General features: G+C 63.6%; 45 protein-coding genes, 1 tRNA gene and 3 pseudogenes (2 of these 49 only partly in view). 35 read left to right on the forward strand and 14 right to left on the reverse strand.

What is annotated here, in order from left to right:
- From DB459_RS18880 to DB459_RS18910, 7 genes and pseudogenes are all read right to left on the reverse strand, one after another.
- Positions 1-947: pseudogene (locus DB459_RS18880) on the reverse strand (transposase) (its annotated part extends 97 nt beyond the left edge of the window); the annotation flags it as partial.
- A 409-nt stretch (positions 948-1,356) separates the two neighbouring features.
- Positions 1,357-1,536: a hypothetical protein gene (locus DB459_RS18885; protein WP_253706789.1), complete on the reverse strand. Its 180-nt coding sequence runs from the start codon at positions 1,534-1,536 to the stop codon at positions 1,357-1,359.
- Positions 1,537-1,741: 205 nt separating this feature from the next.
- Positions 1,742-1,921: a hypothetical protein gene (locus DB459_RS18890; protein ID WP_253706790.1), complete on the reverse strand. Its 180-nt coding sequence runs from the start codon at positions 1,919-1,921 to the stop codon at positions 1,742-1,744.
- Between the two features lie 16 nt (positions 1,922-1,937).
- Positions 1,938-2,225, reverse strand: coding sequence for a hypothetical protein (locus DB459_RS18895; protein WP_253706791.1), 288 nt, complete (start codon positions 2,223-2,225; stop codon positions 1,938-1,940).
- 245 nt (positions 2,226-2,470) lie between these two features.
- The gene (locus tag DB459_RS18900; RefSeq protein ID WP_253706792.1) at positions 2,471-2,893 is read right to left on the reverse strand and encodes a hypothetical protein; all 423 of its coding nucleotides are present in this window, start codon (positions 2,891-2,893) and stop codon (positions 2,471-2,473) included.
- 178 nt (positions 2,894-3,071) lie between these two features.
- Positions 3,072-4,589, reverse strand: coding sequence for an aldehyde dehydrogenase (gene adh, locus DB459_RS18905; RefSeq protein ID WP_253706793.1), 1,518 nt, complete (start codon positions 4,587-4,589; stop codon positions 3,072-3,074).
- A 141-nt stretch (positions 4,590-4,730) separates the two neighbouring features.
- On the reverse strand, positions 4,731-5,693 hold the full coding sequence (locus DB459_RS18910) for a GAF domain-containing protein (RefSeq protein ID WP_253706794.1): 963 nt from the start codon (positions 5,691-5,693) through the stop codon (positions 4,731-4,733).
- Positions 5,694-5,946: 253 nt separating this feature from the next.
- On the opposite strand from DB459_RS18910, the gene DB459_RS18915 reads away from it, so the two are divergent.
- Positions 5,947-6,792, forward strand: coding sequence for a tetratricopeptide repeat protein (locus tag DB459_RS18915; protein ID WP_371926995.1), 846 nt, complete (start codon positions 5,947-5,949; stop codon positions 6,790-6,792).
- Positions 6,793-6,804: 12 nt separating this feature from the next.
- On the opposite strand, the gene DB459_RS18920 is transcribed toward DB459_RS18915, so the two are convergent.
- The gene (locus tag DB459_RS18920; protein ID WP_253706796.1) at positions 6,805-7,470 is read right to left on the reverse strand and encodes a TetR/AcrR family transcriptional regulator; all 666 of its coding nucleotides are present in this window, start codon (positions 7,468-7,470) and stop codon (positions 6,805-6,807) included.
- Between the two features lie 276 nt (positions 7,471-7,746).
- Here DB459_RS18920 and DB459_RS18925 point away from each other — a divergent pair, with 276 nt between their 5' ends.
- The 5 genes from DB459_RS18925 to DB459_RS18945 all read left to right on the forward strand — a co-directional run bounded on the left by DB459_RS18925 (position 7,747) and on the right by DB459_RS18945 (position 12,467).
- Positions 7,747-8,985: an acyl-CoA dehydrogenase family protein gene (locus tag DB459_RS18925; protein ID WP_253706797.1), complete on the forward strand. Its 1,239-nt coding sequence runs from the start codon at positions 7,747-7,749 to the stop codon at positions 8,983-8,985.
- Between the two features lie 32 nt (positions 8,986-9,017).
- Positions 9,018-10,079 carry a phosphotransferase family protein gene (locus tag DB459_RS18930; protein ID WP_253706798.1) on the forward strand — a complete coding sequence of 354 codons (1,062 nt, stop codon included), beginning with the start codon at positions 9,018-9,020 and terminating at the stop codon, positions 10,077-10,079.
- A 69-nt stretch (positions 10,080-10,148) separates the two neighbouring features.
- On the forward strand, positions 10,149-10,934 hold the full coding sequence (locus DB459_RS18935) for an SDR family NAD(P)-dependent oxidoreductase (RefSeq protein ID WP_253706799.1): 786 nt from the start codon (positions 10,149-10,151) through the stop codon (positions 10,932-10,934).
- A 2-nt stretch (positions 10,935-10,936) separates the two neighbouring features.
- On the forward strand, positions 10,937-11,668 hold the full coding sequence (locus tag DB459_RS18940; protein ID WP_253706800.1) for a histidine phosphatase family protein: 732 nt from the start codon (positions 10,937-10,939) through the stop codon (positions 11,666-11,668).
- 31 nt (positions 11,669-11,699) lie between these two features.
- A complete protein-coding gene (locus DB459_RS18945) occupies positions 11,700-12,467 on the forward strand; it encodes an SDR family NAD(P)-dependent oxidoreductase (protein ID WP_253706801.1) in 768 nt (255 codons plus the stop codon).
- A 390-nt stretch (positions 12,468-12,857) separates the two neighbouring features.
- Here DB459_RS18945 and DB459_RS18950 read toward each other — a convergent pair whose 3' ends face one another.
- Positions 12,858-14,093 carry a serine hydrolase gene (locus DB459_RS18950; protein ID WP_253706802.1) on the reverse strand — a complete coding sequence of 412 codons (1,236 nt, stop codon included), beginning with the start codon at positions 14,091-14,093 and terminating at the stop codon, positions 12,858-12,860.
- Between the two features lie 196 nt (positions 14,094-14,289).
- On the opposite strand from DB459_RS18950, the gene tuf reads away from it, so the two are divergent.
- The 5 genes and pseudogenes from tuf to DB459_RS18975 all read left to right on the forward strand — a co-directional run.
- Positions 14,290-15,480 (forward strand): elongation factor Tu, encoded by a 1,191-nt coding sequence (gene tuf / locus DB459_RS18955; protein ID WP_253706803.1) that lies wholly within the window; start codon positions 14,290-14,292, stop codon positions 15,478-15,480.
- Between the two features lie 554 nt (positions 15,481-16,034).
- Positions 16,035-16,583: a reverse transcriptase domain-containing protein gene (locus DB459_RS18960; protein ID WP_253706804.1), complete on the forward strand. Its 549-nt coding sequence runs from the start codon at positions 16,035-16,037 to the stop codon at positions 16,581-16,583.
- Between the two features lie 177 nt (positions 16,584-16,760).
- Complete coding sequence (gene istA / locus DB459_RS18965) at positions 16,761-18,263, forward strand: IS21 family transposase (RefSeq protein ID WP_253713630.1); 1,503 nt, start codon at positions 16,761-16,763, stop codon at positions 18,261-18,263.
- Positions 18,260-19,084, forward strand: a complete 825-nt coding sequence (istB, locus tag DB459_RS18970; RefSeq protein ID WP_305884140.1) for an IS21-like element helper ATPase IstB — start codon at positions 18,260-18,262, stop codon at positions 19,082-19,084. Before istA ends, istB begins: the two co-directional genes overlap by 4 nt.
- Positions 19,085-19,206: 122 nt before the next feature.
- Positions 19,207-20,106, forward strand: a pseudogene (locus DB459_RS18975) (reverse transcriptase domain-containing protein); the annotation flags it as partial.
- Between the two features lie 168 nt (positions 20,107-20,274).
- Here DB459_RS18975 and DB459_RS18980 read toward each other — a convergent pair.
- Positions 20,275-21,990, reverse strand: coding sequence for a sensor histidine kinase (locus DB459_RS18980; protein ID WP_371926779.1), 1,716 nt, complete (start codon positions 21,988-21,990; stop codon positions 20,275-20,277).
- 191 nt (positions 21,991-22,181) lie between these two features.
- On the opposite strand from DB459_RS18980, the gene DB459_RS18985 reads away from it, so the two are divergent.
- The 4 genes from DB459_RS18985 to DB459_RS19000 all read left to right on the forward strand — a co-directional run bounded on the left by DB459_RS18985 (position 22,182) and on the right by DB459_RS19000 (position 25,991).
- Positions 22,182-22,257, forward strand: a tRNA-Trp gene (locus DB459_RS18985).
- A 386-nt stretch (positions 22,258-22,643) separates the two neighbouring features.
- The gene (locus DB459_RS18990; protein WP_253706806.1) at positions 22,644-23,075 is read left to right on the forward strand and encodes a hypothetical protein; all 432 of its coding nucleotides are present in this window, start codon (positions 22,644-22,646) and stop codon (positions 23,073-23,075) included.
- Between the two features lie 160 nt (positions 23,076-23,235).
- A complete protein-coding gene (locus DB459_RS18995) occupies positions 23,236-25,356 on the forward strand; it encodes a protein-disulfide reductase DsbD (RefSeq protein ID WP_253706807.1) in 2,121 nt (706 codons plus the stop codon).
- Complete coding sequence (locus DB459_RS19000) at positions 25,353-25,991, forward strand: DsbA family protein (RefSeq protein ID WP_253706808.1); 639 nt, start codon at positions 25,353-25,355, stop codon at positions 25,989-25,991. The genes DB459_RS18995 and DB459_RS19000 overlap by 4 nt, the downstream gene beginning before the upstream one ends.
- A gap of 63 nt (positions 25,992-26,054) precedes the next feature.
- On the opposite strand, the gene DB459_RS19005 is transcribed toward DB459_RS19000, so the two are convergent.
- Entirely contained in the window at positions 26,055-26,771 is a 717-nt protein-coding gene (locus DB459_RS19005) for an aldolase (RefSeq protein ID WP_253706809.1), read from the reverse strand.
- 287 nt (positions 26,772-27,058) lie between these two features.
- A complete protein-coding gene (locus DB459_RS19010) occupies positions 27,059-27,715 on the reverse strand; it encodes a TetR/AcrR family transcriptional regulator (RefSeq protein WP_253706810.1) in 657 nt (218 codons plus the stop codon).
- 124 nt (positions 27,716-27,839) lie between these two features.
- On the opposite strand from DB459_RS19010, the gene DB459_RS19015 reads away from it, so the two are divergent.
- The 4 genes from DB459_RS19015 (at position 27,840) to DB459_RS19030 (ending at position 31,805) form a co-directional block, all read left to right on the forward strand.
- On the forward strand, positions 27,840-29,111 hold the full coding sequence (locus tag DB459_RS19015; RefSeq protein ID WP_253706811.1) for an MFS transporter: 1,272 nt from the start codon (positions 27,840-27,842) through the stop codon (positions 29,109-29,111).
- A 121-nt stretch (positions 29,112-29,232) separates the two neighbouring features.
- Complete coding sequence (locus tag DB459_RS19020) at positions 29,233-30,642, forward strand: amidase family protein (protein WP_253706812.1); 1,410 nt, start codon at positions 29,233-29,235, stop codon at positions 30,640-30,642.
- Between the two features lie 310 nt (positions 30,643-30,952).
- A complete protein-coding gene (locus DB459_RS19025; protein WP_253706813.1) occupies positions 30,953-31,459 on the forward strand; it encodes a LysR family transcriptional regulator in 507 nt (168 codons plus the stop codon).
- A 19-nt stretch (positions 31,460-31,478) separates the two neighbouring features.
- Positions 31,479-31,805: a substrate-binding domain-containing protein gene (locus DB459_RS19030; protein WP_253713632.1), complete on the forward strand. Its 327-nt coding sequence runs from the start codon at positions 31,479-31,481 to the stop codon at positions 31,803-31,805.
- Here DB459_RS19030 and DB459_RS19035 read toward each other — a convergent pair.
- A protein-coding gene (locus DB459_RS19035) for an IS630 family transposase (RefSeq protein ID WP_253706721.1) occupies positions 31,790-32,940 on the reverse strand; the annotation gives its coding sequence in 2 pieces (ribosomal slippage) (positions 31,790-32,490 and positions 32,490-32,940; 1,152 coding nt in all). The two genes, DB459_RS19030 and DB459_RS19035, sit on opposite strands and share 16 nt — an antisense overlap.
- A gap of 176 nt (positions 32,941-33,116) precedes the next feature.
- Positions 33,117-33,956 carry a metal-dependent phosphohydrolase gene (locus DB459_RS19040; protein ID WP_253706814.1) on the reverse strand — a complete coding sequence of 280 codons (840 nt, stop codon included), beginning with the start codon at positions 33,954-33,956 and terminating at the stop codon, positions 33,117-33,119.
- A 293-nt stretch (positions 33,957-34,249) separates the two neighbouring features.
- Between DB459_RS19040 and DB459_RS19045 the strand changes: the two genes are divergently transcribed.
- The 16 genes and pseudogenes from DB459_RS19045 to fusA form a co-directional block, all read left to right on the forward strand.
- A complete protein-coding gene (locus DB459_RS19045; protein ID WP_371926780.1) occupies positions 34,250-34,507 on the forward strand; it encodes a hypothetical protein in 258 nt (85 codons plus the stop codon).
- A 554-nt stretch (positions 34,508-35,061) separates the two neighbouring features.
- Positions 35,062-35,259, forward strand: a complete 198-nt coding sequence (gene secE, locus DB459_RS19050; RefSeq protein ID WP_253706815.1) for a preprotein translocase subunit SecE — start codon at positions 35,062-35,064, stop codon at positions 35,257-35,259.
- Positions 35,260-35,279: 20 nt separating this feature from the next.
- Positions 35,280-35,810: a transcription termination/antitermination protein NusG gene (nusG, locus tag DB459_RS19055; protein ID WP_253706816.1), complete on the forward strand. Its 531-nt coding sequence runs from the start codon at positions 35,280-35,282 to the stop codon at positions 35,808-35,810.
- Between the two features lie 221 nt (positions 35,811-36,031).
- A complete protein-coding gene (gene rplK / locus DB459_RS19060; RefSeq protein WP_253706817.1) occupies positions 36,032-36,460 on the forward strand; it encodes a 50S ribosomal protein L11 in 429 nt (142 codons plus the stop codon).
- Positions 36,461-36,465: 5 nt separating this feature from the next.
- Positions 36,466-37,158 (forward strand): 50S ribosomal protein L1, encoded by a 693-nt coding sequence (gene rplA, locus DB459_RS19065; protein WP_253706818.1) that lies wholly within the window; start codon positions 36,466-36,468, stop codon positions 37,156-37,158.
- A gap of 100 nt (positions 37,159-37,258) precedes the next feature.
- Positions 37,259-38,206, forward strand: coding sequence for a 2-hydroxyacid dehydrogenase (locus DB459_RS19070; protein WP_253706819.1), 948 nt, complete (start codon positions 37,259-37,261; stop codon positions 38,204-38,206).
- Between the two features lie 546 nt (positions 38,207-38,752).
- Positions 38,753-39,271: a 50S ribosomal protein L10 gene (rplJ, locus tag DB459_RS19075; RefSeq protein ID WP_253713633.1), complete on the forward strand. Its 519-nt coding sequence runs from the start codon at positions 38,753-38,755 to the stop codon at positions 39,269-39,271.
- 53 nt (positions 39,272-39,324) lie between these two features.
- On the forward strand, positions 39,325-39,696 hold the full coding sequence (gene rplL, locus DB459_RS19080) for a 50S ribosomal protein L7/L12 (protein WP_253706820.1): 372 nt from the start codon (positions 39,325-39,327) through the stop codon (positions 39,694-39,696).
- Between the two features lie 382 nt (positions 39,697-40,078).
- Positions 40,079-44,197, forward strand: a complete 4,119-nt coding sequence (gene rpoB / locus DB459_RS19085) for a DNA-directed RNA polymerase subunit beta (protein WP_253706821.1) — start codon at positions 40,079-40,081, stop codon at positions 44,195-44,197.
- A gap of 189 nt (positions 44,198-44,386) precedes the next feature.
- Positions 44,387-48,592, forward strand: a complete 4,206-nt coding sequence (rpoC, locus tag DB459_RS19090) for a DNA-directed RNA polymerase subunit beta' (protein ID WP_253706822.1) — start codon at positions 44,387-44,389, stop codon at positions 48,590-48,592.
- 173 nt (positions 48,593-48,765) lie between these two features.
- Positions 48,766-50,820, forward strand: coding sequence for an FAD-dependent oxidoreductase (locus tag DB459_RS19095; RefSeq protein ID WP_253706823.1), 2,055 nt, complete (start codon positions 48,766-48,768; stop codon positions 50,818-50,820).
- 86 nt (positions 50,821-50,906) lie between these two features.
- Positions 50,907-52,958 (forward strand): ABC transporter ATP-binding protein, encoded by a 2,052-nt coding sequence (locus tag DB459_RS19100; protein ID WP_253706824.1) that lies wholly within the window; start codon positions 50,907-50,909, stop codon positions 52,956-52,958.
- A 358-nt stretch (positions 52,959-53,316) separates the two neighbouring features.
- Positions 53,317-54,074, forward strand: a pseudogene (locus DB459_RS19105) (IS5 family transposase).
- 869 nt (positions 54,075-54,943) lie between these two features.
- Positions 54,944-55,315: a 30S ribosomal protein S12 gene (gene rpsL, locus DB459_RS19110; protein ID WP_253706825.1), complete on the forward strand. Its 372-nt coding sequence runs from the start codon at positions 54,944-54,946 to the stop codon at positions 55,313-55,315.
- Positions 55,316-55,332: 17 nt separating this feature from the next.
- Positions 55,333-55,803: a 30S ribosomal protein S7 gene (rpsG, locus tag DB459_RS19115; RefSeq protein WP_253706826.1), complete on the forward strand. Its 471-nt coding sequence runs from the start codon at positions 55,333-55,335 to the stop codon at positions 55,801-55,803.
- A 35-nt stretch (positions 55,804-55,838) separates the two neighbouring features.
- Positions 55,839-57,671: the 5' portion of an elongation factor G gene (gene fusA / locus DB459_RS19120; protein ID WP_253706827.1), read on the forward strand. The gene runs 240 nt beyond the window's last position; 1,833 of the gene's 2,073 nt are visible here — the first part of the coding sequence; it begins with the start codon at positions 55,839-55,841; its stop codon lies off the right edge, out of view.

Raw genomic sequence — 57,671 nt, forward strand, 5'->3', positions numbered from 1 at the left:
TCGTCGTGAATCATCTGCATCGCCGTGCCGATGATCCGTTCCACGATGCCGCCGTAGTGTGGTTGCCCAAGCGGGCGATAGTCCAGGCGGATGCCATGCTGTTCGCAGCCACGGCGCAGCGCCTCGCTCTTGAACTCGGCTGCATTGTCCAGGTAAAGCAGCCTGGGCTTGCCACTCATTGGCCAGTCCATTTCCACATTCAGCCCTTCCAACCAAGGGCGCTTGTCGCTGCCGGCATGCGCAAGGCACAGGCCGACAGAGACGGCGGACGGCGCTTCCAACGTGACCACCATGCCAACCACGCAGCGGGTGAACACGTCGATGGCGAGAGTAAGGTACGGACGGCCAATTGGTTGCCGGTCGCGTTCGTCCACCACGATCAGGTCGATGACTGTGTGGTCGATCTGTACCTGCTCCAGCGGCGCGGAGACTGGCGGCGGAACACCACCAACACCTTGCAGTGTGCGGGACGCATCCTGGCCTTCCCGAAGGCGGGTGGTCCTGAGCGGATCGAGGCTGGCGATCCGCAACGCCACCGTGTTGCGCGCTGGCACCCGCAGCTTTTGCAGCTTGCACGCCCGCGCCACTTCGCGGTGGAACGCCGCCAGACTGCGCTTCTGCTTGGTCAGGAAGCGCTTTTGCAGTAGTTCGCGGATGACTCGTTCGACCGACTCCGGCAAGCGACTCTTGCCTTTGCCGCCGCTCGACTGCCCAAGAGCCAAGTCAGTGACTAGCCCCGAACCTTGCCGGGCACGGCGGATCAGGACGTAGACCTGCCGCCGGGACAGACCGAGTGCTTGGGCTGCCACGTCGGCCGCTTCATGCCCGACCGTTTCCGACTGTGCCAGCGGCCCGATGATCTCCGCGCGACGACGCGCACGCTCCCATGCCTTTTCTGGCAGGGTGGCTACGCCGTTCTCGGTAATCGGAGTGGTATCGGTCGCCATGCTCACCTCGCTTTGGTGCACACGAGTATTGAGCATAGACGAGTTTCGTGCAGATGAGTCCTGAAATTTGGCTATCAGGAGCCGTATGCACAACAGGCTTCAACCCGCGCGGATTGGTGCAGTCGTCTTCTGAAAATGACATACGTTTTGGTGCGTCGCTGATGCGCTTCAGTTCTGCGTCCTGATTGGCTTCATCATTGTTGTAGACGTAGCGGATGATGGCCTTTGGCGATGACCATTGCCTTTCTTCATCAGCCGCGTCGTGGTCAACCCCGACGTGTTCGATTTGGTCGCTCCGCCGCGACGGCCAACGGATCCGAACGTCAGTTCCGGTCGCAAGCCTGCAGCCGAGATAATCTTCTTCGAGATGCGCTCGACCTGTCTGAGCATCTCGCCCGTGCCGCCCACTTCATGGGCGGCCGGTTCCCGTGAAGGCCCAATTCAGGGCGATCCAGATCGCAAGAAGCATGACTGGCGGCACCAACGCACCTGGCAAGGAATCTAAGACTTGCTGTAGCCCTGCGATGTGGATCAGCACGGCAAACCACGCCGCGGTCAGCACGATCCAGACACTGAAAAGGACGGCCATTTAGGTAAATCCAAAATGACCCGCGTTCTGCGCAGGCTGCTCAGAGATGCAATTCTAGCGTCTCTTGTCTCGCCTGTCGCGACACAGGGCACGCCTTCGGTGGTATGACCGGCCCTGTCCAGGTCGGCAACCTCCTGATTAAATTTTCTGGGCGCCCTCACGGGCACCGGCCGAGATTGGCCAGGGTATCTTGTTCCCCGCTCTTCTATTCCCCGATCACCGGCTGGTGGCAGCGGGTCGTCGTTCTCCAATTGAGAACGTCGAGCGGCTGGCGGATGAGCTTGCCGTTCTGCATGTCGATCTCCCAGTAGGCCAGGTTGCGGTTCTTGACGGCGCGCAGGCCGAAGCCGTGAGACAGGATGTCAGGGCCGGTCCCATCGGGCATCGTGCAGTCGAGCACGCTACCGCCTGACGCCGGCGGCAGCACCGCAAAATCCGCAATGCGGCAGGTCTGCGACGCGGGTGCCTGCCTTCTCCAGGATGAAGATGGTGGCACCCTTCTGCAGGATGAAGCCGCCATTCTTGCTTGCCAGGAAGCCGGACAGCGGATCGGAGCCGCTGGTTGAAGCCGGCGCGGACTTTCCGATCAGGGCGAGGGCGTCCGCAAGGAGCGGATCCGGCGCCGGGAAGGGGTGCGTCTCCTCGGTGTTGGCCGGGCTAGTGTCCTGTTTCCAACGTTCGTATCCCATTGCAGCAGGCGCTCATACGAACGTTGGAAACAAGGGGACACTAGCATCATTATGATTCTAGTGTGGTTTTGGATCTGACGCGCGTTCGAAGAACTCGCTGCAATACTGAAACGAGCGTCAGATCCACCACACTGGTGTGGCGTCTCGCGATTGCCTACCGCCTTTGCGGCAAGCCTCTCGTAGGCAATTGCGAGACGTAGGCCACACTAGCACTTTGATTTTGCCAGTGTCCTTATGTCTCCGAATTACCGTGCGGGGGTGAGGCAAATGGGGCGGTAATTCGGAGACAGGACACTAGCTGCGCCGGCGCTCGTCATCCGCAATTCATCGAGGTGCCGACGGTCGCTGGTCTCGATGCAGGCCGCGTCATTGCCGCGCCGCAGCAGATCTGCGACCCACCTCTCTTCCGCGGCCCGCAGTGCCGCAGCGTCGACGGTCGGCTGCGCCGGCATCGCCTTGACGAGATCGGCCAGATCACGGTCGAGTGCCGCGAGCGAAGGCGTGGCCCAGATCAGCTTGTTCACCGTGCTGGTGACGCGGGCGCAGGAGAAGCTCGGGCCTTCGTCGGACCACCCCGTGCGCGGCAGGAGCAGGACGGCGAGCCGCGCGCCGGCCATGGCGGTCTGAACGCGATGAGCAGCAACAAGGTGTCGAACGATTTGCTTCATGCGGGGCAGGGCTCGCCGGCGATTTCATCGGCACCATAACGTGGAGTCTCTTCGGTTTCCGCTGAATTGTCGCGCCAGTCTGCCGGTGCGCTCATGCGGTGGCGCCGCCGGGCTCATTAACGCCAACGGCGCGGCTTTGCAGCCGCGCCGTGACGCCGATCCCGGGAGGTTGTCGAGATCAGAAGAAGCCGAGTTTCTTCGGACTGTAGCTGACCAGGAGATTCTTGGTCTGCTGATAGTGGTCGAGCATCATCTTGTGGTTCTCGCGGCCGAAGCCGGATTGCTTGTAGCCGCCGAAGGCCGCGTGTGCCGGATAGTCGTGATAGCAGTTGGTCCACACCCGGCCGGCCTGGATAGCGCGCCCGAAGCGATAGAGGCGGTTGGCGTCGCGGCTCCAGATGCCGGCACCAAGGCCGTACAGCGTGTCGTTGGCCAGCGCCAGTGCCTCGGCATCGTCCTTGAACGTGGTGACGGCGACCACCGGGCCGAAGATCTCCTCCTGGAAGATCCGCATCTTGTTGTTGCCCTTGAACACCGTCGGCTTGACGTAATAGCCGCCGGCGAGATCGCCGGAGAGCTTGTTGCGCGCGCCGCCGGTGAGCACCTGCGCGCCTTCGTTCCGGCCGATATCGATATAGGACAGGATCTTGTCGAGCTGCTCCGAGGAGGCCTGGGCGCCGATCATGGTCGCCGGATCGAGCGGGTCGCCCTGGACGATCGCCTCGACGCGCTTGAGCGCCCGCTCCATGAAGCGGTCGTAGATCTTTTCATGGATCAGCGCGCGGCTCGGGCAGGTGCAGACCTCGCCCTGATTGAGCGCGAACATGACGAAACCTTCGATCGCCTTGTCGAAGAAATCGTCGTCTTCGGCGACGACATCCTGGAAGAAGATGTTGGGCGACTTGCCGCCGAGCTCGAGAGTGACCGGGATCAGATTCTGGCTGGCATATTGCATGATCAGCCGGCCCGTCGTGGTCTCACCGGTGAAGGCGATCTTGGCGATGCGCGGCGAGGAGGCGAGCGGCTTGCCGGCCTCGACGCCGAAGCCGTTGACGATGTTGAGAACGCCTTCGGGCAGTAGGTCACCAATGAGATCGGCCCAGAGCATGATCGAGGCGGGGGTCTGCTCCGCCGGCTTGAGCACCACGCAATTGCCCGCGGCAAGCGCCGGTGCGAGCTTCCAGCAGGCCATCAGCAGCGGGAAATTCCACGGAATGATCTGGCCGACGACGCCCAGCGGCTCGTGGAAGTGGTAGGCGACGGTGTTCTCGTCGATCTCGGCGAGCGAGCCTTCCTGGGCGCGCAGCACGCCGGCGAAGTAGCGGAAATGATCGACGGCGAGCGGCAGGTCGGCGGCAGTGGTTTCGCGGATCGGCTTGCCGTTGTCCCAGGTCTCGGCGCGTGCCAGCAGCTCGAGATTCTGCTCCATCCGGTCGGCGATGCGGTTGAGGATCAGGGCGCGCGCGGCGGGGCTGGTCTTGCCCCAGGCGTCCTTGGCCTTGTGGGCGGCATCTAGCGCGGCCTCGATGTCGGCTTCGTCCGATCGTGCGATCTCGCACAGCGGCCGGCCGTTCACCGGCGACAAATTATTGAAATAGCGCCCGGACTTCGGCGCCACCCAGCGGCCGCCGATGAAATTGTCGTAGCGCTTGGCGAAGGGCACTTCGGCCGCGTGGAAGAATTCCACCTTGTTCATGCTGTCCTCCCAGAGACATCCGCCACGTGATGCGGCGTTGGGGCGGACAATGATGAAACCGCGTCGCACTGTCAGGCAGGCGCGCGCAGGTCGCAGGCTCAGGCTGTCGCAGAATTGCGACAGCTCGGGTCACCAGCTCGATCAGCCGGTGCGTTCAAGTCCGAAGCGCGCAAGCTTGCGGTGCAGCGTGGCGCGGGACACCCCAAGGTGGCGCGCCGCGGCCGAGACATTGCCATTGGCGCGGGCCAGCGCTCGGCGCAGCGCGCTGCGTTCGGCCTCGCCGATGTCTTCGGGCGCTGCGCCGCCGAGCAGGTCGGCGGCTGGGAAGGGCTTGGCGAACCGGTCCGCCGTCAGGCCGAGCGCCGCCCGGGCGGCGCGCGAGGCGCCGATCACGAGGTCATCCTGATCGACGGCAATCAGGGCGGCCGGTGAATGATCCGGGGTGGGAGCGAGCAGCAGGCGAGCGGCGGGAAAAGCGAGCCGGAACAGTTCGGCTTCGATGCGGCGGGCGGCGTCGGCGACGGCGACCGAGATCAGGTGAAGAAAGCCCTCGGTCAGGTCGGCGCGGCAGGACGAAATGTCGAGGGCGGCGGCGATTTTGCCCTCGTGGTCGTGGAGTGGTACCGTGGTGCAGGACAACAGAGTGTTGCGGCTGAAGAAATGCTGGTCGCGGTGGATGGTGAGCGGGCGTTGCTCGACGAGGCAGGTGCCGATGCCATTGGTGCCCTCGATCTCCTCGCTCCAGACGGCGCCAGGCCACAACCCCCAATCCTGGAACGTCCGGTCATCGGCGGCAGCGCCGCGGCGCTCGACCGGAACGCCGTTGCGATCGGCCAGCAGCACGCAGCAGCCGACGCCGCCGACGGCAAGATAAAGCCGATCGAGGCTGGCCTGCGCGGCGCGGATCAAGGGCTCCATCCGTTCGCGGGCGAGGCGCAGTTCGCTGTCCGTGATCCGGCGTGGCGGCCGGCGGTCGGCGGGATCGAGGTGGTGCAGGGTGGAGGAGCGCTGCCAGGACGCGACGAGGGCGGAGCGGGCGGCGCCGTTGGCCTTGAGCGCCAAGTGTATTCGGTCCGCATGCTGGCTGATGGCCGTGTCGCCCATGGGCTTCTCCCTGCCTTGCCATTCCACTCCCGAGGGTTCCAGCTCGCATTGTCGTTGTAGGCGGCCGGCAATAGCGCAGCAGGATGAAGCCTGCCTCCGCCGCTGTCCAGATGCCGCGTTCCATCCGATAGTCGAAATTTGACAACCGGCCTCTTGCCGATCCGGGGGAAAATCCTCCTTGCGAGCGGCCGCAGCTTGGTTGAAATGATCAGGAATTTCTGGGAGCCTCGCCTTGACCGAGATACCGCGCCACATGTTCCGAAACGTCCGCTGTCGATTGTCCGTCCTTGCCTTTACCGGTCTGCTGGCGTTCGCTTTGTCCGAGCGTGTCGGGGCGCAATCGGCCGATCTCGTGTTGTGCGACCGCGTCGCCGCCGACCCTGCCGATCCCGACAAGCCGGTCGACGTCAAGGGCGTGCCCGAGATCGCGCGCGCCGACATCGCCACCGCCATCAGGTTCTGTCGCACGGCGTCGGTCGGCTCGCGTCGGGCGATGTACCAGCTCGGCCGCGCGCTCGCCTCCGACCAGAAGCCGACGGAGGCGATCGCGGCCTGGCGTCGGGCTGCGGACAAGGGCAGCTCCTCCGCCATGGTCGAACTCGGCATTGCCTACGCCACCGGCAATGGGATCGCCAAGGATGAGGCCCAGGCGCGCAGCCTGTTCGATCGCGCCGCGAGCGCCGGTAACGCCAGAGGCGTCACCAATCTCGCTGCGCTCGGCGGCGGCGCCGGCACCGCTGCCGATCCGGCCAAGGCGCGGGCGCTGCTGACGCGGGCTGCGGAGGGCAATTCGGCCGAGGCGCAATATCAGCTCGGGCTGATGCTTGCGGATGGCCGCGGCGGACCGCAGGACGACGCCGGGGCACGCGCCTTGTTCGAGAAGGCAGCGGCGCAGAACCATCCCGGCGCGATGGAGCGCGTCGGCGCCTTCCTGCAGGCCGGCCGCGGCGGGCCGCAGGATTCGGCGGCGGCCAAGGGCTATTTCGAGAAGGCGGCGGCGCTCGGCAACGACGACGCCAAGGCGGCGCTCAAGCGCGTCGAATGTCCTTACGCGCTGCGCGACAAGCGCGGCAATGTCGTCAGCAATCTGTGCTTCTGAGCGACAGAAAGATCATGATCGTGCCGCGCCGGTCCGTGATCTACCGGGCGAGGCGTTCTTGCCGGATAGAGCGAAGCTGCCGAGCTTGACGATGCGCTCGACGATGGCGTCGACATTGTCGAGGTCGCAGAGATCGCCCGACAGTCGGCGCAGTCGCGCACTGTCGGTGATGGTCTGGCGGATCATCGCCAGGGTGAAGTGCAGTCCCCAATAGATGTCGACCTCGGTGCAGCCGGGCAGGGCGCGGCGCAGGGCCTCGGCGAAGCGCCGCAGGTGGCCGATGTCGCGCTCCACGATCTTGCGGATCGGCGGCACGGTCTCGACCGAGGCGCGCGTCATGAAGCGCGCCGCCGCGGAGCGCTGACGGTCGGCGCCGAGGCACCAGCGCAGCGGCGGTCCCGCCAGCGCCCGCAGGATCGCCTCGACCTCAGCGCGCCCGTCGCCAGCGGCCTCGGCCGCCTGCAGTTCGGCGAAGCGCTCGCGGTTGAGGGCGCTGGCGCGGCTGAGAAACAGCTCGGCGAGCAACTCGTCCTTGGACCCAAAATGATAGTTGACCGCGGCGAGATTGACATTCGCCGCGGCAACGATGTCGCGCAGGCTCACTTCGCCGAAGCTGCGCTCGGCATAGAGCGTTTCAGCGGCGCTGAGGATCGCGGCTTTGGTCAGGTCGGTGGACATCAGCGCGCGAGGGCCCTTGCAAATGCGATGGGGGATGGATCCGGCTCTGTGACTTCGCCGAACCGTGACTTCGACAATCTGTGACTGCGACGACCTGCGGCCGATTGTAATTCAAACTATTGTATGAAACTATCGTTTGAAGGAGCGGCGTTGTCAATCGTCCGTGTCGCGGAATTCCGCCGCGCGGCGATGCCGACAAGGCTCTTGCGGAGGCCGTGCCGCAGGCAGACACTGCCGCCAAATTTTGAACAAACGGAAAGCAACGAGGATCGTCCGATGAATTTCTCCATGTCCGATCGCCAGCGCGAATGGCTCGACCGCGTCACGTCCTTCATGGACAAGCACGTCCGGCCGGCGGAGAAAATCTACAACGAGCAGGATGCCCAGGGTGAGCGCTGGAAGGTGATCCCGATCCTCGAAGACCTCAAGAAGAAGGCTAGGGCGGAGGGCTTGTGGAACATGTTCCTGCCGCCGTCGTCTCACGAGGATGACGAGTTCCGCGGCGCCGGCCTGAGCAATCTCGAATACGCGCTGCTGGCCGAGCAGATGGGGCACATCTTCTGGGCATCGGAAGTGTTCAATTGCTCGGCGCCGGATACCGGCAACATGGAAGTGCTGATCCGCTACGGCGACAAGGAGCAGAAGCGCAAATGGCTGCGGCCGCTGATGGACGGCGAGATTCGCTCAGCCTTCCTGATGACCGAGCCGGCAGTGGCTTCGTCGGACGCCACCAATATCGAGACGCGGATCGAGCGTGACGGCGACCACTATGTCATCAACGGCCGCAAATGGTGGTCGTCGGGTGTCGGCGATCCGCGCTGCAAGATCGCCATTCTGATGGGCAAGACCGATCCGAAGGCGGCGAGGCACCAGCAGCAGTCGCAGATTCTGGTGCCGCTCGACAGTCCCGGGATCAAGGTCGAGCGCATGCTGCCGGTGTTCGGCTTTGACGATGCGCCGCATGGCCACGCCCAGGTGCTGCTGGAGAACGTCCGGGTGCCGGCGAGCAATCTGTTGCTCGGCGAAGGGCGCGGCTTCGAGATCGCCCAAGGCCGCCTCGGTCCCGGACGCATCCATCACTGCATGCGCACGATCGGCAAGGCCGAGGAAGCGCTGGAGAAGATGGTCCGCCGGCTGTCGTCGCGCACCGCCTTCGGCAAGAAGATCGTCGAGCATTCGGTCTGGGAGCAACGCATCGGCGAGGCCCGCACCAATATCGAAATGACCCGCCTGCTGTGCCTCAAGGCCGCGGACATGATGGACAAGGTCGGCAACAAGACCGCCCAGCTCGAGATCGCGATGATCAAGGTGGCGGCGCCCAACATGGCGCTCAAGATCATCGACGACGCCATTCAGGCCTTCGGCGGCGCCGGCGTGTCCGACGAGGCGGGCCTCGCCAAGGCCTATGCCAATATCCGCACGCTTCGTCTTGCGGATGGCCCGGACGAGGTGCACAACCGCGCCATCGCCCGCATGGAGACGCGCAAATACGCCAATGCGCCGACCAGCCACTGACGGGCCAAGGCAAGGTAAGACGGAGTTCTGGCATGGGTCTCGGCGTCAGGGACGACGCGGATTTCTCCGGCACCAAGCCGGTCGAGGAACGCCATCGCATCGACGAGGCGAGCCTCGACCGCTGGATGGCCGGTCATGTGGAGGGCTATGCCGGGCCGCTGACTGTGTCGCAGTTCAAGGGCGGCCAGTCCAATCCGACCTATCGCCTCGACACGCCGCAGCGCGCCTATGTGATGCGGCGCAAGCCGTTCGGCAAGTTGCTGCCGTCGGCCCATGCGGTGGACCGCGAGTTCCGCGTCATCGATGCGCTCTACAAGCAGGGCTTTCCGGTGGCGAAGGCCTACGCCCTGTGCATGGACGAGGCCGTGATCGGCGCGACCTTCTACATCATGTCGATGGAGGAGGGCCGCGTGTTCTGGAATCCGACCTTGCCGAACCAGGCTCCGGAGGAGCGTCGCGCCATCTTCACCAACAAGATCGAGACCCTGGCGCGGCTTCACCAATACGATCCGGCTGCGATCGGCCTTGCCGATTTCGGCAAACCGGGCAACTATTTCGCCCGGCAGGTCGAACGCTGGACGAGGCAGTACAGGGCGTCCGAGACCGATCTCATTCCCGAAATGGAGAAGTTGATTGAATGGCTGCCGCGCACCGTGCCGGAGCAGGAGCGGGTTTCGGTCGTTCATGGTGACTATCGTCTCGACAACATGATCTTTCATCCCACCGAGCCACGGGTCATTGCGGTGCTGGATTGGGAACTGTCGACGCTGGGCGATCCGCTCGCCGACTTCACTTATCTGTTGATGCAGTGGGTGATGCCCGGGCTCGACGCCGTCGATCTGCGGTCGCTGAATATTCCGACCATGGCGGAGGCCGAGGCGATTTATTGCAAGGCCACCGGCCGGCCGGGTGTGGCAAATCTCGACTGGTATTTCGCCTATAACCTGTTCCGCCTCGCCGGCATCGTCCAGGGCATTGCCGCCCGAATCCGCGACGGCACCGCTGCCAACGCCCGGGCGGCGGAATCGGCTGCGCGCCGCATTCCACTGGCGCAGGCGGCGTGGACGTTCGCGCGCAAGGCGGGCGCGGAGTGAACTGCGCCGCCGCGGTCCGCGGCGGCTCTTGCGCAGTCGTTATCCATCTCGACAGAGAGAGTGAATGCCATGGCTCGGCTCGAAGGCAAATCCGTCATCATCACCGGCGCGGGCAGCGGCATCGGCCGCGCCGCTGCGCTGCTGTTCTGCAAGGAAGGCTCGCGACTGATCGCGGTCGATCGCAGCGAGGCCGTCAAGGATACCGTCGATCAGGTGCGTCGATCGGGCGGCACCGCCGAGGCCGTGGTCGCCGATGCCGGTTCTGAAGCCGACGTCGCCGGCTTCATCGACAGGGCGATTGCGATCTATGGCCGGCTTGACGGTATCTGGGCCAATGCCGGCGTCAGCGGCGGCCTCAAGCCGCTCGCCGAGCAGACGCCGGAGCATTGGCAGGAGATCCTGCGCATCAATCTGATCGGGCCGTTCCTGGCAGTGAAGCACGCCAGTCCACATCTGGTGAAGCAGGGCCACGGCGCAATCGTCTGCACCGCCTCGGTGGCCGGGCTGAAATCCGGAGCCAGCGGACATCCTTATGCGGCCAGCAAGGCCGGCGTCATCAGCCTGGTGCAGACCACCGCCTATTCGCTGTCGGGCACCGGGGTGCGCATCAACGCCGTCTGCCCCGGCCTGATCGAGACTGGCATGACCAAGCCGATCTTCGAAAGTGCCAAGGAGTGCGGCACCGAAAGCAAGATCGGTCAGCTCAATCCGCTCAAGCGCGCCGGTCAGCCGCATGAGATCGCCGCCATGGGCCTGTTCCTGATCAGCGACGAGGCATCTTACGTCAACGGCCAGGCCTTCCCGGTCGACGGTGGGCTCACTGCCTCGATGCCTTATACCGGCAAGCCGATCTGACCATGTCGGGACCGCTGCCGCGCTCGACCGCTGGCATTCCGCATCCTTCGGCCGGCGTTGAGATCACCCGCTGGTGGTGGGTGCGGCACGCGCCGGTGCGCGAGGACGACGGTCGTATTTACGGCCAGAAGGATCTCAATTGCGACTGCAGCGACACGGCGGTGTTCGCCGCGATGGCGCGCATCCTGCCCAGGGACGCGGTGTGGTATGCGAGCCATCTCAGGCGCACCCACCAGACCGCGCAGGCGATCTGGACCGCCGGCCTGCCGCCGCCCGAAGCGCTGCATCAGGAGCGCGCCTTCGCCGAGCAGGATCTCGGCGAATGGCAGGGGCGCAACCGCGCCGAATTCTTTGCCAGCCGTCCCCCGCAAATCGGCAGTTACTGGTTCGCGCCGGCGGATGAGCGGGCGCCGGGTGGCGAGAGCTTCGTGGACCTGTTCGAGCGGGTCGGCGCAGCGATCGAGCGCATCAACGCCCAGCACCGCGGCTGCGACATCGTCGTCGCGTCCCATGGCGGCCCAATCAAGGCGGCGATCGCCCATGCGCTCGGACTGCCGGCCGCCGGCGGCTTCGCCTTCACCATCGACAACTGCTCGGTGACGCGCCTCGATCATCTGTCCGGCGATGCGCCGATCGGCTGGCGGGTGCCGATGATCAATCAGCAGCCGTGGATCGCCGATCCGTCCCATGCCGCCATGCACCAGCCGGCCGGGCCCGAGATCAAGCTCGGCTAAGGACATGGAAAAGAGAACTGCAGGAGAAACCATGACACTGTTCGACATGACCGGGAAGATCGCGGTCATCACCGGATCGACCCGCGGCATCGGCCGCGCCATCGCCGAACGCATGGTCGAGCATGGCGCCAAGGTGGTAATCTCGTCGCGCAAGCAGGACGTCTGTGATGCCGTCAGCGCCGAGATCAACGGCCGCTTCGGCAAGGGCAGCGCCGTCTCGCTGGCGGCCAACATCTCCAGCAAGGAGAACCTGCAGCACCTCGTCGACGAGACCAACCGGGTGTTGGGCCGCATCGACGTGCTGGTCTGCAACGCGGCCTCCAATCCCTATTACGGGCCGCTGGCCGGCATTTCCGACGAGCAGTTCCGCAAGATCCTCGACAACAACATCGTCGCCAACAATTGGCTGATCAGCATGGTGGTGCCGCAGATGATCGCGCGCAAGGACGGCTCGATCATCATCGTTTCCTCGATCGGCGGCCTGAAGGGGTCGACCATTCTCGGCGCTTATGCGATTTCCAAGGCTGCGGACATGCAGCTTGCGCGCAATCTCGCCTGCGAATACGGGCCGCATAATGTGCGGGTGAACTGCATCGCGCCCGGCCTGATCAAGACCGATTTCGCCAAGGCGCTGTGGGACAATCCGGACAATCTGAAAGCCTCGACCGCACGCACGCCGATGCAGCGCATCGGCATTCCCGACGAGATTGCCGGGGCGGCAGTGTTCCTCGGCTCTGCCGCCGGCAACTTCATGACCGGCCAGACCATGGTGATCGACGGCGGCGCGACGATCAGCTGACCGGACCGGCTTCTGGTCGAACGGATGCCGGCGCGGGGCCGGGCAGGAGGATGGGGTGGCGGAGGGAAAATGCGTGCTGGCGCCGACGCACATTCTGCTGTCGCCCGCGAAGGCGGGCGGTACGCCGCGCGGGCGAGAGCGGGCACGGCGACTGGCGCCGTGCGCATCTTCGGCGTTCCGGGATTTGCCTGCGCTCAACTGGCCGTCGTTATGACCGTGAGGCCGATCTAGTGTGGCGTCTCGCAATTGCCTACCACCTTTGCGGCAAGGCTCTCGTAGGCAATTGCGAGACATAAGCCACACTAGCACTTTGATTTTGCTAGTGTCCTTATGTCTCCGAATTACCGTGCGAGCATGAGGCAAATGGAGCGGTAATTCGGAGACAGGACACTAGACCAATGCCGCATAGACCAGACTGCGGATCTGCGAACGGAAATATTCGCGCTGGCCCGGCCCTTGCGACATGAACAGCGCGAACAGGTCTTCGGCCGGATCGATCCAGAAGAAGGTCCCGGCCATGCCGCTCCAGAAATACTGACCGACCGAGCCCGCATAGGGCGCCATGCCCTGATGGGTGCGGACGGCGAAGCCGAGGCCGAAGGAATGGCCTGGCGGAACAAGGTGGCTCTCGACCTTGACATGCGGGGCGAGGTGGTCCGCCGTCATGAATTGCAGGGTCTTGCGCGCGATGATCGAGATGCCCTCGAGCTCGCCGCCATTGAGCAGCATCTGGCAGAAGCGGGCATAATCCATCGCAGTGGAGACGAGGCCGCCGCCGCCGGACTCCATCACCGGCTTTTCCATCGGATCGAACAGCACGACGCGCTCGCCGGTCCAGGGATCGGTCGGGAACGCTTCGGCGATGCTCGGCCGCTCGCCCCCATCCACCGAGAAGCCGGTCGCGGTCATGCGCAGCGGCGCGAGAATGCGTTCGGTGAGGAAGGCGCCCAGCGATTGGCCGGAGATGACCTCGATGACGCGGCCGAGAATGTCGGTGGAGCGGCTGTAATTCCATTCGCTGCCCGGCTGGCACATCAGCGGCAGGGCGGCGATCATCCGGGCATGCTCGGCGTTGCTGATGTCGCGGCGGCGCACCTTGGCATCGCGATACATGCGCTGGACGAGGCCGTCGCCGGTGATCTCGTAGGACAGGCCGGAGGTGTGGCGCAACAGATCGTGGATCGTGATGGAGCGCTGGCGCGGCACCAGCGTCAGCTTGCCCTCCGCCTCGATGCCGACCTTCTGGTCGGCGAATTCCGGAATGAATTTCTCAATGGGATCGGCGAGCAGCAGCAGACCGTCCTCGAGCAGCATGGCGATGCCGAGGGAGACCAGCGGCTTGGTCATGGAGAAGATGCGGAAAAGGCTATCGCGGGTCATCGGTGCTGCAGTTGAGGGATCGGCCCGGCCGTCGAGCCGTCCCTGGGCTTCGAACCAGCCGATCTTGCCGCCGCGGGCGATCATGGTGACGACCCCGGGGGTGGTTCCCTTGTCGATTTCGCGCTGGAGCGCCGCCCGCATCCGCTGCAGCCGCGCTTGCGACAGGCCGAGTTCGCCGGGCGCGGCGAAAGGCAGGTGCGGGGTGGCGGTGTCTTGGGCGGGCTTCGTCGCGGCTTGCGGCGTCATGGGCGTCGTCACTCCCTGGAGAGTCTATGATGTTCTAGTGTTTTTCAGGCGCGGCGGCCGCGCCAGAACCGGCCAAAACCGGCGTCCGGACGTAGGTTTACGCCGATTTTGGCCCTTGAACAGGGGCGTTTTCCGCAGTAACCAGCCGCCCGTTCGATGCCGCGCAGCCGCGCCGGCCCCAGAGGGTGGACGAAGAATGGCCAAAGAGAAGTTTGAACGTACGAAGCCGCATTGCAACATCGGGACGATTGGTCACGTCGACCACGGCAAGACGTCGCTGACTGCGGCGATCACGAAGGTGCTTGCGGAGACGGGCGGCGCGACGTTCACGGCATACGACCAGATTGACAAGGCGCCGGAAGAGAAGGCGCGCGGCATCACGATCTCGACGGCGCATGTCGAGTACGAGACTGCGAACCGGCACTATGCCCACGTCGACTGCCCGGGGCACGCCGACTACGTCAAGAACATGATCACCGGCGCGGCGCAGATGGACGGCGCGATCCTGGTGGTGTCGGCGGCGGACGGCCCGATGCCGCAGACCCGCGAGCACATCCTGCTGGCGCGTCAGGTCGGCGTTCCGGCGATCGTGGTGTTCCTCAACAAGTGCGACATGGTCGACGATCCGGAGCTTCTGGAGCTGGTCGAGCTTGAGGTCCGCGAACTGCTGTCGAAGTATAACTTCCCGGGCGACAAGATCCCGATCATCAAGGGTTCGGCGTTGGCGGCGCTGGAGAACAAGGATCCGAAGCTCGGCCACGACGCGATCCTGGAACTGATGCGCAATGTTGACGAGTACATTCCGCAGCCGGAGCGTCCGATCGACCAGCCGTTCCTGATGCCGGTGGAAGACGTGTTCTCGATCTCGGGTCGCGGCACCGTGGTGACCGGCCGTGTCGAGCGCGGCGTGATCAAGGTCGGCGAGGAAATCGAGATCGTCGGCCTGAAGCCGACGCAGAAGACCACGGTGACCGGCGTCGAGATGTTCCGCAAGCTGCTCGACCAGGGCCAGGCCGGCGACAACATCGGCGCGCTGCTGCGCGGCACCAAGCGCGAGGAAGTGGAGCGCGGCCAAGTGCTGTGCAAGCCGGGTTCGGTGAAGCCGCACACCAAGTTCAAGGCCGAGGCCTATATCCTGACCAAGGAGGAGGGCGGCCGCCATACGCCGTTCTTCACCAACTACCGTCCGCAGTTCTACTTCCGCACCACCGACGTGACCGGTGTGGTGCACCTGCCGGAGGGCACCGAGATGGTGATGCCGGGCGACAACATCGCCATGGAAGTGCATCTGATCGTGCCGATCGCCATGGAAGAGAAGCTGCGCTTCGCCATCCGCGAGGGCGGCCGCACCGTCGGTGCCGGCGTCGTCGCCTCGATCATCGAGTAAGCGAGGCGACTACCCGACGCGCCAACGGGTTGTGAGTTGCGCAAGTGCGGTAAACCGCACTTGCGAGTGGCGTCGGCGTCATCATGGCGCCGTGTCGTCGCTTTGATCAGCGATCGACGCAAACCTCTGACGATCGGAAAGGCGCGGGCCAGCCCCGCGCCTTTTTTTGGTGCGCCCAGCATGGGCGCCCTCTTATGGGTGCAAGTCCCATCGTGAGTTGATCACAACGAGCGAAGCGAAGCGCAACCGCATGAGGGCGACCGAGTGTGGGGAGGAAGCGTGGAGCGAAGCTGCGGGCCGATGAATAAGAACCGGATAGAAGGCGTTGCCGACCAGGGCGAGCGGGCCAGTAATCGCGAAGCTCTCGTGATCAAGGGGAAGCGGCGTAGATCCGGCGGTCGTGCAGTGAAGGAGTGCGTTCTTACCTGGGGAGATCTCGCCTCATGCCCGAAAGGGCGACGGTGTCGAGCCGGAGCGAGAAGTCAGCCGAGGTCGTAGTAGCCGGTGGGAAGGCTGCGAAGCCGTCCCGCAGGCGAAGGGCCGAACGAGAGGGAGTGTTCGACGCCATGCCGATGTGGCGAGCATCGCATCAGATGCCTGCGCGAGCAGGGCGGTCCGGGGTAGGACGCGGTGAAGCCGCGTGTGGCTCGGGCAGTGATGAAGCTCGTCGCCCGCGGCATGAACCGAAGGGCACAGGGTCGGCGCTGCTTCTGGCGGCGCTGGCGAGAGAGAACCTGCAACAAGCGTGGAAGCGGGTGCGGGCCAACAAAGGCGTAGCCGGTGTGGACGGTCTGGACATTGACCAGACCGCCGCGCAGCTGCGTACGGCGTGGCCGGCGATCCGCGAGCAACTGTTGTCGGGGGCGTACCGGCCCAGTCCGGTGCGACGGGTGGCGATCCCCAAGCCCGAGGGCGGCGAGCGCGAGCTCGGCATCCCGACGGTGACGGATCGTCTGATCCAGCAGGCGCTGCTGCAAGTGCTGCAGCCCATTCTTGATCCGACCTTCAGCGAGCACAGCTACGGCTTCCGGCCGGGCCGAAGCGCGCATGGCGCCGTCTGCGCGGCGACAATGAAGGTGAGAACGCAGCGACAATCAGGATGAGAGAGCGCCGGCGGGGGCGGGACGAAGGGAGGGCGTAGCCCGACCGGAGGACCGCTCCCGCCGGCGGCGTCCGTCTCGGGCCCTCTGGCGGCCGGGTGTGGTTAGCGCAAGCTGTTGATTCGTCTCGACAACGAGGGGATCGACGCCTTGCCTGGCCGCCACATCACCGATCACCAGATGAGGCTATACATGAGTTACCGACCGACGTTATCGGCCGAGGCCGCGGCGGCCAAAGCCGGGTTTTCGACCGCGACTGCCTATCGGATCGAGGCCGATCCACGGCTGCCGTCGCAGAAAGAGGAGCCCAGGGGCCGGCGGCGGCCTGATCCGCTCGCGCCCTACTGGGAGGCCGAGATCGAGCCGATCCTGAAGGCCGCACCCGGGATCCGGGCGATCGGCGTGCTGGACGAGTTGCGCCGGCGGCATCCCGATCTCAATCCCAACATCCGACGGACGCTGGAGCGCCGCATCACTGCCTGGCGCGCGCTCAACGGTCCCGAGCGGGACGTCATCTTCCGCCAGGAGCACGAGCCCGGGCGACTCGGCCTGTCGGACTTCACCGATACCAGCGCGCTTCGCATCACCATCGCGGGTGCTGTGCTCGATCACCGGCTCTATCACTTCCGCCTGGCGTTCTCCGGCTTCGAGCATGCCCATGTCGTGCTCGGCGGCGAGAGCTTCGTCGCCCTCGCCGAGGGCCTGCAGAACGCGCTGTGGGCGCTCGGAGGCGTTCCCAAGGAGCATCGCAGCGACAGCCTGTCGGCGGCGTTCCGCAACCTGACGCGTGATGCGCGCGAGGACCTCACGCAGCGCTACACCGCGCTGATGAGCCATTACGGCATGGTGCCCACCCGCAACAATGCCGGCATCGCGCACGAGAACGGTTCGATCGAGAGCGCCCACGGCCATCTCAAGCAGGCGCTGGAGGATGCACTGCTGCTGCGGGGCTCGCGTGACTTCGCCGACCTCGATGCTTACCGTGCCTTCGTCGATGTGGTTGTCGGTCGACGCAACGCCAATCTCGTGAAGCGGATCGCGCTCGAGAAGGAGACGCTGGCGCCGCTGCCGAGAAGCCGCACCAGCGACTTCGAGGAGAAGGTGATCCCGGTGACGTCATCGGGCGGCTTCATCCTGCGCCGCGTGTTCTACACCGTGCCGTCGAAGCTGATCGGCCATCGTCTGCGCGTGCGCATCTTCGACGATCGCCTCGAATGCTTCCTCGGGACCACGCAGGTCGCAACGCTGAGACGTGGCCGGCCGGTGTCGGAGAACCGGGGCGGCCATGTCGTCGATTATCGGCACGTCATCCACGCCCTGCGACGCAAGCCGATGGCGCTCGCCAATCTCGTCTATCGCGACCAGCTGTTCCCGCGGGCCGCCTACAGACGAGCGTTCGAGATCTTGCGCGAGCGATACGATGATCGGCATGCCTGCAAGGTGACGGTCGAGCTTCTCGCCCTGGCCCACGAGCGGGCCTGCGAGGCCGAGCTCGCCGATACCATCGCCATCGATCTCGATGCCGGACGGCTGCCCGATCTCGCCGCGCTGCGCGTCCGCTTCCGGCCCGAGAAGGCGCCGATCCCGCACGTCGCCGTCGAGCTGGCTCCGCTCGCCGCCTACGACGAGCTGGCCTCCGTCGGCTTCGTGCCGGTGACCTCGAACACCGGAGATGCAGCATGACCGGAATGACGACATCGATCGATGCCGCCCGCGTCGAACTGCTGCTCACCGAGTTGCGCCTGCCCAGCGTTAAGGCGATCTGGCCGAAGCTCGCAGCGCAATCGGACAAGGAAGGCTGGCCCGCCGCACGCTTCCTCGCCGCGCTCGCCGAGCACGAGGTGGCCGACCGTGCCCGCCGCCGGATCGAGCGGCACATGGCCGAGGCACGCCTGCCCGCAGGCAAGACGCTCGCCACCTTCGACTTCGACAGCGTGCCGATGCTGTCCAAGGCGCAGGTGATGGCGCTCGCCTCCGGCGATGTCTGGCTCGAGACCGGCTCCAACCTGCTGCTGTTCGGTCCGCCTGGCGTCGGCAAGAGCCATCTCAGCGCGGCCATCGGCCTGGCTCTCGTCGAGAACGGCTGGCGCGTCCTGTTCACGCGCACGACCGATCTCGTGCAGCGGCTGCAGATGGCGCGGCGCGAGCTGGCGCTGGAGGCGACCATCGCCAAGCTCGACCGCTACGACCTGCTGATCCTCGACGACATCGCCTACGTGTCCAAGGATCAGGCCGAGACCAGCGTCCTGTTCGAGCTGATCGCCGCCCGCTACGAGCGGCGCTCGCTTCTCATCACGGCCAACCAGCCGTTCGGCGAATGGGGCCGCATCTTCCCCGATCAGGCGATGACGCTCGCGGCCATCGACCGTCTCGTGCACCACGCCACCATCATGGAGATGAACGTCGAAAGCTACCGCCGCAAGGCCGCCCTTGGCCGCAGGCGCGGCGCTGGCCGCCCGCCGGTTCACGCCACGCCGAAGGAGATCGAGAAATCTGCTGATTGACGCTGGCAGCGCTTCATGATTGTCGCCCAGCGTCAATCAGCCCTTGCCAAGCCGACCATCCGCGACAATGATCACAGCATCCGGCTCCAATCTTCTCATCCAGATTGACGCCCAGTTCTCATCCAGATCGTCGCGCTATAGCCGTCCTTGCGGCGCAGTCATACGTGCAATCGGGCCGCCGGATCGTGGTGGACGTCGACCTGGAAAAGTTCTTTGACCGGGTCGATCACGACATCCTCATCGACCGCCTTCAGAAACGGATCGGGGACACCGGGGTCATCCGGCTGATCCGGGCGTATCTGAACAGCGGGATCATGGGCGATGGCGTGGTCCGGAAGCGAACGATGGGGACGCCGCAAGGCGGGCCGCTATCGCCGCTGCTGGCCAACGTTCTGCTCGATGAAGTGGACAAGGCGCTGGAACGTCGGGGCCATTGCTTCGTGCGCTACGCCGACGATGCGAACGTCTACGTTCGCAGCTGCCGGGCGGGTGACCGGGTGATGGCGCTGCTTCGGCGGCTCTACGGCAAGCTGCACTTGACGGTCAACGAGACCAAAAGCGCAGTGGCCAGCGTGTTTGGTCGCAAGTTCCTGGGCTACAGCCTTTGGGTAGCCCCGGGCGGCGTGATCAAACGCAAGGTCGCCGACAAGCCGCTGAGGACGTTCAAGCAGCGCATCCGGCAACTGACCTGCCGCAGTGGCGGGCGCAGTATGCAGGATGTGGTGGATCGTCTGCGGCCTTACATCCGGGGCTGGAAGGCGTACTTCCGGTTGGCGCAAACGCCGAAGGTCTGGCGCGAGCTCGATCAATGGCTGCGTCACCGGCTGCGCGCCATCCAGCTCAAGCAGTGGAAGCGCGGTACGACCATGCACAGGGAACTACTGGCGCTGGGAGCCAAGCCTGACGTTGCACGGCAGGTGGCGGCCAACAGCCGTCGCTGGTGGCGCAACAGCGGCATGCTCCTCAACGCCGTGCTAACCCTGAACTGGTCGGACCGGTTGGGACTGCCCCGTCTCTCATGACCTCAACTTCTCGAACCGCCCGGTGCGGACCCGCATGCCGGGTGGTGTGGCAGGGGAGCGACCCAAAAGGTCGCCCCCTATGCCGATCTGCGGCTGCAAGCCGAGGCCAGGGTTCGAGAAGCCGCCGCTTCGGGGGCTCCTCTCCATCATAGGGAAGCAGATGCCATTTCACTCCGCCGCACGGACCATCTCCGCGGGCGCGTCTTCACCCAAGGTCGGCGAGATGAAGCGGATGTGACAGACGAGACCGGACGGCGCATAACGCGGCTCGAAGCCGCCGCTCATCTGGCGCGTCAGGTTGCCGATCAGGCGAGTGCCGAAGCCTTCCTGCCTCGGCCGTTCCACCGGTGGACCGCCGCTTTCGATCCAGGTGAGGCTGACGGCCGTGCCTTGCGGCTCTGCCATCGCCGCCCAGTGGATGGTGACGGTCCCGCGCTGGTTCGACAACGCGCCGTATTTCACCGCATTGGTACAGAGTTCATGCAGGATCATCGCCACCGCGACGGCGGTGGTGGCCGCGAGTTCGACCGCCGGGCCGTTGAGCGCGAAACGCTCCGCCCGGTGCTCGCGTAGCGGCGCCAGGGCCACCTCCAGAATGTCGGTGATGTCGGCCCGCTCCCAGTTGTGCCGGGTCAGCAGATCATGGCTGCGCACCAAGGCCTGGAGGCGTTCCTGGAATCCCCGTAGCGCTTCGGGACCCTGGCTGTCGCGGAAGCTCAGGCTGGCGATCGATTGAACCGTGGCCAGCGTGTTCTTGACGCGATGGGCGAGTTCGCGGATCAGGATGTCGCGGCGCGCCTCGGCGGCCTCGCGCTCGGCCTCACGCTGCTGGTTCTCGTCCATCAGCCGGTCGAAGGTCTGGCCGAGAAGGCCGATCTCGTCGTCACGATCGATGATGCCGGTGCGCACCATGTCGTGGCCGCGTCGCCAAGCCTCCGCCGTCGCCACCAGCTTCATCAATGGCTGGCGGATCATCCCTTCGCCTGCCATCCAGGCCAGCACGAGCGCCCCGAGGCTGCCGAGCGCGAACAACAGCAGGCTGCGCTTGCTGGCATCGTCGACGCCCCGGAAGGCTTCACTCTTGGAGACGTCGGTGGCGACTGCCAGTCCGAACGGCGTTGCCCCGGCCGGCAGGAAGCCGGAAATGCGCTGATTGCCCGCCGCATCGGCGATTTCGGTCACTCCGGCGGTAGCTCCGGTCAGGGACGCCAGATTGGCTTCCGTGACGCGGGTGCCGACGAAGGCCTCCGGCCGCGGCTCGCGCCAGACGATCACGCCGTTGCCGTCGGCGAGGGTGATCGCGCTGCCCCCGGGGGTGGCGCGATAGCTGATCCGATCGCCCAGCCATTTCAGGTTCAGCCCCGCCACGACAACGCCGGCCACGGCATTGTCGACCGTCAGCGGTACGGCAAGAGGCACGATGAAGCGGCCACTCGCCCGGCTCTGGACGTAACTGCCGATCGCAAAGGGGCTTCCGTCCAGCACCTGCCGGAAATAGTCTCGGTCGCCGAAGTCGGCCATCGGGAGAGGGGGGGCGCTGGCACAGCGAATCACGCCCTTGCGGTCGGTGACAAAGATGGCGGTGAGAGCGTCGATGCCCTTGGCCACCCGCCCCACATAGTCCGAACAGGTCTGCGCATCGACCCGCAGTTCGGCCGCCAGCGACACCGTCTCCAGCACGTTCCGTGCCCCGCCGAAGATCTGCTCTATTTCCGAGACGGCGAAGCGGGTGTTGCGCATGACGTCGGCCTGCACCTCGGCGCGGCGGGCATTACGCAGGTCGAAGGTGTTGTAGGCCAGCGCCAAAAGGCCCGGGACCGCTGCCGCAAGGGTCAGCGCCAGCAGCCGATGCTTCAGCGACAGGCGACGTGTGATGCTGTTCAATCCAAGTCCCCAGGGCCGCATGCCCATCGGCGGCCCGCCCCGAATCCGGGAACCAGCGCAACCGACACCACAAACGTGGAGATCTGGTGGCCTCGGATCTCGCCACCGGCATCTTGACCCGGCTGGCCCCCAAATTTCGTCGCAACAGGGGCGTGACGAACGGAAAAGGCTTCGCTATAGAGGCGCGCAGTAGGAGTGTAGCTCAATTGGTAGAGCACCGGTCTCCAAAACCGGGGGTCGTAGGTTCGAGCCCTACCACTCCTGCCATCCGAGACTCAGATCTCGGTCCAAGTGATTGATTTAAGGAAGTTTTGTCTGGCTGCGCGGCGCCGTCACCTTGGCGCGCGGTTGGCCCCCTTCAGGGCCGGCACCTTTGGCTATCCAGCGCGTGCGCTTGGCTGAACAGCGGGCTACGACGGGCCTTTGGCTATCCGCGACAGGCGCCGTCGGAAAACGGCGGGCGACGGCCCGCCGAGACAACCCCATCGCTGTGGATATCGTTCCCCCGCCGAGCGCAGGAAGAGGCGCGCGAGTCAGGCGCCGGAAACATCTTTCCCGCCGCCGAGCGCCCCCAAATTCCCGGACCCGTCCGCCCAGGGCGGTCACGAACAGTTCAGTTGCCCGGGCGCTTTTTGTTTAGCACATCCTAATGAATGTCCGCCGAGATGGATGTGATGGATTGCCGCCCGAACTCGCCCCCGATCGTTCTCCGCCGCCTCGTCGCGGTGGTGATGGCGGTTGCGATGATCGCCGCCTCGCTCGCAACTCTTGCCCGCGAACCATCGTTCAGCACGGCGCGTGGCGAGGGTGCTTTGATTGCGTCGGCCAAGGCCGATCTCCTGAAGATCGCATTCAGCAAGAACGAAAAGGGCATCGCCAAGCCCTGTCAGAAGGCGGTATTGCCGGGCGGCGTCAACTCCTGCTCCGCCGGCTTCGTTCTCGCCGGCATGCCGGCATCCGAGCCTGCCGACGTCATTCCGCAGCTGACCGTCCAGCAACTGCATTGGCGCTTGGCTGACGTGCGGTTCGCTGCCCAGTGCGGTGGGCCCTCGCTGGACCGACCTCCCTGTCCGGTGGCCGTCTGACGCCGCTCCGGCGCAGCCGTTCTGCAATTATCCGCAAGTGCGAAGGCCGCTGCTGAGGGCGCCATCCGGTGCGGCGCGAGGCCGCGAGCCTCGCTGTACGGCTCCGGCGCAGGTCCGGTTTCTCCGCGATGTTTTCAGTGCGACCCGCAACAGGGATGCCATGCCCGTTCATTTTGCTCGTCTTGCGACCGCCGGGGTGCTGCTCGCGCTCCTCTCTGGTCAAGCCATCCCGCGCGGCGCGACGGCGCAGCCGGTCAAGGCGGATTTTTCCGTGCGGTTCCTGGTGGCCGGCCCCGACACCGACGATCCGCGGACGGCCTGGGCCGGCGTTCAGGTCCGGCTCGGCCCGGCCTGGCACACCTATTGGCGATCGCCGGGGGACGCCGGTGCGCCGCCGCAATTCGAATGGTCGGATTCGCGGAACGTCGAGGGGGTGCGTGTCGAGTGGCCGGCGCCGCAGCGCTTCTCCGAGGGGGGGATCGACACTTTCGGCTACGCCGAGCAAGTGGTTTTCCCCGTTGCCGTACGCCTCCAGGATCCTGCAGCACCGGCCCACGTCTCGCTGAAGCTCGCGCTTTATGTCTGCTCGACCATCTGCACCCAGAACGAACTGCAGTTCGCCGCCGACATCCTGCCGGGAGCGCGCGAGGCGGGTGCGTCGAGCCTGATCAAGGCGTGGCGGGACAAGGTGCCCCGCGAGCGCTCGCCGACATTGTCGGTTCGCGATCTCCGCATCGAGCCCGGGCCACGCCCGTCATTGCGGCTCGAGGTGCTTGCTGCTCCGCCGCTGAGTCGACCTGATGCATTCGTGGATGGTGATGATGCGGTGACGGCGGGGCCCCCGCAGATTGGCGAGGGTGCCGCCGGGAGTTCGATCATCACGCTGCCGCTCGAAGGGCTCGATCATGCGAACCCGAATCGATCGCTTCATCTGACACTGGTGGACGGTGGCCGTTCGTTGGAGATGACGCTGCCGAAAACGGCGGGAAGCGGCGCCGCCGTAATGCGGTCCCGGCCCGAGATTCATTCCGCCGCGTCGGGAGCAGCCTCGCTCTGGCCGATGCTGGCGCTATCGCTGATCGGCGGGCTGATCCTCAACTTCATGCCCTGCGTCTTTCCGGTGCTGTCCCTCAAGCTGATGTCGCTGGTGCAGCACGCCTCGCGCGACACCAGGACCATCCGTGCCGGGCTGCTGGCGTCCGCCGCGGGGATCGTCGCCTCGTTCGTGGTTCTCGCCGTCATCCTGGCGGCGCTCAAATCCGCCGGCGCCGATATCGGCTGGGGAATCCAGTTCCAGCAGCCGGCGTTCCTCGTGACGATGTCGGCGGTTCTCGTCGCGCTCGGGGCCAATCTCATCGGTCTCTACGAAATTCATCTGCCCTGGTGGCTGTCGCGCCGCCTCGGCGAGGCGACCGGCGGCACCTCTAACGCATCGCAATTCGTCAACGGCTTCGTGATGACGCTGCTGGCGACGCCGTGCTCGGCGCCCTTTGTCGGCACGGCGGTGGCATTCGCGCTGTCCCAGGGCCCCCTCGAGATCATCGCGATCTTTGTCGGCCTCGGCCTCGGCATGGCGTCGCCCTACCTGCTGCTGACGCTCGTTCCGCGACTGGCGGGAGCGTTGCCGCGGCCCGGCCGGTGGATGCTGACGCTGCGCCGTCTGTCCGCCGCGGCCATGGCCGCGACCGCCCTGTGGCTGCTGACCGTGCTCGCCGACATCAGCGGCGTGGTGCCGGCGCTCGTCGCAGGTGTCGTCATGGCCGGCGCTGTCGCGCTGTCGGCCGTGGCGTGCCGGAAGCTGAAGCCAGTCGCGGCCGGCGGCATCGTCATCCTTGTTGTCGGCGCCGCCGCAGTGGTCTGGCAGGGCGGGCCGCGATCGGACGCTAGGGCCGAGGCGCAACCTGTTGCCTGGCAGTCGCTCGACCCTGATAAGGTCAGTGCGATGGTGCGCAGCGGCCGCACGGTGTTCGTCGACATCGGTGCATCCTGGTGCGTGACCTGCAAGGTCAACGAGAAGCTGGTCATCGACAGCGATACGATCCGCCGGCGACTTACCTCCGACGTTCGTCCCGTCCGCGCCGATTGGACGCGTCCCGACGAGATCATTGCGTCCTATTTGAAATCCTTCGGCCGTTACGGTCTGCCCTTCAACGCCGTGTTCGGGCCCGGCGCGCCGGCAGGCATCGTCCTGCCGGAGGTCCTCACCCAACAGGCGGTTCTCGATGCGTTTGCGGCCGCAGCGACGTCCACTCCTCCATCACAACAGGAAACACGGCCATGACGATCCGTTTCACGCCCATCATCGCTGCGGCGCTCGCATTCGCGCTGCTCGCTGTTCAGACGCCGCGGGCCTTCGCCGAAGGCGCCGCGCCCGATCCCTTGAGCGAACACAGCATCCTGCTCGATCCCGAGGTCCCGGCGCTCGGTAACGCCAAAGGCGATATCACCATCGTCGAGTATTTCGACTACCAATGTCCGTACTGCAAGAAGGTCAATCCGGAGCTGTCGAAGGTGGTTCAGGAGGATGGCCACGTCCGCCTGGTCTACAAGGACTGGCCGATCTTCGGCGAGCCGTCGGTCTATGCGGCCCGGCTGGCGCTCGCATCGAAATATCAGAACAAATACGCCGAAGCCCACGACGCGCTGATCGCTCTCCCCGGCAAGCTCTCCGAGGACAAGGTGGACAGTGCGCTGGCCGCGGCGGGGATCGATCTCGATCGGGCGAAGCGTGATCTTGCGGCCAACCAGAGCGCCATCGAGGCCGTGCTGGCGCGAAATCACCAGCAGGCGGTGGCGCTGGGCTTTCAGGGCACGCCGGCCTTCATCATCGGACGCTTCCGCGTCCCGGGCGCACTGAATGCCGCTGCCTTCAAGCAGGCGATTGCCGACGCGCGCGCTTCGACGACGAAGAAATGATCGAACAGGAAATGATCGGAGGCGGCACGCGGCAGGATGCGCGCCGTCCCTTCAGTGCAGGCGTCAATGGGCGCCCTTGCATCCGGAGTGATCGCAGGGTGCGGTGTCGTGCGTGTCGGTGCAGGCGAAGCGATCGAGGGGCAGGTCGAGACGGAAGGTCTGGGCGAGATCCTCGATCTGGGGCCGGGTCAGATAGCGCGGCTGCTTGTCACGCAGCAGGATATAGAGCTTGGCGCTTTCCTCTAGCTCCTCGCAATTGAACACCGCCGCTTCCAGGCTGTCGCCGGCCACCACCGGGCCGTGATTGGCCAGCAGGATGGACGAATGCTTGCCGCCGAGCTTCCGGATGGCGTCGGCGATCGCCGGATCGCCAGGCCGGAAGTAGGGAAGAAGCGTTGTCGCACCGCATCGCATGAGCTGATAGGGCGTGAGCGGCGGCAGCGCCGCCTGCGGGTCGATCTCGGGCAGCATCGAGAGGGCGACACAGTGGGTCGAATGCAGATGGACAATCGCCGTGGCCGAGGTGCGCGTCTCGTAGACCGCACCGTGCAGGGGGATTTCCTTGGTCGGCGGATCGCCTGACAGCAGCCGGCCGCTCGCATCGAGATGCGACAGGCGGTCGGGGTCGAGAAATCCCATGGAAGAGTTCGTCGGAGTGGTGATCAGACCGCCATCCGCGAGGCGAACGGAAATATTGCCGGAAGAGCCCGGGGTCAGCCCTCGCTCGAACAGCGAGCGAGCATACCTGCAGATGTCATTCCTGATCTTGGATTCGCTCATTGGCGTGCCCTACAACGCTAAAGTCATCACCCCGTCACATTAATTCGGGGCTTTTCTCAGAATCCTTGTCCAATCATCACGCAACTCTTCCCAATTCTGTTGACAAGAAAAAGGCGATCGCCTCATCATAAGGCCTTGCCGCTCCTGCGGGCGCGGTCGACTTACCCAGATGGTGTTGGCGGCGGGTTCTCATTGAGACCGCGTGTGGCAGACGCATTCCCTCCGAATTTTCGCTGATTGAAGTCGCACTTAACTGGCGAAGCTATCTCGGAATTATAGTTCCCAAGCTACTTGTTCTTCGCAACACTGTAGCGCGCAAGAAACGTTGTCACTGCTTCCTTTATGATGAGGTTTGCGTCCCAGTCGGAACGCTCTTCGTCGACAACAAGCAAGCGGGGCCAAAAGAGCGCGCCATTGATCATGTCGAGGAATTGTCGGGTTGCTAGGTCGCTCTTCTTGACCCGGAGAACGCCGGCGGCAGTAGCCCGATCGAGGTAAGAGTGAAGGCGAGCGCGAAACGGATCCTTAGCTCGCCTAAATAGCTCTGTGCCGAGTTCAGGAAAACGTGGAGTTTCCGCTATTACGGCTCTAAACAGCTGCACTATTTCCGGTCGGCACAGCAGCGCTGCGTGAGCCTTGCCGATTTGCTTCAAAGCATCGGCAGGCTTCAATTTGTCTAATGTCGCAGGAAGCGAAGCTGCCTCGGAGGTCAGGGCTCCCCATGTGCATTCGACAACTGCTCCGAACAGATCAGCTTTCCGCGAGAAGTGCTTGTGCAATGTCGCTGCCGATACTCCCGCCCGGCGAGCAATCTCGTCCAAACCAGTTCGCTCGTAGCCAAGTTCTAGGAAGGCGGAAAGGGCCGCGTCGAGAAGCGCGGCGCGTTTTTCTGCGCGAATGCCCTCTCTGTAAACGGTCAACCCGTCAGGCCCATCTACAGTCATTGACATGTCCTTGACATGATGAGGCGATCGCCTTATGGTGAGGCGATCGCCTCATCATGGTGTTTGATAGCGTCTAGTTAACACCAGTTTGCAGGTCGTTCCAGTCTGATCAGAGATCGCGAGTATGAAGGAAAGTCTGAAGCTGGATCAGAGAAGGTCCGACGCTTCCGCTTCCGCTTCCGCTTCCGCTTCCGCTTTCAGCGCGTCGGCTTGGGCGCTTTGCGTCGTGCTTATCGGCGCCAATATGCCCACGCCGCTCTATCCGATCTGGGAAGTGCGTTGGGGGTTTTCGACGGTGACCCTCACTGCAATATTTGCAGCTTACGTGGTAGGCATCATACTCGCGCTTCTGATTGTTGGCAGGCTTTCCGACACCATTGGACGACGTCGCGTACTGTTGTCGGCGCTTGCTTTAGCGCTTATCGCTGCTGCGATGTTCTGGTTTGCCCAGAGTGTGTCGTGGCTCCTTGCAGCACGAGCTGTGCAGGGCTTGGCAGTAGGATCAGCGACGGGGACTGCGACGGCCGCACTAGTTGATTATGCGACCGAAGAGCGGCCCGACAGAGCCCCGCTCGTCGGCGCAGTTTCCAGCGTTTTTGGACTTTCACTGGGCCCGTTGATCGCCGGGGTCATCGCCGAAAACACCGACACTCCAGATGCGGCTATCTGGCTGGTCGATTTCGTATTTGTTCTGAGCGGTCTGGTTTTCGCCGCCATGGCGTTGCCTCGCGTCAGAGCAGGTACCCATTTCCAATTCAGGATACAGCGCGTCGGTGTTCCGTATGATATCCGCTCTGTCTTTCTGGGGTGCGCAGGCGTATTCGTGTGCGGATGGGTCGCTACCGCACTATTCCTTGCGCTAGGTCCGACCTTCGTTCTTTCACTGCTCCACCTGAAGAGCTTCGCCATCGCGGGCGCGGCCGTTTTTGGTGTGTTCGCGGCGTCAGCGGTTGCTCAGCTGCTATCTCGCTTGCTGCCGGCAAGCGCGACGCGCGAGCGGACGGAGATGGCCGGTGGCCTAGCGGTTTTGGGACTGGGCCTTGTCTCATTTCTGCTCGCGCTTGAGCACGAATCACTCGTGCTGTTCGTGGCGGGGACGCTGTTGGTTGGTGCCGGACAAGGTGTTTCTTATCGTGGCAGCTTGGCTGCTTTACAAGCCGCGGCGCCGCTTACTCGTCGTGGCGAAGTAATGGCTGCATACTATCTCAGCGCCTACGTTGGCGTTGCAATCCTGATTCCGATGGTGGGCCTTATTTCTCCGCTTGTTGGTCTCGTGACCGCCTGCATCGTTTTCTGTGTGGTGCTCGCCTTCATTGGCGGAATGTCATCACTCATCGTGATCAATCTTGAAACCCGGTGTGGGTCCATCGATCCCGCGATCGAAGTGGGCAAATGATTGGAGAATTCAAACCTTTCGTCGTGCTCTTGCTGTCCATCGTGTCGCTTAAAATCCGAGAACGTTCGAACAGAGATGCCGATCTGCTAATTCCCTTGATCAAGCTGGAGTCGTCGAAACTATGAAGGAGCCAATATGGAAGTGGGATGCTGTGGAGATTGCGTTTGGTATCCGCTCAGGGCTGATCTCATGCCGCGAGGCAGTGGAAGCCTCCCTTGATAGACTGACAGCGGTCAATAATTCCATCAATGCTGTGACGGTTGTTCATGCCGAGCAGGCTCTCGATCACGCTGATGAGGCGGACCGTGCGGTTTCACGCGGCGATGCACTGGGGCCGCTTCACGGAGTCCCGCTCACTATCAAGGAAAACGTCGATCAGACGGCTGCATCCACTACCCAAGGCGTAGTGGCTCTCAAGGACAATGTCGCGACGGCCGACAGTTCGCCTGTTATGAACCTACGAAAAGCTGGAGCAATCGTTATTGGTCGAACCAATTTATCGACCTTCGCTCTGAGGTGGCACTCAGACAACGATTTGCGAGGCCCGACCTATAATCCCTGGAATCGCGCATACACCCCTGGAGGATCGAGCGGCGGCGCGGCCGCATCCGTCGCGGCTGGCATCACCGCGCTTGCTCACGGGAATGATTACGGGGGCTCGATCCGGTACCCCGCCTATTGCTGCGGAGTGGTCGGTATCAAGCCAACATTGGGACGAGTACCTGCCTTCAATCCATCCGCAAAGGATGAGCGTTCGCTGACCAGCCAGCTCTTTTCAGTGCAGGGGCCGTTGGCACGCCGAGTGCGGGACCTCCGGATCGCCCTCGGAGCCATGGCCGTAGGGGACGTACGGGACCCGTGGTGGGTACCCGCTCCCTTGCAGGGCCCGGCTATTGGCCGACCAATCCGAGTAGCGATGACATCTGATCCATCTGGAATTGGCGTTGATCCCGCCGTTGACAAGGCAGTTCGTCAGGCAGGGAAGGCTCTTGAACGGGCCGGCTATCAAGTTGAAGAGGTCGAGCCACCGAACACAGCTGCAGTGGCTGACCTTTGGTGGCAACTGGCCTGGTGGGAAACCAAAGAGATGTCGGAGCCCTTCATTCGAAGTGTCGGCGACCAAGGAGTAAAACGCGCGCTGGATATGTATCTCGCTTCCGCTCCGAAGGTCGACTTGCAAGCCTACATGAGAGGCGTGGCAGCACGTGCGACTCACATTCGCAGCTGGCTGCAGTTTCTGGAGCAATACCCTCTGATACTCGGCCCCGTTTCCACCGAGCTACCATTCTTGGCCGACTTCGACCTCCATCCCGACATGACCGGCGAAAAGATAAAGCACGCTCAGCGCCTGATGATCGCGGTCAATCTGCTTGGTCTTCCCGCCGTGGCCGTGCCAACCGGCCTGGCAAGTGGTCTTCCCGTCGGCGTTCAACTAATTGGCTCTCGATTCAGAGAAGATCTATGCCTGGATGCGGCCGAAGCGATCGAGGCACAACTTCGTGTAGAGACACCAATCGAGCCGAAACCGTAATGCTGCTCCCAGAAACGACCGTCAACATCAGAGCAAGAGCGCCATTACTTTAAGGATTGCGTTGATGACGCGCGGTACCCCCCCCGTGGTGGTTCCTCCCCAAAAACTTGGAGGTGCGCAACAGCGCATCCGCCGCTTCTTTTTCAGGGCGCGGACGATATTTCGCGAAATCGCCACGCGGCCTTGATGACTCGGGCGGGAACCCACCAACTCTTCAGTCCTTCATTCGGTCCGCTTCACCTCTAGGAACTTGAAAGCTCCTCCCAACTGTACTGCGGCGATGCCTGAATTAGATTGGGACCATTTTCGCGTGTTTCTTTCGGTCGCACGGCACGGACAGTTATTGGCTGCCGCGCGGAAGTTAGGAATAAATCACGCAACCGCTGCTCGCCGACTCAGCGCACTGGAAGCCGCCCTTGGGCAGCCGCTTTTCGAGCGTCGTCCCGATGGCTCCACCGCCACTCCGACAGCGTTGCAACTTCTTCCAGCAATCGAGCGAATCGAAGTCGAAATAATAAGAATTGTTGAACGTCTCAGAAACGAAGATGCCCTCGCAGCAGGGACGGTTCGCGTGGGGGCGCCGGAGGGACTTGGCAATCATTTCTTGGCTGTGGAGCTCGGAACACTAACGGCCCTTCATCGCAATCTTGTCGTGGAGCTTGTTCCGCTATCGCAGGCATTTTCGATCGCGAAGAGGGAGGTGGATATCGCGATCTGCGTTGATCAGCCGAACGAGGAGCGTGTCATTGTCTCACGCTTGTCTGACTACACTTTGAGCACCTACGGCTTCAGCCGGCTACCTACGGAAGCATGGTGAACCGACGACGCTAGAGGAACTGTCGGAACACGTTGTCGTCGTCGGCCTAGAAGAGTTTACTAGTGCGTCGTCGCGAGATTACGTGGTCTGTTTGCAAAAATACGCACAACGCATATTCCGATGTGCGACTGCAACCGGCCAGGTTGAGGCGACCAAGGCGGGGGTTGGCATTGGAGTGCTTCACGATTTCTCGGCTGCCGATCAAGACAGTCTTGTTCGAGTGCTACCTCAAATCGAATTCCGCCAGAGCTATTTCTTAGTCTCTCATCCGGACACGGCAGACGTTAGGCGAAGTGCTGTTTGCAGAGACTTTCTAGTCGCCCGATTCATTCAGATTGAAGGGTAAAGGTGCTTGAGTTTGATGCGAGCATTGGGAGTTGTGAAGTGCCAGTTTGCCTTGGTGTGGTTGGCATTGCGGTCTTTCTCCCAGGCGGCGATTTCCTCGGCGAGGGTCTGTTTGTCGGGAATCCGTCGATCGAGGCATTGGGACGATAGGACGCCGAGTTCGGACTCGGCGAGATCAAGCCAACTGCCGTGCTTTGGTGTGTAATGCCATTCAAAGCGCTCGACCAGCCGCCTGGCCTCAGGGGCCGGAAAGGCTTCATAGAGTGACGCCTTGCTGTGGATGTTGAGATTGTCCTGGATCAGAACGATGGTCTTGGCGCCGGCGAAGTGGACATCGGCCAAGTCCTTCAGGACGTGAGCATAATCCACGGCGGTATGGCGATCGGTGACTTTGACATGGCGCCAGCCTTCGAGCGGAGCAAACATCATGAAGAGATTGGCGGTGCCGTTGCGTTTGTACTCGTAATCGCAACGAGCCGGGCGCCCACGCTTCATCGGAATCGGCATGCGCGTCTCGGCGAGGAGTTGCTTTGAGCTCTCGTCCAGGCAAACCAGCGGGTAGTCGGGATCGCGTGGCCGGGTGTAGACGGCCAGCACGTCCTCCATGGCGGCTACGAACGCACTATTGGCTTTCGGCGGGATGACCCAGCACTGTCGGCGATGGGGCTGGAGAGTGTTTTTTTTAGTGCCCGCCCGATCGTCGAGTCGCTGGCACGATCAACAATATGGAGTTCTACGACTTTTTGCTCCAGTAGCCGCAGGGTCCAGCGTGTGCGTCCCTTGGGAGGTTTGGAACAAGCCAGGGCAATCAGTTTGGCTTCCTTCTCACCGTCAAAAATCCGCGCAACCCCCGGTGTTGCGCGCTGCTTACGGCTCAATACCGCCTCGAAGCCTTCTTCCACCAGTTGCTTCCGCACTCGGTAAACCATGGAAACGCTTGTATCGAACGCCTTAATGATCCGGCTGTCACTCCAACCTTCGCCGGCTTCCGAGACATCGGCCTTCAACAATATTCGCGCCTTCAGCAGTTTTTGAGCTGCGCTCTTGCCCTTCCGTATCAGCGTTTCAAGCTGTTCGCGTTCCTCGCCGCTCAGCCGCACAACATACTTCTTTACCGAAATTTCCGTCGCAGCCATGATCCTCTCCGGCGCTCGCGTCGAGACGATCGAATCGAATCACAAATTCTCCATCCTTTCAAATTATTTGAAGCGAGCGACTAGTCTAGTGCGGTTTTGGATCTTACGCTCGTACGACGAATTCGCTGCAATGCTGATGCGAGCGTCAGATCCATCGCACTAGCAAAATCAAAAAGCTAGCGCTGCGGTCCCATCAGCCGATGGGCGTGCTCGGCACACAGGATATGATGGTGCATATTGGCGATCCACTGCCGCCCCGACACCGTGAGATTGAGGAACTTGATGCCCTCGTCGACGTGCATCGAGACGCTGTTCCAGAAGAAGGCGGGATATTTGTCGATCAGATCGGCGGGCGAGGAATAGCCGAGCTGTCGCGACATGCCGATCTCCTCGAATTCATAGAACAGGGCATTGGCCTTGCGCGAATACATCGGATCGCCGAGCTGGCCGATCAGGTCGGCGGCCTGGACCAGCCTCGCTTCGAGGGTGAGGCTGTCGCGGTCCTGGGCCGGCGGAAAGCGCGTCGCCTCGATCGCGTCCGCAATGCGCGTGGCGTCGACCAGCGGCGAGGCACCCAGTCGTTCCATGGCGAACAGCTTGGAGCGTTCGACGTGATAGGGCGTCAGCGCCGCATCCGATGCGCCACGCGACAGAGTGATGGTGTTGCCCGCCGCGTCGATGACGAAATCGGTGTCGGTGTCGGCGTCGAGGACGCCCCGCACATAGCCGATATCGTGCAACAGACATGCAGAGATCAGGTGGCTGTAGTCGTCGGGCTCGATACGATGGGACAGCGAATAGCCATGGAGGATGTCGCGCCCGACCATGGTGACCATGTAGGTGTGCTCGAAATTGTGGTAGAGGGCGTCACTGCGGCCGATGCATTCAATCGTGGCGCGGGCGAGCGAACCGAGCCGCTCGGCGGTTTCGTCGTGCGCCGAACCGAACAGGCTGCGGAAATCCTGCGTCAGAAATTTGCCGAGGCTCTTGGCCGTCGACGCCGTGATCATCTTCATCGCCCGATCCACTCCAGCAACGGAACGATACCAGTTTCGTCCGCTCGGGGCATCGGCCGCCGCCGGACAGCCGCAGGCAAGCGACGGTATGTCGCTGCCACGCAGGCGCAGGGCTGCCGCTAGTGTCCCGTCTCCGAATTACCGCTACGTTTGCCTCGCGCTCGCACGGTAATTCGGAGACATAGGGACACTAGCAAAATCAAAGTGTTAGTGTGGCTTATGTCTCGCAATTGCCTACAGGGGGCTTGCCGCAAAGGGCATAGGCAATTGCGAGACGCCACACTAGATCATGCATGGTCGGCAGGGTCGAGACCGATCGCAACGGCCGCGCCGCCGGGGAGCGCTACCATCGCGAAGGGCGCTGGCGCTTTCATGTCGTGGTGGCGGGCTATGCCATCGAGACGCTGCGGCTGCTGCTCAATGCCGCCATCGACCGTTTTCCCGGGCGGCCTGCGCCAGGGACAGCTGGCGCCAGGACGGTCGATACCTGTCACCCCAACGGCACCGCGCGCATCGGCGACGACCCGACGGCCAGCGTCGATCTGCGATAGCTCGGTGTTTCCCACGGTGGGCGGGGTCAATCCGTCGCTGACGATTCAGGCCATCGCCTGCCGGACGGCCGACCGGATCAGGGCCTTGGCCGGACGGGACGAACTGTGAGAACGCTCACCCTCCGATCCAGCCGGCCGACCGCTCCAGGCTCCGGTCAGCAGGCGGATGGACCGCTAGTGTCCTGTTTCCAACGTTCGTATCCCATTGCAGCAGGCGCTCATACGAACGTTGGAAACAAGGGGACAGTAGCATCATTATGATTCTAGTGTGGTTTTGGATCTGACGCTCGTTCGAAGAACTCGCTGCAATACTGAAACGAGCGTCAGATCCACCACACTAGCCCTTGTCGCCCCGCCGAACTTGACCTTTCGGCAGGGGCGAAGTAGGAAGCAGCCACCCGCCATCGGCCCGATCGACGGACTTCCGAGGCGGCCTTGATTTCCCCAAATGGGCCCGCTCGCCGGCCCCATCCTCTGCAAAGAGGTTGGGCATGCGACAGGGCTTGTCCGGATTCTCCCGGACGCCAGCAAGCAGGATGGCACGGACCCGCACGATGGCTCAGTTCAGCCCGTTCAAGTTTTTGCAGGAAGTGCGGAGCGAGGCCAACAAGGTCACGTGGCCGTCGCGTCGCGAGACGGTGATCACCACCATCATGGTGTTCGTGATGGTCGCGGTCGCATCGGTATTCTTCTTCGCCGCGGACCAACTCATCCGCATTCTGGTGACCTACATTCTCGGCATTCACGCCTGACGCAAGCGGACCCGATCATCATGAGCATGCGCTGGTATATAGTTCACGCATATTCGAATTTCGAAAAGAAGGTCGCCGAGTCGATCCGCGAGCAGGCCAAGCAGCGTGGCCTGGAGGATCTGTTCGAGCAGGTTCTGGTGCCGACCGAGAAGGTCACCGAGGTGCGCCGCGGCCGCAAGATCGACACCGAGCGCAAGTTCTTCCCCGGCTACGTGCTGGTGAAGATGAATCTGACCGACGAGGCGTTTCACCTCATCAAGAACACCCCGAAGGTGACAGGTTTCCTCGGCGCCGAGAACAAGCCGATGCCGATCTCCGAAGCCGAGGCGATGCGGATCCTGCATCAGGTGCAGGAAGGCGTCGAACGGCCGAAGGCCTCGATCTCGTTCGAGATCGGCGAGAATGTCCGGGTGGCCGATGGGCCGTTCGCCTCGTTCTCCGGCGTGGTCGAAGAGGTCGATGAGGCAAGGTCGCGGGTCAAGGTCGCGGTGTCGATCTTCGGCCGCGCCACCCCGGTGGAACTCGAATTCGGCCAGGTCGAGAAGGTCTGAGGTTTTGAAGTGTCGGTGCGGCCGGACTTGACCGGTCGGGCCTCCTTCGACGAGAAGGACGCCGCCGGGCCGATTGGCCCGGACAACGGAAGGGCAGGGGCTGTTTGCCGCTGCCAGGAATACCGTGGAAGGGGGCGCGCCGATCGCCAGTCGGCGCATCTCTCCCCCGTACCACGGTCCCTGAAGGTCCGGATGGTCCGGACCGTTTAGAGGAGTGAAAAATGGCAAAGAAGGTGACCGGATACCTGAAGCTTCAGGTGCCGGCCGGCGCGGCCAACCCGTCGCCGCCGATCGGCCCCGCGCTTGGTCAGCGCGGCCTCAACATCATGGAATTCTGCAAGGCGTTCAACGCGCAGACCCAGAAGGAAGAAAAGAACACGCCGATCCCCGTGATCATCACGATCTACGCGGACCGTTCTTTCACCTTCGAGATGCGCACGCCGCCGATGTCCTACTTCCTCAAGCAGGCGGCCAAGATCCAGTCCGGCTCGAAGGCGCCGGGCCGTGACAAGGCCGGCACGGTGACCAAGGCGCAGGTGCGCGAGATCGCCGAGAAGAAGATGAAGGATCTCAACTGCGACACCATCGAATCGGCCATGAAGATGGTTGAGGGCTCGGCCCGCTCGATGGGTCTGGAAGTGGCGGGGTAACGGTCATGGCAATCGGAAAGCGTCTGACGAAGGCCCGTGAAGGCATCGACCGCGAAAAGCTCTACTCGATCGCCGACGCGATCAAGATGGTGAAGGAGCGCGCCAAGTCGAAGTTCGACGAGACCATCGAAATCGCGATGAATCTCGGCGTCGATCCGCGCCATGCCGACCAGATGGTTCGCGGCGTGGTCACCCTGCCGAACGGCACCGGCCGGACCCTGCGCGTCGGCGTGTTCGCCCGCGGCGCCAAGGCCGACGAAGCCAAGGCGGCGGGTGCGGACGTGGTCGGCGCCGAGGACCTCGTCGAGAAGGTCCAGGCCGGCAACATCGACTTCGACCGCTGCATCGCCACCCCTGACATGATGCCGCTGGTCGGCCGTCTCGGTAAGGTGCTCGGCCCGCGCGGCATGATGCCGAACCCGAAGATCGGCACCGTGACCATGGATGTCACCGCCGCGGTGAAGGGTGCCAAGGGCGGTTCCGTCGAGTTCCGCGTCGAGAAGGCCGGCATCGTCCAGGCCGGCGTCGGCAAGGCCTCCTTCTCCGAGGACAAGCTGGTGGAGAACATCAAGGCGCTCGCCGACGCGGTCGCCAAGGCCAAGCCGGCTGGCGCCAAGGGTACCTATATCCAGCGCGTCGCGGTGTCTTCGAGCATGGGTCCCGGCGTCAAGGTCGAGCCGGGCAGCCTGTTCGCCTGATCGAGGCGCTTGATCGACCACAGAGTTAAGAGGCGGGACGGGGCCATCAGCCCCTCCCGCCTTTTTCTTTTCCCGACTTCTCAGTCTCTGGCGGTGCCGAATGTCCAATGAGGTTCTGGTCTATTCGCGTTTTCCCAAGAAGCTGCTGGAGCGGATCGGCGAGTGCTTCGCGCTCCTGAACACCCAGGGAAAGCCGCCGGGCGAGACTTTTCCGGCCGAAGTTCTCGGCGAGGTGAGAGCGCTGCTCACTGCTGGCGGCCAGCCGCTCGATGGCGCGGTGATGGACCTGATGCCGCGGCTCGAGACGATCGTCTGCTACGGCACGGGGTACGACGGCATCGATCTCGCCGCCGCCCGGGCGCGCGGCATCACCCTCGGCAACAGCCCGGCCGCCAACGCGGCCGCGGTGGCAGATCTTGCCATGACGCTGTTGCTGGCCGCGGTGCGTCGGATGCTCCCGGCGGATCAGTATGTCCGCAGCGGCGGCTGGGAGGCAGGGGCGCCGGCGCCGATGCTGGGGGCGCCGCACGGTCTGACCGGCGCACGGCTCGGTGTCTACGGCATGGGGGAAATCGGCCGCAAGATTGCGCTGCGCGCCAGCGCCTTCGAGGCCGAGGTCGCCTATCACAGCCGCAGCCGCCATGACGTGCCGTTCGCCTATCACGCCGACCTCGGCAGCCTGGTCGACTGGTGCGATCTCCTGGTGATCGCGGTGCGGGCCGGCGCCGAGACGCGCCATGCGATCGACGCGGCGTTGTTGCGGCGCCTCGGACCGCGCGGCATCCTCGTCAATATCGCACGCGGTTCGGTGGTGGACGAGGTCGCATTGGCGGCGGCGCTTAAGGACGGCACCATCGCAGCGGCAGGGCTCGACGTCTATGAGACCGAGCCTTGCCGACCTGATCAGCTTGATCTGCCCAATGTGGTGCTGACGCCCCATATCGGCGGCCACACCCTGGACGCCCACCAGGCGATGCAGGATTGCGTGATCGCCAACCTGTCGGCCTTTTTCGCCGATCGGCCATTGGCTTATCCTGTGGCGCTCTGAGCGCGCGACGGCGGGGCGCCGGGATGCAAAATCCGGGCAAGAAAGCCCTTGGCAAGCCGGTCAAGACCCGTTAAAGAACGGCTTCCGGGCGTGCCGGCCTTCGCTGGCGCGTCCGCGCGTGCTTTCCAAAAAACCCAGGCTTGCAGGAGACCGGCCCTCTCTGACCGTCCGCATGGATTGATCAAAGATGGCAATGGCTCACGCAAGTGCTTGATGTTCAACGAGGAGTGCGTGGGTCGCCGGTAACGGCGGCCGATCCTGTCCAAGACTGCAGGCGCCGGCATTCGCTGGCTTAATTTCCTGCATAGACGGGTGAAGACCGGATTTGCAAGGAGCGGCGTCTGCGGACGGCGCGGATGTGCTGTTCGGTTCGAACCTCGACACCCTGTGCCGGCGATCCGGGGCAGGAGGGCAGGCTTCTGAAGAGTGTCGTCCTGCCCAGATGTGGACCGGTTTCGGGGATCTCCCGCCGCCGGCCACGGGACGGATGGCGGGTGCAACCCGGCGGTCCGCCTCGTGCAGGCCGCCAACCGGAGAGAGCTTGCTGTGGAACGAGCGGCAAAGAAAGAGGCGGTCCAGACGCTGAATGAGGTCTTCAAGACCACCAGCGTTGCGGTCGTCGCTCACTATTCCGGCCTCACCGTTGCCCAGATGCAGACCCTGCGTTCGCAGATGAAGCAGGCTGGCGCCTCGGTGAAGGTCTCGAAGAACCGTCTCGCCAAAATTGCTCTTGAAGGCACCGACGTCGTGGCCATTGGCTCCCTGCTGAAGGGGCCGACTGTGATCGCTACTTCCAACGATCCGGTCGCGGCGCCGAAAATTGCCGTCGAATTCGCCAAGGCGAACGAGAAGTTCGTCATCCTCGGCGGATCGATGGGCAAGACCGTCCTGAATGTCGATGGCGTCAAGGCTCTGGCCTCGCTGCCGTCCCTGGATGAGCTGCGTGGCAAGCTCGTCGGCCTCATCGTGGCGCCGGCGACCAAGCTCGCTCAGCTTTCCAACGCGCCGGCGGCCAAGCTCGCCCGCGTGGTTCAGGCGTATGCCTCTAAGGGCGAGGCGGCGTGAGGCCCTTCGCATCTCCAACCTGGTTCGAATTGAATAGCTAAAGGAACTGATCAATGGCTGACCTGCAGAAGATTGTTGACGATTTGTCGAGCCTCACCGTGCTCGAGGCCGCCGAGCTCGCCAAGTTGCTCGAAGAAAAGTGGGGCGTGTCGGCGGCTGCGGCCGTGGCCGTCGCTGCTGCACCGGGCGCGGCTGCCGCCCCTGCGGAAGAGAAGACCGAGTTCACGGTCGTCCTCGCCTCCGCCGGCGACAAGAAGATCGAAGTGATTAAGGAAGTCCGCGCCATCACCGGCCTGGGCCTCAAGGAAGCCAAGGATCTCGTCGAGGGCGCGCCGAAGCCCGTCAAGGAGGCCGTTGCCAAGGACGAGGCCGAGAAGATCAAGGCTCAGCTCGAGAAGGCTGGCGCCAAGATCGAGCTCAAGTAAGACTTTTTCGGGCGGGTTCCCGGGAACCCGCCCGAACACGGTAATGTGTGCCGGTTCAGGGGTTTGTGTGAATTCGGACTCTGGAACCGGGCCATCGGCCGCCCCATATGGGCGGAGGCACGAAGATGCGGTTCGCCCCGGGAATCAGATAGGTTTCGGCGCCGGACGGCGGGAGACGTAGCAATTTCGGGCTTTTGTAGTCCGTAACGGCAGGATTTCGACGGGCAGAGCGTGGCAGCGCTCTGCACGTCGTTTTGCGTTCTGAGATTTCGGCCGGATGTCGGCGGCAGATTCGGAACGGTGCGAATTTTCAACCCGGGGGCGGTGGCAGCCGCGCTTCGGAAGGTCCGCCACGGCACGGGCGGCGAAATGAGAGGCCACGATGGCGCAGCAAACGTTCACCGGTCGCAAACGCGTTCGCAAGTTCTTCGGTCAGATCAAGGAAGTCGCCGAGATGCCGAACCTCATCGAGGTTCAGAAGGCGTCCTATGATCAGTTCCTGATGGTCGATGAACCGCCGGGTGGCCGCCTCGACGAAGGCCTGCAGGCGGTCTTCAAGTCGGTTTTCCCGATCTCCGACTTCTCCAACACCTCGATGCTCGAATTCGTTCGCTACGAATTCGAGGCGCCGAAATATGATGTCGACGAGTGCCGCCAGCGCGGCATGACCTTCGCTGCGCCGCTCAAGGTGACGCTGCGCCTGATCGTGTTCGATATCGACGAGGAAACCGGCGCGCGTTCGGTCAAGGACATCAAGGAGCAGGATGTCTACATGGGCGACATTCCGCTCATGACCATGAACGGCACCTTCGTTGTCAACGGCACCGAGCGCGTCATCGTCTCGCAGATGCACCGTTCACCTGGCGTGTTCTTCGACCACGACAAGGGCAAAACCCATTCGTCGGGCAAGCTGCTGTTCGCCGCCCGCGTCATTCCCTATCGTGGCTCCTGGCTCGACATCGAGTTCGACGCCAAGGATATCGTGTTCGCGCGCATCGACCGTCGCCGCAAGATTCCGGTGACGTCGCTGATGTACGCGCTTGGGCTCGACGGTGAGGAGATCCTGTCGACCTTCTACAAGAAGATCGCCTACAAGCGCACCAAGGACGGCTGGCGCGTGCCGTTCGATGCCAACCGTTTCCGCGGCTATACCACCATCAATGACCTGATCGACGCCGATACCGGCAAGGTCGTGCTTGAGGCCGGCAAGAAGCTGACCGTGCGCCAGGCCCGCCAGCTCCAGGAGAAGGGGCTGAAGGCGCTGCGCATGTCGGACGAGGAGCTGGTCGGCAGCTATCTCGCCGAGGACCTCGTCAACCCGAAGACCGGCGAGATCTATGCCGAGGCGGGCGACGAGCTTACCGACAAGTCGATGAAGGCGTTCAACGAGATCGGCTACAAGGAACTGCCGATCCTCGACATCGACCATGTCAATGTCGGTCCCTACATCCGCAACACGCTGGTCGCCGACAAGAACATGACGCGCGAGGACGCGCTGTTCGACATCTACCGGGTGATGCGCCCGGGCGAGCCGCCGACGATCGATTCGGCGCAGAACATGTTCCAGTCGCTGTTCTTCGACTCCGAGCGCTACGACCTCTCGGCCGTTGGCCGCGTCAAGATGAACATGCGCCTCGAGCTCGACGCGCCTGACACTCACCGCACGCTGCGCCGGGAGGACATCCTCGCGGTCATCAAGACGCTGGTGGACCTGCGCGACGGCAAGGGCGAAATCGACGACATCGACCACCTCGGCAACCGCCGGGTGCGCTCGGTCGGCGAGCTCATGGAGAACCAGTACCGCATCGGCCTCCTGCGCATGGAGCGCGCGATCAAGGAGCGCATGTCGTCGGTCGATATCGACACCGTCATGCCGCAGGACCTGATCAACGCCAAGCCGGCGGCGGCGGCGGTGCGCGAGTTCTTCGGCTCGTCGCAGCTCTCGCAATTCATGGACCAGACCAACCCGCTGTCGGAGATCACCCACAAGCGGCGCCTGTCGGCGCTCGGCCCGGGCGGTCTGACGCGCGAGCGCGCCGGCTTCGAGGTGCGCGACGTGCATCCGACCCATTACGGCCGTATCTGCCCGATCGAGACGCCGGAGGGCCCGAACATCGGTCTGATCAACTCGCTCGCCACCTTCGCCCGCGTCAACAAGTACGGATTCGTCGAGACGCCGTACCGGCGCGTCAAGGACGGTCGGGTCAGCGACGAGGTGGTGTATCTCTCGGCCATGGAAGAGGGCCGGCACTACGTTGCCCAGGCGAACGTGCCGCTCGATGCGCGTGGTCGCTTCACCGAGGACACGGTTGTGTGCCGCCATGCCGGCGACGTGCTGCAGGTCACGCCGGACCGGGTCGACTACATGGACGTGTCGCCGAAGCAACTCGTCTCGGTCGCCGCGGCGTTGATTCCGTTCCTCGAGAACGACGACGCCAACCGCGCGCTGATGGGCTCGAACATGCAGCGCCAGGCGGTGCCGCTGGTTCGTGCTGAGGCGCCGTTCGTCGGCACCGGCATGGAAGGCGTGGTCGCCCGTGACTCGGGTGCGGCTATCGCCGCGCGCCGCTCGGGTGTGATCGACCAGATCGACGCCACCCGCGTCGTCATTCGCGCCACCGAGGATCTCGATCCGACCAAGTCGGGCGTCGACATCTATCGCCTGATGAAGTTCCAGCGCTCCAACCAGTCGACCTGCATCAACCAGCGTCCGCTGGTGAAGGTCGGCGACGCGGTCAAGAAGGGCGACATCATCGCCGACGGTCCGTCGACCGATCTCGGCGAGCTGGCGCTCGGCCGCAACGTGCTGGTCGCCTTCATGCCGTGGAACGGCTACAACTTCGAGGACTCGATCCTGCTCTCCGAGCGGATCGTCAAGGAAGACGTGTTCACCTCCATCCACATCGAGGAATTCGAGGTGATGGCACGTGACACCAAGCTCGGCCCCGAGGAAATCACCCGCGACATTCCGAACGTCTCGGAGGAAGCGCTGAAGAACCTCGACGAGGCCGGCATCGTCTATATCGGCGCCGAAGTCCGCGCCGGCGATATCCTGGTCGGCAAGATCACGCCGAAGGGCGAGAGCCCGATGACGCCGGAAGAGAAGCTGCTGCGCGCCATCTTCGGCGAGAAGGCTTCGGACGTCCGTGACACCTCGCTGCGGGTGCCGCCGGGCGTGCAGGGCACCATCGTCGAGGTCCGCGTGTTCAATCGCCACGGCGTCGACAAGGACGAGCGTGCGCTGGCGATCGAGCGCGAGGAGATCGAGCGTCTCGCCAAGGACCGCGACGACGAGCAGGCGATTCTCGACCGTAACGTCTACGGCCGCCTCGCCGAACTGCTCAACAACCGCGAGGGCATCGCCGGGCCGAAGGGCTTCAAGAAGGATACCCGCATCACCAAGGCGGTGCTGGAGGAGTATCCGCGGTCGCAGTGGTGGCTGTTCGCCTCGCCGAACGACAAGCTGATGGCCGAGATCGAGGCCATGCGGAAGCAGTACGACGAGTCGAAGAAGGGCCTCGAGCAGCGCTTCCTCGACAAGGTCGAGAAGCTGCAGCGGGGCGACGAACTGCCGCCGGGCGTGATGAAGATGGTCAAGGTCTTCGTTGCGGTGAAGCGCAAGATCCAGCCGGGCGACAAGATGGCCGGCCGTCACGGCAACAAGGGCGTCGTCTCCAAGATCGTGCCGATCGAGGACATGCCGTTCCTCGAGGACGGCACCCATGCCGACATCGTGCTCAACCCGCTCGGCGTGCCGAGCCGCATGAATGTCGGTCAGATCCTCGAGACCCATCTGGGTTGGGCCTGCGCCGGCCTTGGCAAGCGCATCGCCCAGACGGTGGACGCCTACTACGGCAAGCAGGACGTCAAGCCGCTCAAGGAGACGCTGAAGAAGATCTACGGCGAGGACGAGACCATCAAGTCGCTGGGCGAGAACGAGCTGGTCGAGCTCGGACGCAACCTCAGCCATGGTGTGCCGATCGCCACCCCGGTGTTCGACGGTGCCAAGGAGAGCGACATCGAGGAGATGCTGAGGCTCGCCGGGCTCGACGGTTCGGGGCAGTCGACGGTGTATGACGGCCGCACCGGCGATCCGTTCGATCGCAAGGTGACGGTGGGCTACATCTACATGCTCAAGCTGCATCACCTCGTCGACGACAAGATCCACGCCCGTTCGATCGGCCCGTATTCGCTGGTCACCCAGCAGCCGCTGGGAGGCAAGGCCCAGTTCGGCGGCCAGCGCTTCGGCGAAATGGAGGTGTGGGCCCTCGAAGCCTACGGCGCGGCCTATACGCTGCAGGAGATGCTGACCGTGAAGTCGGACGACGTCGCGGGCCGCACCAAGGTGTACGAGGCGATCGTACGCGGCGACGACACGTTCGAGGCCGGTATTCCGGAATCGTTCAACGTGCTGGTCAAGGAGATGCGCTCGCTCGGCCTCAACGTCGACCTGCACAACTCCAAGATCGGTCAGACCCCGACCGCAGAGGCGGCCGAATAACATCAGGCGGGGTCCCGCACAGCGGGACCCCGGCCTCCGCGTGGCGCCATCGATCGGCGCGGCGGCAGGCCTTCTTAAAGCCTCTCGGCGAGAGGCGCGCCGCCGCGGTGCTCACGATGCCGCGGCGTGCCGAGGACAGGCGAATTCTGCAGCAGGCTCCGGTCAGGGCCTGCGGGCAAGGAGAACACGATGAACCAAGAGATTATGAACCTCTTCAATCCGACGACGCCGGCTCAGGTCTTCGACCAGATCCGCATCTCGATCGCGTCGCCGGAAAAGATTCTCTCGTGGTCCTACGGCGAGATCAAGAAGCCGGAGACGATCAACTACCGAACCTTCAAGCCGGAGCGCGACGGTCTGTTCTGCGCCCGCATCTTCGGACCGATCAAGGACTACGAGTGCTTGTGCGGCAAGTACAAGCGCATGAAGTACAAGGGCATCATCTGCGAGAAGTGTTCGGTCGAAGTGACGCTGTCGCGCGTCCGGCGCGAGCGCATGGGGCATATCGAGCTCGCCGCCCCGGTCGCTCACATCTGGTTCCTGAAGTCGCTGCCGAGCCGCATCGGCCTGCTGCTCGATATGACGCTGAAGGATCTCGAGCGGATCCTGTACTTCGAATATTACGTGGTGCTCGAGCCTGGCCTGACCTCGCTCAATGACCGTCAGCTGCTGTCCGAGGAGGAATATCTCCGGGCGCAGGACGAGTTCGGCCAGGATTCCTTCACCGCCATGATCGGCGCGGAGGCGATCCGCGAGCTGCTCAAGGGCCTCGACCTCGAGAAGCTCGAGGCGCAGCTGCGCGTCGAGATGGGCGAGACCGAGTCCGACATCAAGCACAAGAAGTACGCCAAGCGGCTGAAGATCGTTGAAGCCTTCCGTAACTCGGGCAACAAGCCCGAATGGATGATCATGACGGTCGTCCCGGTGATTCCGCCGGATTTGCGTCCGCTCGTGCCGCTCGACGGCGGCCGTTTCGCGACCTCCGACCTCAACGATCTCTATCGCCGCGTCATCAACCGCAACAACCGCCTCAAGCGGCTGATGGAGCTGCGCGCGCCGGACATCATCATCCGCAACGAAAAGCGCATGCTGCAGGAGGCCGTCGACGCACTGTTCGACAACGGCCGCCGCGGCCGCGTCATCACGGGCGCCAACAAGCGACCGCTGAAGTCGCTCGCGGACATGCTCAAGGGCAAGCAGGGCCGCTTCCGTCAGAACCTGCTCGGCAAGCGCGTCGACTATTCGGGTCGCTCGGTCATCGTCGTCGGTCCGGAACTGCGCCTGCATCAGTGCGGCCTGCCGAAGAAGATGGCGCTCGAGCTGTTCAAGCCGTTCATCTACTCGCGGCTCGACGCCAAAGGCTTGTCCACGACCGTCAAGCAGGCGAAGAAGCTCGTCGAGAAGGAGCGTCCCGAGGTGTGGGATATCCTGGACGAGGTCATTCGCGAGCATCCGGTGCTGCTCAACCGCGCGCCGACGCTGCATCGCCTCGGTATTCAGGCCTTCGAGCCGGTACTGATCGAAGGCAAGGCGATCCAGCTTCACCCGCTGGTCTGCGCCGCCTTCAATGCGGACTTCGACGGCGACCAGATGGCGGTCCACGTGCCGCTGTCACTGGAAGCGCAGCTCGAGGCGCGCGTGCTGATGATGTCGACCAACAACATTCTGCACCCCGCCAACGGTCAGCCGATCATCGTGCCGTCGCAGGATATCGTCCTCGGCCTGTACTACCTGTCGCTGCTGCGTGAAGGCCTGCCCGGCGAGGGCAAACTGTTCGGCGAGATGGCGGAGCTCGAACACGCGCTGTTCGCGAAGGCCGTGCATCTGCACACCAAGATCAAATGGCGCTGGGACGGCCTCGGCGAGACCGGCGAGCCGGTGCGGCGCTGGATCGAGACGACGCCGGGCCGAGTGCTGCTCGGCCAGGTGCTGCCGAAGTCGCCCAAGGTGCCGTTCGAGGTCATCAACAAGCTGATGACCAAGCGCGAGATCTCGGGCGTGATCGACCTCGTCTATCGTCACTGCGGCCAGAAGGAGACCGTGATCTTCTGCGACCGCATCATGGCGCTGGGCTTTTACAACGCCTTCAAGGCGGGCATCTCGTTCGGCAAGGACGACATGGTCGTGCCGCACGGCAAGTGGAAGATCGTCGACGACACCCGGACGATGGCGAAGGAATTCGAGCAGCAGTACAACGACGGCCTGATCACCCAGGGCGAGAAGTACAACAAGGTGGTCGACGCCTGGTCGAAGGCGACCGAAAAGATCGCCGAGGAGATGATGAAGGAGATCTCCTCGGTCAAGAAGAACCCGAAGACCGGGGAAGTCGCTCAGGTCAACTCGATCTACATGATGGCCCACTCGGGCGCCCGCGGTTCGCCGGCGCAGATGCGTCAGCTCGCCGGCATGCGCGGCCTGATGGCCAAGCCGTCGGGCGAGATCATCGAGACGCCGATCATCTCCAACTTCAAGGAGGGGCTGTCGGTGATGGAGTACTTCAACTCGACCCACGGCGCCCGTAAGGGCCTCGCGGACACCGCGTTGAAGACGGCGAACTCCGGCTACCTGACCCGGCGTCTGGTCGACGTTGCGCAGGACTGCATCATCACGGCTGATGACTGCGGTACCAGCCAGGGCATCAAGATGCGCGCCATCATCGATGCCGGTACTGTCGTCGCCTCGCTATCCTCGCGCATCCTCGGCCGCACCGCCGGCGAGGACGTGCGTGATCCGGCCACCAACAACGTGCTGGTCAAGCGCGGCTCCCTGATGGAGGAGAGCCACGTCGACGCCATCACCCAGGCCGGCATCCAGGAGATCAAGATCCGCTCGGCGCTGACTTGCGAGCTGGTCAACGGCATCTGCGGCAAGTGCTACGGGCGCGACCTTGCCCGCGGTACCCCGGTCAACCACGGCGAAGCGGTCGGCGTCATCGCCGCCCAGTCGATCGGCGAACCGGGCACCCAGCTCACGATGCGCACCTTCCACATCGGCGGCGCGGCGCAGATCAACGAGCAGTCGTTCATCGAAACCAACTTCGACGGCAAGATCGAGATCCGCAACAGGGCGATCGCCAACAACTCGGAAGGGCACGCCATCGCGATGGTGCGCAACATGGTGGTGGCGGTGGTCGATGCCGATGGCACCGACCGTGCAACCCATCGCATCCAGTACGGCGCGCGCATGCGCGTCGACGACGGCGACACCATCAAGCGCGGTCAGCGTATCGCGGAGTGGGATCCCTATACCCGCCCGATCCTGACCGAGGTCGATGGCGTCATCGGTTTCGAGGATCTGGTCGAAGGCCAGTCGATCTCCGAAACCCTCGACGAGGCGACCGGTATCGCCAAGCGCGTCGTCATCGACTGGCGCACCACCGGCCGCGGCGCCGATCTGCGTCCGGCCATCGTGGTCAAGGGCAAGGACGGCAAGGTGCTCAAGCTGCAGCGTGGCGGCGATGCCCGCTACATGCTGGCGGTCGATGCCATCCTGTCGGTCGACGTGGGGGCTCAGGTCAAGGCGGGCGACGTCGTCGCGCGTATCTCGACCGAAAGCGCCAAGACGCGCGACATCACCGGCGGTCTGCCGCGGGTGGCGGAGCTGTTCGAGGCGCGCAAGCCGAAGGATGCCGCGATCATCGCGGAAATCGCCGGCACAATCCGCTTCGGTCGCGACTACAAGAACAAGCGCCGGATCTCGATCGAGCCGCTCGACAAGACCGAGGAGCCGCGCGAGTACCTGATCCCGAAGGGCAAGCACATCCATCTCCAGGACGGCGACGTGGTGGAGAAGGGGGACTTCATCGTCGAAGGCAACCCGGCACCACACGACATCCTGGCGATCAAGGGCATCGAGGAGCTCGCGGCCTATCTGGTCAACGAGATCCAGGAGGTCTACCGGCTGCAGGGCGTGCTCATCAACGACAAGCACATCGAAGTCATCGTCCGTCAGATGCTGCAGAAGGTGGAAGTCACCGAGCAGGGCGACACGGACATGATCTCCGGCGAGCAGGTCGACAAGATCGAGTTCGACCAGCTCAATGCCAAGGCGCTGGAGGAGGGCAAGAAGCCCGCCACCGGCACCCCGGTGTTGCTCGGCATCACCAAGGCGAGCCTGCAGACGCGGTCGTTCTTCTCGGCGGCGTCCTTCCAGGAAACCACGCGTGTCCTCACCGAAGCCGCCGTCAACGGCAAGGTGGACCCGTTGGAGGGCCTCAAGGAGAACGTCATTGTCGGCCGGCTCATTCCGGCCGGCACCGGCGCCTCCATGTCGAAGATCCGCGAAGTCGCCACCAAGCGCGACAAGCTGATTCTCGACGAGCGCGAGAGGCAGGCCGAGGCCATCGTGCCGTCGGCGCCCCAGCCCGAGCCGCTGGCGCTGCCGCCGGCCGAGTGACGCGCCGATCAGGCACAATAGTATGCGAAAGGCCGGCGGAAGCCGGCCTTTTTGCTGATTTGCAGGGCAAAGCCGCATCCGAGGCCGCTTGTTCATCAAGCTTTCATATCGAGAAGCGCTCTGATTAAACTGACTTTGGGTTTCAGGCCGGACAACGGCGCAACAGGATCATCATGCTCGACTTAGCGATCGTTGGGGGTGGGCCAGGCGGCCTCATGAGCGCCTGGTACCTGCGTAAGAAGCTCGGCAATCTCGCCCGGGTTACGGTTTTCGAAGCCACCGACCGGGTCGGCGGCAAGATCATGACCCGAAAGTTCGAGAGCGCCCCGGCGATGTACGAGGCCGGCGTCGCCGAGATCTACGACTACTCGATGAGCGGGCCCGACCCGTTGCGCGAGCTGATCCAGCATTTCGGACTGCAGACGATCCCGATGGATGCCGAGCAGGTGGTGCTCGACGGCACGCTGCTCGATGACGTTCCCGGGATGCGACGCAAATACGGCCCGAAGACCGCGGACGCCATCGTCGCCTTCCGCAAGCTCTGCGCCGAACAGATCTCGCCGACGGAGTACTATGAAGGCGTTGGCGCCCACGACAACGAGCATTCGTGGGCCTTCGTCAATTGCGAGGAATTGCTCGACCGCGAGGTGCCGGATCCTGTCGCCAAGCGCTTCTTCAAGGTCATGGCGCGTTCCGATATCGCGACCGAACCCCACAACACCACCGGGCTGAACGCGCTCAAGAACTTCGTGATGGATATCGACGGCTATATCGGCCTGTATTCCATCCAGAACGGCAACGAGCAGCTGATCTCGTGCCTGCAGTCGGAGATCGACGCCAAGATCGAGCTCAACCACCGCATCCTCAAGGTCGGCAAGAACGGCAACGGACGTTACCGCCTCGACATGCTCAACGGAAAGAATCCGGTCAGCCGCGAGTTCGACCTGGTGCTGCTGTGCCTGCCGCACAACTGGCTCGCCACGGTCAATTTCGAGGGCGAGAAGCTGCGCCAGTCGATGGTCAAGCACGTCGCCTATTTCGACCGGCCGGCGCATTACCTGCGCGTCTCTGTGCTGTTCGACAGCCCGTTCTGGGGCGAGAAGATCCCCGGCTCCTGGTTCATGTCCGAGGCCTTTGGCGGCTGCTGCGTCTATGTCGAAGGCTCGCGGCATGATGTCGGCAGCAACGGCGTGCTGAACTGGCTGATCCCCGGTTCCGATGCGCTCGCCTATGTCGGGCTGAGCGACGAGCAGCTGGTCGATGTGGCGCTGAAGACGTTGCCGGCGGAACTTGGCGACGCCCGAGCCCATTTCCTCGAGGGCAAGATCCACCGCTGGATTTCCTCGGTGAATGCCGTTCCGGGCGGATTGCCGGCGCGCGACGTCATCACCAATCATCGTCCCGAGCCGGTCGATCATCCGGGCCTGGTGGTGGTCGGCGATTACCTGTTCGACTCGACCCTCAACGGCCTGCTCGATTCCTCGGACGCGGCGACCGACATCATCGTCACCGAGATGATCAAGCTGCGCTATGTGCGCGGCGCCGGCGGCAAGCCGCCGTCGGACAAGATCGATCGCAGCTATTTCGACAACTATCGCGGGGTCGGCCCCTATCACGAGGTGTGGCAACGCTTCACCGATCCCGATTATCTTGTAGAGCTGTTCCGGATCGTCTGGGGCAAGGTGAAGGGCTCGCGGCTTCTAGTGGCGGGCTCGGCCAGTGGCGAACTGGTCGGTGCGCTGCGCGAGCGGGGCATCGACGCCTGGGGCGTCGAAAACAACCGCACCATCCACGCCCGCACTCCAAAGGCGTTGCGCAAGTACAACAAGCTGGGGTCCGTCACAAAGCTGCCGTTCCGCAACAACCAGTTCGACTTCGTGTTCGAAACTTGCCTGTGTCATGTCGCGCCCCGACAGGTGCCGAAGGCGATTCGTGAATTGCACCGCGTCGCCAAAACCGGGCTGATGTTCGGCTCCGTGACGAGCGACATGCCGGCGGCGCTGCTCGATCAGTACGACCTGCTGCGCGGCGTCAAGAAGCTTGCAACCTGGTGGGAGTGGTCGGAACTGTTCTTCGGCAGTGGCTTCGATTTGACCATGAATCGGCGCGACAGCATGGACCAGGTCTGGGAGGCGACGCTGGCCGCCGGCAAGGGGCCGGGCAGCTGGTACATCGACGCCGACAGCCTGCGCTACTCGTTTTTTGACAAGCTGGACGCCGACGATTAGAGCAGACTTCGCAAGACGCGGCTGACAGCGACGGCGTCGATCGGCGGTCCGCCGCCGGGGGCAGGTCGAATCCGCGGGTTCATTCCATGGTGTCCAAGCCGGCGTCTGAAGGGGTGATTCCGGGCAATACGCAGGCTGCGGGCGGCGATGCCGCCAACGACGCGCCGTCGGATGCCGCCGCCGGTCATATCGCCGATCCCACTGCCAGGACCACTGCGGACAAGGGCCAGATCGCCGTCACCGCCGGTCCCGCGGTGCCGCCGCTGCCGCCACCGCCTTCACTCGATCTCGACGACGACGAAGAAGACGACGAGGAACTGCTCGCCTTCACCGCCCGCGAGGCGGCCGGCGCTTTCGCCACACTCTATCGTTTCACGGTGCCTTACCTGCGGGCCTACCGCAGGGGCATGCTGTTTGTCGGCATCGGCCTGCTGGTTGAGACACTGTTCAACGTGTTCATGCCGCTCAGCCTGAAATACCTCATCGACGACGCGCTCGGCGAAGAGGATTTCCATGCGCTGGTCATCATCCTGTCGGCGCTGGCGGCGGCCGGTGTGGTCACCTCGATCGTCGCGGTGTGGTATGAGTGGTGGGACGCGCGCACCGCCTCGGCGGTGATTGCCGACGTCCGCACCCGGATGTTCGAGCACATCCAGAACCTGCCGATCCTGTTCTTCGCCCGGGTCAAGCGCGGTGACATCCTGTCCCGCTTTTCGGTCGACATGGCCGCCTACGAAGGCTCGGTCAAGCACCTCGCCAACAGCGCGCTGCTGCCACTGTTCGAGCTGATCGCCGGCATCGTGCTAATGATCCTGCTGAACTGGCAGCTTGCCGCGGTGGCGCTGCTGGTCTTTCCGATCACCCTGATCGGGCCGCGGATTCTCACCCCTAAGGCGGTGCAGGCCAATTACGACCAGAAGGTCAACGAATCGGCGATTCTTTCCCAGGTGCAGGAGAACGTGGCTGCGCAGGCGGTGGTGAAGGCGTTCGGGCTCAAGCGCCGGGCGCTCGGCTGGTTCGGCATGCGCAACCGCGAAACGCTGCGCACCATGATCAAGGCCACCTTCCTCTCCACGATGGTGGAGCGGACGGTGACGATCTCGGTGCTGCTCCTGCACCTCGTCGTGCTGGCGATCGGGGCCTATCTCGCCACCAATGGCCAGATCACCGTCGGCACCTTCGTCACCTTCGAGAGCGCGTTCTGGGAGGTGTCCTACAACATCGCCCACATCATGCATTTCATCCCGGTGGCGATCTCCTCGGCCGCCGCGGTCCGGCACATGCAGGAGCTGCTCGATGAACCGCAGCGCGGCGCCGACCGCCCGGGCGCGCCGGACTTGCCGCGCATTACCCACGACATCACCTTCGATCGCGTCTCCTTCACCTACGAGAACAGCGACAGGCCGGTGCTCGACGGTTTGAGCCTGAAGCTCGACGTCGGCAAGACCATCGCCATCGTCGGACCGAGCGGCTCGGGCAAGAGCACGCTGCTCAATCTCATCCTGCGCCTCTACACGCCCGACGACGGCAAGATCACCATCGACGGGGTCGACATTCGCCGGGTGACCCGCGAGTCGCTGCGGCAGAGCATGGCGGTGGTGTTCCAGGAGAACATGCTGTTCAACATGTCGGTGATGGAGAACATCCGGCTCGGCAAGGAGGGCGCCACCGACGTCGAAGTGATCGAGGCGGCCAAGAACGCCGAGATCCACAGCCACATCATGACGCTGCCGGAGGGCTACGACACCGTCATCGGCGAACGCGGCGAAACCCTGTCGGGCGGCCAGCGCCAGCGCATTGCCATCGCCCGCGCCATCGTCCGCAATCCGTCCGTGCTGCTGCTCGACGAGGCGACCTCGGCCCTCGATCAGACCACCGAAGCGGCGATCAACCGCACCCTGCTCAATCTCGCTCGCGGCCGCACCATGATCTTCTCGACCCATCGCCTGACCTCGGTGGTGGAGATGGACGAGATCATCGTCATTTCGGGCGGCAGGGCGATCGAGCGCGGCACCCACGACGAGCTGCTGGCGCGCGGTGGCGTCTATCGCCAGCTCTGGGACGACCAGCTGCACGCCCCGCATCATCCCCAGGACGAGGAGGAGGATGACGACGACGACGAGGACGATGAAGATTGAGCCGGGTGTGCCGTCGGCGGGGTGCCCGGCCGGGCTCGGCGGCAGTCGAGCGGAGCTGACCGGCGACGCGGCCGGTAACCATTTCTTCACCAGCCGCCGTGCATGAGGCGTTCTAGTGTGGCGTCTCGCAATTGCCCACCGCCTTTGCGGCCAGTCTCTCGTAGGCAATTGCGAGACATAAGCCACACTAGCGCTTTGATTTTGCTAGTGTCCTTTATGTCTCCGAATTACCGTGCGAGGGTGAGGCAAATGAAGCGGTAATTCGGAGACAGGACACTAGAGCCTGTCCTCAATTAGAGGATTCCCAAGCAGATTATCGCATGATTCATAGGCGGTCAGCTGATTCGGAGCTGACCAAATGCGCCGCTACGCCCTTCGGGACGATCAATGGGATAGGATCAAGGATATTTTGCCCGGACGTGAAGGGCATGTAGGGGTCACGGCCAAAGACAATCGGCTGTTTGTAGAAGCGGTGATCTACCGCTATCGAGCCGGGATCCCTTGGCGAGATTTGCCCGAACGCTTCGGCGATCCGATCAAGATACATACGCGTTTTTCGCGCTGGACGAAGAGCGGGGTGTGGAAGAAGCTGTTTAAGATGCTGGCGAGCGATGCCGACAATGAGTACGCGATGATCGACAGCACGATCGTGCGGGCGCATCAGCACAGTGCCGGCGCACAAAAAAAGACGGCGAAAACCAAGCTATCGGGCGCAGCAAAGGCGGGCTGAGCACCAAGATCCATGCGCTTGTCGATGCCCTGGGCAATCCGCTGGACTTCATCCTGACGCCCGGCCAAGCCCATGATCTGGAGGGCGCCGATGCACTGCTGCCCGACATGGCGGCCGACGCCTTATTGGCAGACAAGGCCTTCGACGCCGACGAACGGGTGATTGCCCCTTTGCTGGCACGGGGAAAGTCGGTCGTGATCCCGCCCAGGCGCCACCGGCAGCTCCAGCGCGATTTCGACAAGCACGCCTATAAGGCACGCCATCTCATCGAGAATTTCTTCTGCAAGCTCAAGCAATACCGCGCCATCGCTACCCGCTACGACAAAACCGCCAGAAATTTCCTCGCCGCAATCCACCTCGCGGCGGTTATCATCTGGCTCAATTGAGGACAGGCCTTAGTGCGGTGGATCTGACGCCCGTATCAGCATCGCAGCGAATTCGCCGTACGCGTGCCGATAAAAACAGCAATAGAATCATAGCTATACCGGTGTCCCCTTGGTTCTGATGTTCGTATAAGCGCGCGCTGCAAAGGGATGCGAACGTTAAAACCGGAACACTAGCCACGGGTCGCTCTGGCGCGGTCCGGCGCGATTCGCGTCTTGCGGTATCTGGCGCGACCGATTCGGCCGCGTTGGCGGCTCAGTTCCCACAATATGATACCATGAGGAAGCGGAACCGGAGTCGGCCAGTGGCCGAGCGGGCAGGGGGCGCGACCAGGCGGGGCGGCGGCGCCGCAAACCGATTCTCCGAGAGTCGGCGCGCCGCGCCTTCGGGGCTGTTGTCAGCCGCGGCCGCAATTGCAAAAGTGCTTCTGCCAAAGCACTTTCTTGCCTCGGGTTAGGCCTTGACTTGCCATGTCCTGGCCGTTAGAACCCGCCCACTTAACGACAGGCGGTGAGCTTCGTCTGCGTCGGAACGGACCACCCAAATCCCCGAAAATGATCGGAGTGAGGCGGGCACCAACCTCGACGAATGTCGCTCAAACGCTGTCGATATAGCCAGTCAATGCCAATGACGACCCTTTAAGTCCGGACGCGCTTCGGGCGGCGGGGTGCCGGAAGCATGATCGCGGTGCGCTCCTGTCGCGTTTCGTGATCCTCTGTGGCGTCGAAGCGCCTACCGCTCGAGCGACGAGCGGTTGGCGTGATTTCGTTTTGCGTGGATGCAAAGAACGCAAGGCGGACCCGATTGGGCGGGCAGCCCGCATAATTTGCGAAACCGCGAGGTTTCGCGCGAACGAGGGTGAAGGCGAACAATGCCGACGATCAACCAGCTGATCGCAAATCCGCGCACCGTCCAGAAGGCGCGCAAGAAGGTGCCGGCTCTGCAGCAGTCTCCGCAGAAGCGTGGCGTTTGCACGCGCGTCTACACCACGACGCCGAAGAAGCCGAACTCGGCGCTCCGCAAGGTCGCCAAGGTGCGCCTGACCAACGGCTTCGAGGTCATTGGCTATATCCCGGGCGAAGGTCATAACCTCCAGGAGCACTCGGTGGTCATGATCCGCGGCGGTCGCGTCAAGGACCTTCCCGGCGTTCGCTATCACATCCTCCGCGGCGTCCTCGATACCCAGGGCGTCAAGAACCGTAAGCAGCGCCGCTCGAAGTACGGCGCCAAGCGTCCGAAGTAAGCAGGAGCGCTCATATCATGTCCCGTCGCCATTCTGCCGAAAAGCGCGAAGTGCTTCCGGATCCGAAGTTCGGAAACATCATCGTCACCAAGTTCATGAACTCGATCATGTATGCCGGGAAGAAGTCGGTTGCCGAGAGCATCGTCTACGGCGCCTTCGGCATCATCGAGACCAAGACCAAGCAGAGCCCGTTGACGGTGTTCGAGCAGGCGCTCGACAACGTCATGCCGACCATCGAGGTTCGCTCCCGCCGCGTCGGTGGCGCCACCTACCAGGTGCCGGTCGAAGTCCGTGCGACTCGTCGTCAGGCCCTCGGTATCCGCTGGCTGATCACGGCGGCGCGCGGTCGCAACGAGAAGACCATGACCGAGCGGCTCTCCGCGGAGTTGCTCGATGCGTCGAACAATCGGGGGAACGCGGTCAAGAAGCGTGAAGACGTGCACAAGATGGCGGAAGCCAACCGCGCGTTCTCGCATTATCGCTGGTAACTGCGACCGGAACTGAAAGTTTTAAGGACAGGCCAATGCCCCGCCAACATGCCATCGAGGATTACCGTAATTTCGGTATCATGGCGCATATCGACGCCGGCAAGACCACGACCACCGAGCGCATCCTCTATTACACCGGCAAGAGCCACAAGATCGGCGAGGTGCATGAGGGCGCCGCGACGATGGACTGGATGGAGCAGGAGCAGGAGCGTGGCATCACGATCACGTCTGCTGCCACCACCGCGTTCTGGAATGGTAAGCGCCTGAACATCATCGATACCCCCGGCCACGTCGACTTCACCATCGAGGTGGAGCGTTCGCTGCGCGTGCTCGACGGCGCTGTCTGCGTGCTCGATAGCAACCAGGGCGTCGAGCCTCAGACCGAAACGGTCTGGCGCCAGGGCGACAAGTACCGCGTGCCGCGTATCGTCTTCGCCAACAAGATGGATAAGACGGGTGCCGATTTCTACAAGTGTCTGCAGGATATCATCGACCGGCTCGGCGCCAAGCCGATCGCGATCCAGCTGCCGATCGGCGCCGAGAACACCTTCAAGGGGGTGATCGACCTCGTGCGCATGAAGGCCGTGGTCTGGAAGGACGAGGCCCTCGGCGCCAAGTATGAGGACGATGAGATCCCGGCGGACCTGCTCGACAAGGCCAAGGAATACCGCGAGAAGATGTTGGAGGCCGCCGTCGAGCTCGATGACGGCGTCATGGCCGCCTATCTCGACGGCAAGGAGCCGGACGAGGCGACGCTCAAGAGGCTGATCCGCAAGGCGGTGCTGAGCGGCGCCTTCTATCCGGTGCTGTGCGGTTCGGCCTTCAAGAACAAGGGCGTGCAGCCGCTGCTCGACGCCGTGGTCGACTACCTGCCGTCGCCGATCGACGTGCCCGCGATCAAGGGCATCGACGAGGACGGCAACGAGGTGGTGCGCAAGGCGGAGGACAAGGAGCCGTTGGCGCTGCTTGCCTTCAAGATCATGGACGACCCCTTCGTCGGCACCATTACCTTCTGCCGCATCTATTCCGGCACGCTGGTGTCGGGCACTGGCGTCATCAATTCGACCCGCGACCGCAAGGAGCGGATCGGGCGCATGTTGCTGATGCATGCCAACAACCGTGAGGACATCAAGGAAGCCTATGCTGGCGACATCGTCGCGCTGGCGGGCCTCAAGGAAGCGCGCACCGGTGACACGCTGTGCGATCCCGATGAGCCGGTGATCCTCGAAAAGATGGAATTTCCGGAGCCGGTCATCGAGATTGCGATCGAGCCGAAGTCGAAGGCCGATCAGGAGAAGCTGGGCATCGCCTTGGCGAAGCTTGCCGCCGAGGATCCGTCCTTCCGTGTCTCCACCGATCAGGAGTCCGGCCAGACCATCCTCAAGGGCATGGGCGAGCTCCATCTCGACATCAAGGTCGACATCCTGAAGCGGACCTACAAGGTCGACGCCAATATCGGCGCGCCGCAGGTGGCGTTCCGCGAAAAGATCACCAAGCCGGCCGAGGTCGACTACACCCACAAGAAGCAGACCGGTGGTACCGGCCAGTTCGCCCGGGTGAAGTTCGTCGTCGAGCCGAACGAGCCGGGCAAGGGCTTCGAATTCGAGTCCAAGATCGTCGGCGGCGCGGTGCCGAAGGAATACATCCCGGGCGTCGAAAAGGGCCTCAACAGCGTTTTGACCTCGGGTGTGGTCGCCGGCTTCCCGGTGGTCGACGTCAAGGTCCAGCTGGTGGACGGCGCCTTCCATGACGTCGACTCCTCGGCGCTGGCCTTCGAAATCGCCTCGCGCGCTGCGTTCCGCGAAGCCCTGCAGAAGGGCAAGTCGGTGCTGCTCGAGCCGATCATGAAGGTCGAGGTGGTGACACCT

The sequence above is a fragment of the Bradyrhizobium sp. WD16 genome, assembly GCF_024181725.1.
Classification (GTDB): domain Bacteria; phylum Pseudomonadota; class Alphaproteobacteria; order Rhizobiales; family Xanthobacteraceae; genus Bradyrhizobium_A.

Coding starts and splice junctions, on each gene's coding strand:
- DB459_RS18885 (WP_253706789.1), bottom strand. CDS start 1,536: ATGGCCGTCCTTTTCAGTGTCTGGATCGTGCTGACCGCGGCGTGGTTT.
- DB459_RS18890 (WP_253706790.1), bottom strand. CDS start 1,921: ATGCCCGATGGGACCGGCCCTGACATCCTGTCTCACGGCTTCGGCCTG.
- DB459_RS18895 (WP_253706791.1), bottom strand. CDS start 2,225: ATGGGATACGAACGTTGGAAACAGGACACTAGCCCGGCCAACACCGAG.
- DB459_RS18900 (WP_253706792.1), bottom strand. CDS start 2,893: ATGAAGCAAATCGTTCGACACCTTGTTGCTGCTCATCGCGTTCAGACC.
- adh (WP_253706793.1), bottom strand. CDS start 4,589: ATGAACAAGGTGGAATTCTTCCACGCGGCCGAAGTGCCCTTCGCCAAG.
- DB459_RS18910 (WP_253706794.1), bottom strand. CDS start 5,693: ATGGGCGACACGGCCATCAGCCAGCATGCGGACCGAATACACTTGGCG.
- DB459_RS18915 (WP_371926995.1), top strand. CDS start 5,947: ATGTTCCGAAACGTCCGCTGTCGATTGTCCGTCCTTGCCTTTACCGGT.
- DB459_RS18920 (WP_253706796.1), bottom strand. CDS start 7,470: ATGTCCACCGACCTGACCAAAGCCGCGATCCTCAGCGCCGCTGAAACG.
- DB459_RS18925 (WP_253706797.1), top strand. CDS start 7,747: ATGAATTTCTCCATGTCCGATCGCCAGCGCGAATGGCTCGACCGCGTC.
- DB459_RS18930 (WP_253706798.1), top strand. CDS start 9,018: ATGGGTCTCGGCGTCAGGGACGACGCGGATTTCTCCGGCACCAAGCCG.
- DB459_RS18935 (WP_253706799.1), top strand. CDS start 10,149: ATGGCTCGGCTCGAAGGCAAATCCGTCATCATCACCGGCGCGGGCAGC.
- DB459_RS18940 (WP_253706800.1), top strand. CDS start 10,937: ATGTCGGGACCGCTGCCGCGCTCGACCGCTGGCATTCCGCATCCTTCG.
- DB459_RS18945 (WP_253706801.1), top strand. CDS start 11,700: ATGACACTGTTCGACATGACCGGGAAGATCGCGGTCATCACCGGATCG.
- DB459_RS18950 (WP_253706802.1), bottom strand. CDS start 14,093: ATGACGCCGCAAGCCGCGACGAAGCCCGCCCAAGACACCGCCACCCCG.
- tuf (WP_253706803.1), top strand. CDS start 14,290: ATGGCCAAAGAGAAGTTTGAACGTACGAAGCCGCATTGCAACATCGGG.
- istA (WP_253713630.1), top strand. CDS start 16,761: ATGAGGCTATACATGAGTTACCGACCGACGTTATCGGCCGAGGCCGCG.
- istB (WP_305884140.1), top strand. CDS start 18,260: ATGACCGGAATGACGACATCGATCGATGCCGCCCGCGTCGAACTGCTG.
- DB459_RS18990 (WP_253706806.1), top strand. CDS start 22,644: ATGTCCGCCGAGATGGATGTGATGGATTGCCGCCCGAACTCGCCCCCG.
- DB459_RS18995 (WP_253706807.1), top strand. CDS start 23,236: ATGCCCGTTCATTTTGCTCGTCTTGCGACCGCCGGGGTGCTGCTCGCG.
- DB459_RS19000 (WP_253706808.1), top strand. CDS start 25,353: ATGACGATCCGTTTCACGCCCATCATCGCTGCGGCGCTCGCATTCGCG.
- DB459_RS19005 (WP_253706809.1), bottom strand. CDS start 26,771: ATGAGCGAATCCAAGATCAGGAATGACATCTGCAGGTATGCTCGCTCG.
- DB459_RS19010 (WP_253706810.1), bottom strand. CDS start 27,715: ATGACTGTAGATGGGCCTGACGGGTTGACCGTTTACAGAGAGGGCATT.
- DB459_RS19015 (WP_253706811.1), top strand. CDS start 27,840: ATGAAGGAAAGTCTGAAGCTGGATCAGAGAAGGTCCGACGCTTCCGCT.
- DB459_RS19020 (WP_253706812.1), top strand. CDS start 29,233: ATGAAGGAGCCAATATGGAAGTGGGATGCTGTGGAGATTGCGTTTGGT.
- DB459_RS19040 (WP_253706814.1), bottom strand. CDS start 33,956: ATGAAGATGATCACGGCGTCGACGGCCAAGAGCCTCGGCAAATTTCTG.
- DB459_RS19045 (WP_371926780.1), top strand. CDS start 34,250: ATGGTCGGCAGGGTCGAGACCGATCGCAACGGCCGCGCCGCCGGGGAG.
- secE (WP_253706815.1), top strand. CDS start 35,062: ATGGCTCAGTTCAGCCCGTTCAAGTTTTTGCAGGAAGTGCGGAGCGAG.
- nusG (WP_253706816.1), top strand. CDS start 35,280: ATGAGCATGCGCTGGTATATAGTTCACGCATATTCGAATTTCGAAAAG.
- rplK (WP_253706817.1), top strand. CDS start 36,032: ATGGCAAAGAAGGTGACCGGATACCTGAAGCTTCAGGTGCCGGCCGGC.
- rplA (WP_253706818.1), top strand. CDS start 36,466: ATGGCAATCGGAAAGCGTCTGACGAAGGCCCGTGAAGGCATCGACCGC.
- DB459_RS19070 (WP_253706819.1), top strand. CDS start 37,259: ATGTCCAATGAGGTTCTGGTCTATTCGCGTTTTCCCAAGAAGCTGCTG.
- rplL (WP_253706820.1), top strand. CDS start 39,325: ATGGCTGACCTGCAGAAGATTGTTGACGATTTGTCGAGCCTCACCGTG.
- rpoB (WP_253706821.1), top strand. CDS start 40,079: ATGGCGCAGCAAACGTTCACCGGTCGCAAACGCGTTCGCAAGTTCTTC.
- rpoC (WP_253706822.1), top strand. CDS start 44,387: ATGAACCAAGAGATTATGAACCTCTTCAATCCGACGACGCCGGCTCAG.
- DB459_RS19095 (WP_253706823.1), top strand. CDS start 48,766: ATGCTCGACTTAGCGATCGTTGGGGGTGGGCCAGGCGGCCTCATGAGC.
- DB459_RS19100 (WP_253706824.1), top strand. CDS start 50,907: ATGGTGTCCAAGCCGGCGTCTGAAGGGGTGATTCCGGGCAATACGCAG.
- rpsL (WP_253706825.1), top strand. CDS start 54,944: ATGCCGACGATCAACCAGCTGATCGCAAATCCGCGCACCGTCCAGAAG.
- rpsG (WP_253706826.1), top strand. CDS start 55,333: ATGTCCCGTCGCCATTCTGCCGAAAAGCGCGAAGTGCTTCCGGATCCG.